The 48,795-nt window shown below is 52.2% G+C and carries 48 protein-coding genes and 1 pseudogene; 27 read left to right on the plus strand and 22 right to left on the minus strand.

Annotated features, from left to right (window positions below):
* Positions 1–67: 67 nt before the first annotated feature.
* The 4 genes and pseudogenes from IBX50_RS02195 to IBX50_RS02210 form a co-directional block, all read left to right on the plus strand.
* Entirely contained in the window at positions 68–358 is a 291-nt protein-coding gene (locus IBX50_RS02195) for an addiction module antidote protein (RefSeq protein WP_292252964.1), read from the plus strand.
* A 175-nt stretch (positions 359–533) separates the two neighbouring features.
* A complete protein-coding gene (locus tag IBX50_RS02200) occupies positions 534–803 on the plus strand; it encodes a type II toxin-antitoxin system Phd/YefM family antitoxin (protein ID WP_292252965.1) in 270 nt (89 codons plus the stop codon).
* Positions 804–1,103: a type II toxin-antitoxin system RelE/ParE family toxin gene (locus IBX50_RS02205; protein WP_292252966.1), complete on the plus strand. Its 300-nt coding sequence runs from the start codon at positions 804–806 to the stop codon at positions 1,101–1,103. It abuts the gene before it with no gap.
* A 38-nt stretch (positions 1,104–1,141) separates the two neighbouring features.
* Positions 1,142–1,231, plus strand: a pseudogene (locus IBX50_RS02210) (type II toxin-antitoxin system YoeB family toxin); the annotation flags it as partial.
* 72 nt (positions 1,232–1,303) lie between these two features.
* Here IBX50_RS02210 and IBX50_RS02215 read toward each other — a convergent pair.
* Entirely contained in the window at positions 1,304–2,983 is a 1,680-nt protein-coding gene (locus tag IBX50_RS02215) for a DUF342 domain-containing protein (protein ID WP_292252968.1), read from the minus strand.
* Between the two features lie 139 nt (positions 2,984–3,122).
* Here IBX50_RS02215 and IBX50_RS02220 point away from each other — a divergent pair, with 139 nt between their 5' ends.
* Genes IBX50_RS02220 through sulP form a run of 3 tightly spaced genes read left to right on the plus strand, consistent with a single transcriptional unit; the run spans position 3,123 to position 6,189 of the window.
* Entirely contained in the window at positions 3,123–3,989 is an 867-nt protein-coding gene (locus IBX50_RS02220; protein ID WP_292252969.1) for an MBL fold metallo-hydrolase, read from the plus strand.
* A gap of 10 nt (positions 3,990–3,999) precedes the next feature.
* Entirely contained in the window at positions 4,000–4,425 is a 426-nt protein-coding gene (locus tag IBX50_RS02225) for a TIGR01244 family sulfur transferase (RefSeq protein ID WP_292252970.1), read from the plus strand.
* Positions 4,426–4,446: 21 nt separating this feature from the next.
* Positions 4,447–6,189: a SulP family inorganic anion transporter gene (gene sulP / locus IBX50_RS02230; protein WP_292252971.1), complete on the plus strand. Its 1,743-nt coding sequence runs from the start codon at positions 4,447–4,449 to the stop codon at positions 6,187–6,189.
* Between the two features lie 2 nt (positions 6,190–6,191).
* Here sulP and trxA read toward each other — a convergent pair whose 3' ends face one another.
* The 3 genes from trxA to ettA all read right to left on the minus strand — a co-directional run bounded on the left by trxA (position 6,192) and on the right by ettA (position 9,432).
* Positions 6,192–7,040: a thioredoxin gene (trxA, locus tag IBX50_RS02235; RefSeq protein ID WP_292252973.1), complete on the minus strand. Its 849-nt coding sequence runs from the start codon at positions 7,038–7,040 to the stop codon at positions 6,192–6,194.
* A gap of 93 nt (positions 7,041–7,133) precedes the next feature.
* Complete coding sequence (locus IBX50_RS02240; RefSeq protein WP_292252974.1) at positions 7,134–7,649, minus strand: hypothetical protein; 516 nt, start codon at positions 7,647–7,649, stop codon at positions 7,134–7,136.
* A 121-nt stretch (positions 7,650–7,770) separates the two neighbouring features.
* Positions 7,771–9,432 carry an energy-dependent translational throttle protein EttA gene (gene ettA, locus IBX50_RS02245; RefSeq protein ID WP_292252975.1) on the minus strand — a complete coding sequence of 554 codons (1,662 nt, stop codon included), beginning with the start codon at positions 9,430–9,432 and terminating at the stop codon, positions 7,771–7,773.
* A 198-nt stretch (positions 9,433–9,630) separates the two neighbouring features.
* On the opposite strand from ettA, the gene glyA reads away from it, so the two are divergent.
* From glyA to IBX50_RS02290, 9 genes are read left to right on the plus strand one after another with little or no spacing between them, the layout of a single operon-like run.
* Positions 9,631–10,890 (plus strand): serine hydroxymethyltransferase, encoded by a 1,260-nt coding sequence (gene glyA / locus IBX50_RS02250; RefSeq protein WP_292252976.1) that lies wholly within the window; start codon positions 9,631–9,633, stop codon positions 10,888–10,890.
* 22 nt (positions 10,891–10,912) lie between these two features.
* Positions 10,913–11,392 (plus strand): transcriptional regulator NrdR, encoded by a 480-nt coding sequence (gene nrdR, locus IBX50_RS02255; RefSeq protein WP_292252978.1) that lies wholly within the window; start codon positions 10,913–10,915, stop codon positions 11,390–11,392.
* 38 nt (positions 11,393–11,430) lie between these two features.
* A complete protein-coding gene (ribD, locus tag IBX50_RS02260) occupies positions 11,431–12,567 on the plus strand; it encodes a bifunctional diaminohydroxyphosphoribosylaminopyrimidine deaminase/5-amino-6-(5-phosphoribosylamino)uracil reductase RibD (RefSeq protein WP_366930685.1) in 1,137 nt (378 codons plus the stop codon).
* Positions 12,568–12,617: 50 nt separating this feature from the next.
* A complete protein-coding gene (ribBA, locus tag IBX50_RS02265) occupies positions 12,618–13,763 on the plus strand; it encodes a bifunctional 3,4-dihydroxy-2-butanone-4-phosphate synthase/GTP cyclohydrolase II (protein ID WP_292252980.1) in 1,146 nt (381 codons plus the stop codon).
* Positions 13,764–13,776: 13 nt separating this feature from the next.
* Positions 13,777–14,253 (plus strand): 6,7-dimethyl-8-ribityllumazine synthase, encoded by a 477-nt coding sequence (gene ribE / locus IBX50_RS02270; protein ID WP_292252981.1) that lies wholly within the window; start codon positions 13,777–13,779, stop codon positions 14,251–14,253.
* Between the two features lies 1 nt (position 14,254).
* A complete protein-coding gene (gene nusB, locus IBX50_RS02275) occupies positions 14,255–14,764 on the plus strand; it encodes a transcription antitermination factor NusB (protein WP_292252983.1) in 510 nt (169 codons plus the stop codon).
* 5 nt (positions 14,765–14,769) lie between these two features.
* Positions 14,770–15,738: a thiamine-phosphate kinase gene (gene thiL / locus IBX50_RS02280; protein ID WP_292252984.1), complete on the plus strand. Its 969-nt coding sequence runs from the start codon at positions 14,770–14,772 to the stop codon at positions 15,736–15,738.
* Positions 15,735–16,211: a phosphatidylglycerophosphatase A gene (locus IBX50_RS02285; RefSeq protein WP_292252985.1), complete on the plus strand. Its 477-nt coding sequence runs from the start codon at positions 15,735–15,737 to the stop codon at positions 16,209–16,211. Before thiL ends, IBX50_RS02285 begins: the two co-directional genes overlap by 4 nt.
* Before the next feature lie 11 nt (positions 16,212–16,222).
* Positions 16,223–17,473, plus strand: coding sequence for a DUF945 family protein (locus IBX50_RS02290; RefSeq protein ID WP_292252987.1), 1,251 nt, complete (start codon positions 16,223–16,225; stop codon positions 17,471–17,473).
* 75 nt (positions 17,474–17,548) lie between these two features.
* On the opposite strand, the gene IBX50_RS02295 is transcribed toward IBX50_RS02290, so the two are convergent.
* From IBX50_RS02295 to IBX50_RS02320, 6 genes are all read right to left on the minus strand, one after another.
* Positions 17,549–17,761, minus strand: a complete 213-nt coding sequence (locus tag IBX50_RS02295; protein WP_292252989.1) for a PA3496 family putative envelope integrity protein — start codon at positions 17,759–17,761, stop codon at positions 17,549–17,551.
* A 104-nt stretch (positions 17,762–17,865) separates the two neighbouring features.
* Positions 17,866–18,279 carry a PAS domain-containing protein gene (locus IBX50_RS02300; RefSeq protein WP_292252990.1) on the minus strand — a complete coding sequence of 138 codons (414 nt, stop codon included), beginning with the start codon at positions 18,277–18,279 and terminating at the stop codon, positions 17,866–17,868.
* A 135-nt stretch (positions 18,280–18,414) separates the two neighbouring features.
* The gene (locus tag IBX50_RS02305) at positions 18,415–18,882 is read right to left on the minus strand and encodes an Rrf2 family transcriptional regulator (protein ID WP_292252992.1); all 468 of its coding nucleotides are present in this window, start codon (positions 18,880–18,882) and stop codon (positions 18,415–18,417) included.
* 211 nt (positions 18,883–19,093) lie between these two features.
* Positions 19,094–19,315 (minus strand): hypothetical protein, encoded by a 222-nt coding sequence (locus tag IBX50_RS02310; RefSeq protein ID WP_292252993.1) that lies wholly within the window; start codon positions 19,313–19,315, stop codon positions 19,094–19,096.
* 17 nt (positions 19,316–19,332) lie between these two features.
* Positions 19,333–20,253, minus strand: a complete 921-nt coding sequence (gene ppk2 / locus IBX50_RS02315) for a polyphosphate kinase 2 (RefSeq protein WP_292252994.1) — start codon at positions 20,251–20,253, stop codon at positions 19,333–19,335.
* Between the two features lie 36 nt (positions 20,254–20,289).
* Complete coding sequence (locus IBX50_RS02320; RefSeq protein ID WP_292252995.1) at positions 20,290–20,922, minus strand: arylesterase; 633 nt, start codon at positions 20,920–20,922, stop codon at positions 20,290–20,292.
* Between the two features lie 13 nt (positions 20,923–20,935).
* On the opposite strand from IBX50_RS02320, the gene IBX50_RS02325 reads away from it, so the two are divergent.
* The 4 genes from IBX50_RS02325 to IBX50_RS02340 all read left to right on the plus strand — a co-directional run bounded on the left by IBX50_RS02325 (position 20,936) and on the right by IBX50_RS02340 (position 25,939).
* On the plus strand, positions 20,936–21,676 hold the full coding sequence (locus tag IBX50_RS02325; protein ID WP_292252996.1) for an ABC transporter ATP-binding protein: 741 nt from the start codon (positions 20,936–20,938) through the stop codon (positions 21,674–21,676).
* On the plus strand, positions 21,669–24,167 hold the full coding sequence (locus IBX50_RS02330) for an FtsX-like permease family protein (protein ID WP_292252997.1): 2,499 nt from the start codon (positions 21,669–21,671) through the stop codon (positions 24,165–24,167). The genes IBX50_RS02325 and IBX50_RS02330 overlap by 8 nt, the downstream gene beginning before the upstream one ends.
* 110 nt (positions 24,168–24,277) lie before the next feature.
* Entirely contained in the window at positions 24,278–25,606 is a 1,329-nt protein-coding gene (locus IBX50_RS02335; protein ID WP_292253000.1) for a DUF3422 family protein, read from the plus strand.
* An 18-nt stretch (positions 25,607–25,624) separates the two neighbouring features.
* Positions 25,625–25,939, plus strand: a complete 315-nt coding sequence (locus IBX50_RS02340; RefSeq protein WP_292253001.1) for a BolA/IbaG family iron-sulfur metabolism protein — start codon at positions 25,625–25,627, stop codon at positions 25,937–25,939.
* Positions 25,940–25,943: 4 nt separating this feature from the next.
* Here the strand turns inward: IBX50_RS02340 and IBX50_RS02345 are convergent, their stop codons facing one another.
* A complete protein-coding gene (locus IBX50_RS02345; protein WP_292253003.1) occupies positions 25,944–26,168 on the minus strand; it encodes a SlyX family protein in 225 nt (74 codons plus the stop codon).
* A gap of 118 nt (positions 26,169–26,286) precedes the next feature.
* Between IBX50_RS02345 and IBX50_RS02350 the strand changes: the two genes are divergently transcribed.
* Positions 26,287–26,748, plus strand: a complete 462-nt coding sequence (locus tag IBX50_RS02350) for a cold-shock protein (RefSeq protein WP_292253004.1) — start codon at positions 26,287–26,289, stop codon at positions 26,746–26,748.
* Positions 26,749–26,755: 7 nt separating this feature from the next.
* Here IBX50_RS02350 and IBX50_RS02355 read toward each other — a convergent pair whose 3' ends face one another.
* Entirely contained in the window at positions 26,756–26,968 is a 213-nt protein-coding gene (locus tag IBX50_RS02355) for a hypothetical protein (protein WP_292253005.1), read from the minus strand.
* Between the two features lie 56 nt (positions 26,969–27,024).
* On the opposite strand from IBX50_RS02355, the gene trxC reads away from it, so the two are divergent.
* On the plus strand, positions 27,025–27,465 hold the full coding sequence (trxC, locus tag IBX50_RS02360) for a thioredoxin TrxC (RefSeq protein WP_292253006.1): 441 nt from the start codon (positions 27,025–27,027) through the stop codon (positions 27,463–27,465).
* Here trxC and rpoH read toward each other — a convergent pair.
* The 4 genes from rpoH to ftsY form a co-directional block, all read right to left on the minus strand.
* Positions 27,462–28,328, minus strand: a complete 867-nt coding sequence (gene rpoH / locus IBX50_RS02365) for an RNA polymerase sigma factor RpoH (RefSeq protein WP_292253007.1) — start codon at positions 28,326–28,328, stop codon at positions 27,462–27,464. The two genes, trxC and rpoH, sit on opposite strands and share 4 nt — an antisense overlap.
* Positions 28,329–28,446: 118 nt before the next feature.
* Positions 28,447–29,538 (minus strand): permease-like cell division protein FtsX, encoded by a 1,092-nt coding sequence (gene ftsX / locus IBX50_RS02370; RefSeq protein WP_292253008.1) that lies wholly within the window; start codon positions 29,536–29,538, stop codon positions 28,447–28,449.
* Positions 29,535–30,203, minus strand: a complete 669-nt coding sequence (gene ftsE, locus IBX50_RS02375) for a cell division ATP-binding protein FtsE (RefSeq protein ID WP_292253010.1) — start codon at positions 30,201–30,203, stop codon at positions 29,535–29,537. Before ftsE ends, ftsX begins: the two co-directional genes overlap by 4 nt.
* 21 nt (positions 30,204–30,224) lie before the next feature.
* Positions 30,225–31,307 carry a signal recognition particle-docking protein FtsY gene (gene ftsY / locus IBX50_RS02380; protein WP_292253012.1) on the minus strand — a complete coding sequence of 361 codons (1,083 nt, stop codon included), beginning with the start codon at positions 31,305–31,307 and terminating at the stop codon, positions 30,225–30,227.
* A gap of 85 nt (positions 31,308–31,392) precedes the next feature.
* Here ftsY and rsmD point away from each other — a divergent pair, with 85 nt between their 5' ends.
* From rsmD to IBX50_RS02395, 3 genes are all read left to right on the plus strand, one after another.
* Positions 31,393–31,977: a 16S rRNA (guanine(966)-N(2))-methyltransferase RsmD gene (gene rsmD, locus IBX50_RS02385; RefSeq protein WP_292253013.1), complete on the plus strand. Its 585-nt coding sequence runs from the start codon at positions 31,393–31,395 to the stop codon at positions 31,975–31,977.
* A 64-nt stretch (positions 31,978–32,041) separates the two neighbouring features.
* Positions 32,042–32,527, plus strand: coding sequence for a pantetheine-phosphate adenylyltransferase (gene coaD / locus IBX50_RS02390; protein WP_292253014.1), 486 nt, complete (start codon positions 32,042–32,044; stop codon positions 32,525–32,527).
* Between the two features lie 68 nt (positions 32,528–32,595).
* Positions 32,596–32,850 carry a YfhL family 4Fe-4S dicluster ferredoxin gene (locus tag IBX50_RS02395; protein WP_292253016.1) on the plus strand — a complete coding sequence of 85 codons (255 nt, stop codon included), beginning with the start codon at positions 32,596–32,598 and terminating at the stop codon, positions 32,848–32,850.
* 82 nt (positions 32,851–32,932) lie between these two features.
* Here the strand turns inward: IBX50_RS02395 and IBX50_RS02400 are convergent, their stop codons facing one another.
* Together IBX50_RS02400 and purL are read right to left on the minus strand one after the other, a co-directional pair.
* Entirely contained in the window at positions 32,933–33,154 is a 222-nt protein-coding gene (locus IBX50_RS02400) for a YheV family putative zinc ribbon protein (protein WP_292253017.1), read from the minus strand.
* 207 nt (positions 33,155–33,361) lie between these two features.
* Positions 33,362–37,270, minus strand: a complete 3,909-nt coding sequence (purL, locus tag IBX50_RS02405; RefSeq protein ID WP_292253018.1) for a phosphoribosylformylglycinamidine synthase — start codon at positions 37,268–37,270, stop codon at positions 33,362–33,364.
* 314 nt (positions 37,271–37,584) lie between these two features.
* Here purL and mltF point away from each other — a divergent pair, with 314 nt between their 5' ends.
* Positions 37,585–39,009: a membrane-bound lytic murein transglycosylase MltF gene (mltF, locus tag IBX50_RS02410; protein ID WP_292253019.1), complete on the plus strand. Its 1,425-nt coding sequence runs from the start codon at positions 37,585–37,587 to the stop codon at positions 39,007–39,009.
* Positions 39,010–39,086: 77 nt separating this feature from the next.
* Here mltF and IBX50_RS02415 read toward each other — a convergent pair whose 3' ends face one another.
* The 3 genes from IBX50_RS02415 to IBX50_RS02425 form a co-directional block, all read right to left on the minus strand.
* Positions 39,087–42,248, minus strand: a complete 3,162-nt coding sequence (locus IBX50_RS02415; protein WP_292253021.1) for an efflux RND transporter permease subunit — start codon at positions 42,246–42,248, stop codon at positions 39,087–39,089.
* Entirely contained in the window at positions 42,249–43,343 is a 1,095-nt protein-coding gene (locus IBX50_RS02420) for an efflux RND transporter periplasmic adaptor subunit (protein ID WP_292253022.1), read from the minus strand. It abuts the gene before it with no gap.
* Positions 43,344–43,417: 74 nt separating this feature from the next.
* Positions 43,418–44,335 carry a LysR family transcriptional regulator gene (locus tag IBX50_RS02425; protein WP_292253023.1) on the minus strand — a complete coding sequence of 306 codons (918 nt, stop codon included), beginning with the start codon at positions 44,333–44,335 and terminating at the stop codon, positions 43,418–43,420.
* Between the two features lie 380 nt (positions 44,336–44,715).
* Here IBX50_RS02425 and metE point away from each other — a divergent pair, with 380 nt between their 5' ends.
* Complete coding sequence (gene metE, locus IBX50_RS02430) at positions 44,716–46,998, plus strand: 5-methyltetrahydropteroyltriglutamate--homocysteine S-methyltransferase (protein WP_292253024.1); 2,283 nt, start codon at positions 44,716–44,718, stop codon at positions 46,996–46,998.
* Between the two features lie 135 nt (positions 46,999–47,133).
* On the opposite strand, the gene IBX50_RS02435 is transcribed toward metE, so the two are convergent.
* Complete coding sequence (locus tag IBX50_RS02435) at positions 47,134–48,534, minus strand: hypothetical protein (RefSeq protein WP_292253025.1); 1,401 nt, start codon at positions 48,532–48,534, stop codon at positions 47,134–47,136.
* Positions 48,535–48,795 lie beyond the last annotated feature (261 nt).

Raw genomic sequence — 48,795 nt, forward strand, 5'->3', positions numbered from 1 at the left:
TGAGGAGCTTTGCAACTACGGTGCTATTGCATCATGAAACTGTCTGAACCATTGTGAGGGTTAAGTTATGAAAAAGAAACTGGCACAGTTTGATGCTGCCGAGTACCTCGACAACGAAGAGGTTATAGCGGAGTACCTGAACACGGCTCTTGAAGACGAAAATCCTGATGTTTTTCTTGTTGCCATTAGCGACGTCGCCAAGTCGCGTGGTATGGCGCAACTTGCCAAAGATACAGGCTTGGGTCGTGAAAGCCTTTACAAGGCGCTGGCGCCTGGCGCAAAACCACGCTATGACACTATATTGAAACTGATCCGCGCCCTTGGTGTGGAGTTGCACGCTACGCCAGCGCACAAGTAAGTGCAGGCCAACTCTAACCAATCGCATCACGTCGCCGTTAATGATGCAGATGTGTGTGTAATGTTATCCATGAACAGTAAAGACATCATCAAGAAGCTGAAGATTCTTGCTTGCCTTGACCGCACCTGTTAACTGGTGCTATTAATGGTGCTCAAGCGTTGACTGGGTAATTGTTATGCAAGTGAAATTTTCCGAGGATGTTGTTCCTCTATCAGACCTGAAGATCAATCCCGGAAAGGTGGTTGGTCGAGCGCAGGAGACACATCGTCCAATCCTGCTGACCAGTCGAGGTCGCGGCATTGCTGTTGTTCAGGGGCTAGAGGATTATGAGAGAACCACAGAGGAATTGCGGTTTGTAAAGGCGGTGGTGCAGGGGCTTATGGATGTTCGTGATGGCAACACCCTGTCGTTAGAGGATGCCAGGAAAGCGCTGGGCATCAAGTAAATGGAATTACGCATTGCACAGTCTGCTCTTGAGGACTTACTGGCCATTCAGGAGTACTACAGAGAGCTGGATGCGCCACATATCGGTGATGATTTCGTGACTGCTATTCTGGAGCATAGCGAAATGCTTCAACTCCACCCTGATGCTGGCCGAGTTGTTCCTGAATTTAACCTGGATCATATTCGCGAATTGATTCACACACCATTTCGGGTTGTCTACTTCAGGCAGGCCAAAGAAGTTTTGCTTATCCGAGTCTGGCGGAGCGAGAGGCAACTTAAGTTGCCAGATAACAAAATATAATCTCTATTCAGGGTATAGATATATTTTTTAATCGTGTGGGAATAGGCAAACCTGCACCACTAAAGGTGAATTTAGCTGGCTTTTGGTCTCGTCGAATAGATGATACGAACAGGTTGGTGTATGCATAGGCACTTCGTGCTATGCGCATGGCCATGCGTACGCAAGACTTTAACCATGGCTGTCTAGCAGGCTCTATCCGCTCACTGCTTTGGAAACACCTTGTCGTCTTGCAGTACAAAGGTGACCTTGTCGAGTTCGTGATTCACTTCATACTTTTTACCAGCAATGATGATCTGGGTGCCGGGGTAGGCGCGGCGGTTGACGGTGATTCTGGCGGCATAAAAGCGTTTTAATTCACTTTCCGCCAGGCTGATGCGGGTGTTGAGTTCTCTTTGTCTGGCCTGGATGTTTTCCTTGGTCTGAATCAGTTTGTCTTTCATTTTGATCATCTGCTGGCGACCTTGCTGGCGGGTTTTGCGTGTCATCTCCAGTAGTTTGTATTTTTGATCTTCAATCTGGTTGAGTTTAGCCAATAACTCGGTATAGGTTTCCTGCTGCTGGGCGCATTCACCTACTTCCAGTTCCATTTCGCTGTAGGCCACCGCGCCGCAGGTGTTCAGTTCGATGTAGTCCACGGCTTTCAGGCGACCACCCACCGCCTGCCCCTTGCCAAGGATTTGAATGTAGTTGCCGGCCACCAGGCTGGAGTGCATGACCTGATTATTGATAATAATTTCTTGTCCGGCTTCCAGCATGGCTTCGTGGGCAAAACGTGCCTTGATGCTGCATTCGGCTTTTAAGGCGGCTTTTTCGGATAGGTACTGGGCATCCTTGTGCCCGATGGCACCACCGAGCAGTTCAATATGACCACCGGCTTTAATAAAGGCAGCATCCACACCGCCACCGATTTTGATATCACCGGTGGCAACCACTTGCATGCCGTCGCGGACATCCCCCTTGATTTCGATGCTGCCGCGATAACGGATATGACCAGTTTCCACATCCACCTGGTTGATTTTTAATACCTGCTCAATCTGGGCACCCTTGTCATACAGCACCGGCATACCGGCAACAGCTGAAACCAGCAGGTTTTCATCACTATCAGCAACCTTTACCGTGGCATCCTTGATTTTAAATTGCAGATCCTTGCCATCTTTGGCACGAACGGTTTTGCCGGTGACTGTCCAGCCGGGTTTGCCTTTGGTGGGGGGGTAGCGGCGCAGCAGTGGGGTATCTTCTTCAATAAAAGGAAAGTCACCTTTTTCCAGAAAGTTGACTCTGCCATGTTCATCTTTAATGGGGCGACGGTCAGAGGCATCCTTGATCAGGGTTTCAATTCTTCCATCAACACCGGCTTCGTGGCCTTCGCCATAAGCAATAACGGTGCAGTACACCTGATCGGTGTTTCTCAGTTCTTCGGCTAGTTTAGGGCTGAGCAGTTGTTCCAGTGCGTCATCCAGCAGCCCGCGTGTGACTTTGGATTTTTTTAACAGCTGATCCAGTTTGCTGCGATCTATCGACGCACCGCGCCCCTGGGCACCGTGCAGCACCATACCGGCCAGCAGTTTGTTGGGACTGACAAAAACATCCAGATGCGCATCAGTGGGAATGCTGACACAGACTTCGCGGGGATCACGGCGGCGTACGGCATCCAGCAATACAGCAACCGCTTCACCGATCAGTGGAAAATCCTCTGGCAGAAAGTCTGCCTGATAAGTCAGGTAGGCAAATTGTTCTTTGCTCAGCTCTCGGGTGGTGTCCAGCGGATTAAACTCCACCCAGAGTTCGTTGTTGTCTTTCAGGTGATAAGCCAGCCCCAAATCCAATGCTGAGGGCAGTTCCGTTGAGCTGTTAGTTTCACTGGCTTGTTTCTTGTCCATATATCCACCTTGTTCAAAACTGTAGACAACAAAATTAACATGATTTTGAAATGCTTTAAATAAGGTCCACAAACCCTGCTTCGGCGGTTTTTTTTGTTTAAGCTACACTGGGATCACTATTCAATATAAGGAGCACCTCATGAATCCAGAAGTTGAAGCCTTCTTTGATCAGGATACCTATACCTACAGTTATCTACTGCGTGACCCACAAAACAACTCTTGTGCACTGGTGGATTCGGTGCTGGACTTTGATCCTGCTTCCGGCAATACCGGCACAAGCAGTGCTGATCAGTTGATTGCCAGAGTTCGGGAGCTGGATTTAACTGTGGAATGGATTCTGGAAACCCACGTTCATGCTGATCATTTGTCTGCTGCGCCCTATTTAAAAAGCAAGCTGGGCGGAAAGCTCGGCATTGGTGCTGAAATTATCCAAGTGCAGCAGGTGTTTGCCAACTTGTTTAACACTGGTGCTGACTTTGCACGTGATGGTAGCCAGTTTGACCGGCTGTTTGTTGATGGTGATGTGTTTAATATCGGGCAACTGCAGTGCCGAGTGATACACACTCCGGGTCATACACCGGCCTGTCTGACTTATCTGATCGGTGATGCAGGGTTTGTGGGTGACACCCTGTTTATGCCGGATTATGGTACGGCTCGTTGTGATTTTCCCGGTGGTAATGCCGCCATCCTGTATCATTCCATCCAGAAAATTTTTGCCCTGCCGGATACAACACGCTTGTTTATGTGTCATGACTATCTGGCACCGGGGCGTGATGAGTATCAATATGAAACCAGCGTGGCGGAAGAAAAAGCCAATAACATTCATGTGGGTGGCGGTAAAACGGCAGAGGAGTTTATCAAAATGCGAACTGAACGGGATGCAACCCTGGCGATGCCGCATCTGATTCTGCCTTCGGTGCAGATCAACATGCGTGCCGGACAGTTTCCTCCACCGGAGGCTAATGGTGTAAGCTATCTCAAACTTCCCCTGAATCAGTTTAAATAAGGAGCCTGTTATGGCTGAATTACCTGCAATGCGTCAACTGGAAGAAAATCTGCGTACCTGTGGTCAACTGACTACTGGCCAGATTCGTGAACTGGCTGCCGAAGGTGTAAAAACCCTGATTTTTAACCGCCCTGATCATGAAGAAGCGGATCAGCCCAGCACCCTTGAACTGCAAGCGCTGGCTGAGTCACTGGGTATGCAGTGGGTACACCAGCCGGTGGTTTCCGGGCAGGTGACGGATGAACAGGGTGTTGAGTTTGGTCGTATTTATGCCGCAGCACCCAAGCCGGTAGTGGCTTTTTGTCGGACGGGTGCACGTTGTGGATGCCTCTGGGCACTGAGCCGTAAGGATCAACAGCCCGGTCAGGAGCTGGTTGCACAGCTGCAGAAAGCAGGGTTTGATCTGCCTGATTTTTTCAAGCGCCTGACCAGCTGATTGCGGAGTTCGACACCCAGCATGAAGCAACACGGAGCAGATTTCAAAACACTGCAAGGCACGGCCATGCAGCAGGGTTTGTGGGGTCTGTTCCGACACCGCATTTATAATTTGGCGATGTTGCGTCAGGATGCCACTGCTGCGCTGATTGTCAGTCTGCTGCTGATACCCCAGAGCTTGGCCTATGCCCTGCTAGCCGGCCTGCCACTGCAAGCCGGCTTGTATGCCAGCATTCTGCCTGCTATGGCTTATGCCCTGTTTGGCACCAGCGGGGTATTGGCCGTTGGGCCGGTGGCCATCACCTCCCTGCTGACGTTTAGTGCACTCAGTCCGCTGGCAATGCCGGGTAGTGCTGAGTATGTGGCACTGGCTATTTTGCTGGCACTTTTATCCGGTGGCTGTTTGTTGCTGATGGGTGCGCTGCGGATGGGTTTTCTGGCTAACTTTTTAAGCCATCCCGTCATGTCGGCATTTGTTAGTGCTTCAGCTTTGATTATTCTGCTGGGGCAGTTAAAAGGTGTGACTGGCATCCCGCTGCAGAGCGGCACCCTGCAAACTCTGCTGCTGAGTTTTTATCATGGGATGGGAACTCTGCATCTGAACACCCTGTTGCTGAGCAGTTTTTTTCTGGCTTTTCTTTACTGGGCCAGGCACTCCATGGCTGGATTGCTAATGAAGTATGGCCTGTCACAGTCTGCTGCCAATCTGACTTCACGCATGGCTCCCATGCTGTTGTTGCTGGTCGCTACTGCCGGAGTGGCTTTTTTTAAGCTGGATCAGGCTGGAATCAAAGTAGTGGGCGAGCTACCTATTGGTTTACCGCTGTTGCAGCTGCCGAGCATCACAGCGGAAGTGCTGCTGTTGCTGTTACCTATGGCCGTGATGATCAGTCTGGTGGGTTTTGCTGAATCGGTTGCCATTGCCCGCACCTTTGCTGCCCGTCGCCGTCAGCAGGTTAATTCCAATCGTGAGTTACTGGGGTTAGGTGTTGCCAATCTGGCTGCGGGGCTGTCGGCCAGTTTTCCTGTCACGGGTGGATTGTCCCGTAGCGTCGTGAATCATGATGCTGGGTCCATCACCCCCATGGCCAGCATCCTCACCGGACTGGGCATGTTGTTGGTGTTGTTTTTTCTGACTGGCTGGCTGTATTACTTGCCACAGGCGATGTTATCCGCAGTAATCATGGTTGCCGTCTTTTCACTGATTGACTGGAAACAGCTGCCCTATTTGTGGCGTTACAGTCGTGGTGATGCACTGGCCTGGCTGGCAACCGCGATGGGGGTGCTGTTTCTGGGTATCGAGCTGGGGTTGATGCTGGGTGTAATGGTGTCACTGGCCAGTTGGCTGGCAAAAAACAGTCGCCCGCATGTGGCGGTGGTGGGTCGCTTGCCCGGCACGGAGCATTACCGCAATGTACAGCGTTATGATGTTGAGCTGCATCCGAGCATTCTGTCACTGCGGATTGATGAAAGTCTGATGTTTGCCAATGCTCAGGAAGTGGAACAACGGGTGCTGGATGAAGTTGGACAACGTCCGGAATTACAACATGTCATTCTGATGGGTTCCGGCATCAATCACATTGATGCCAGTGGTGTGGAAGTGCTGGAGCAGCTGAACCGCCTGTTAAAAGAGCAGGGAGTGTTATTGCACCTATCCGAGATCAAAGGGCCGGTGCTGGATCGCCTGAAGCTGATTGATTTTCCGAAACACCTGACCGGGCAGGTGTTTCTGACTCAGCATCAGGCAATGCAGGCATTAAGCTGATTTTAGTACATCAGGGTGTACAGTCTGCGCCGTGAAGACACCACCAGCGGGTTGCCTTCACCCAGGAGCGCAAAGACTTCCAACAGGGTTTTGTGGGCAACACCTTCTTCGTAAGCCCGATCATCACGCAACAGATTCAGCAGTAACTCCAGTGCTGTTTCATAGTTGGCCTGCACCAGTGCAGCCATGGCTTTCAGGTAACGGGCTTCGCTGTCATCCCGATCAACCAGTGTTGTCAGCAGCTCAGCAGAGGGTGCTTTTTCAACAAACTGCAATCCGGCAATCAGACCTTTTACTTCCGGGCGAGCCTTGTCGGCATCCGGCAGTTGATCCAGTACCGAACGAGCATCAGCAGATAAGTTTTTCTGCAGTAATACCCTGGCCAGTTCAATCTGCAGGTCGATGTCATCTGGCAATTGGCTGATAGCCTGTTGCAGCAGTGTCTGAGCCTGATCCAGATCACCTTCTCCCACCAGCTGTTTGATCTGATCTTTAAAGGCTTCCACCGGATTGGTGAGGTGTTGTTTCAGGAAGGTCCGTACTTCACTTTCCGGTTTGGCGCCATTAAATTGATCAACCAGCTGCCCCTGACTCACCAGCATCACGGTGGGCACACTGCGTACCTGAAACTGTGCGGCTAGCTCCGGCTGTTCTTCAATATTGATTTTGGCAAGGATGAACTGACCGTTGAATTCATGAGCCAGTTTGGTGAGCACAGGCATCAAAGCTTTGCAGGGGGCACACCAGTCCGCCCAGAAGTCGATCAGAATCGGCTGCTGCATCGAGCCTTCAAGGATCACCTGCTGAAAGTTTTCCAAGGTGATGTCAATAATATGCGGAGAGCTGCTCATGAGGTTTCCTGTACCGGCAAAACAAAAGGGTTGCAGGAAATATGGGGGCTGGCAGGCTAAATATCAAGCCCCGTTATACTGTTGCGGGTAGGTTTAACGCCGTTTCCAGGGTCTGGCATTAAAATCTTGTGGTGGTGGCTGATTGGAATTGGGTGCGGCATTGTCACGCACATCACGAAAATCACGGCCAAAGGTGGCAGCCGGTTTGTTGACGGGTTCTTTTGAGTGGCTGGCTTCCGGTTTTTTCACGCTGCGCTTGGCGGCATTGATGGCGTGAGTGGCAGACTCGGCGCTGATGCGTTTGACCAAGCTGTAACCCTGACGTTCAAAACGATCACAAATCCACTGCTGCCCCTGTACCCCTGCCCAGAGTGGCAATAGGCTGATTCCGGCAAGGGATGAGAGCATCACCAGTGGCATATTCAGCATGGCACCGGCTATTGCGCCACCAATCATCATCAGAAAACCAAAAAAAAGCACAAAAGCCTTGCCCCAGAGGCTGTTGGCAGCGGCCCAGAGAAAACTGGCAAGAAAGGCGCTCACGCTGAAGCCAACGGGTACAGCTTGGTAGCCTTTGCTTTTATGGTTATAAACGCGAAAAACCTGCATCCTTTGCCTTCTGGTTGCGTGTTGATTAACCGAACAATTATCCATAATTGATGTTGGTTTATTCCAGTACACTTGAGTAACAACTTGTTGCTTGCACGATCCTTGTGCAGGCGCGAGAGCATCAGGCATCAATACGTTTGTATTTCATGCGCCTTGGAGTGTCGTTGCCCACTCGTTTTTTGTGATCTTCTTCGTATTCCTGATAGTTGCCTTCAAAGAACACCACTTTTGAGTCACCCTCATAAGCCAGAATGTGGGTGGCAATACGATCCAGGAACCAGCGGTCGTGCGAAATGACCAGTGCACAGCCGGGGAAAGCCAGCAGTGCATCTTCAAGTGCACGCAGGGTTTCCACATCCAGATCGTTAGACGGTTCGTCCAGTAGCAGCAGGTTGGCACCCTGCTTCAGAGTCAGTGCCAAATGCAGACGTCCGCGTTCACCACCAGAGAGATCACCAACACGTTTTTGCTGATCGTTGCCCTTGAAGTTAAAACGACCAACATAAGCACGGGATGGCATTTCAACGTTGCCAACTTTCAGGGTGTCGGCTCCACCGGATACAGCTTCCCAGACGGTTTTTTTATCTTCCAGACCTTCGCGTGACTGGTCAACGGTCGCCAGTTGTACGGTGTCACCAATCACCACTTCACCACTGTCAGGCTGCTCTTTGCCACTGATCAGTTTGAACAGGGTGGACTTACCGGCACCGTTACCACCAACAACACCCACAATAGCGCCTTTAGGGATGGCAAAGTCAAGGTTTTCAAACAGCAGATTGCCGCCAAAACCCTTGCTGACGTTGTGAAATTCAATAACCTTGTCACCCAGGCGAGGTCCGGGCGGAATATAGATTTCATTGGTTTCGTTGCGCTTCTGGAATTCCTGACTGGAGAGCTCTTCAAACTGCTTCAGACGCGCCTTGGATTTGGATTGACGACCCTTGGCACCCTGACGCACCCACTCCAGTTCCTGTTGTACTGCCTTGCGGTGAGCACTTTCCTGTTTGGATTCCTGTTCCAGGCGGTTTTGTTTGGCTTCCAGCCAGTTGGAGTAGTTGCCTTCAAAAGGAATGCCCATGCCGCGATCCAGCTCCAGAATCCAGCCAGCCACGTTATCGAGGAAATAACGGTCGTGGGTGATGGCAACCACAGTGCCGGGGTAGTCGTGCAGGAAGCGTTCCAGCCAAGCGACGGATTCGGCGTCCAGGTGGTTGGTGGGTTCGTCCAGCAGCAGCATGTCCGGGCCGGACAGCAGCAGTCGGCAAAGAGCCACGCGGCGTTTTTCACCGCCAGACAGGTTGCCTACTTTGGCATCCCATTCCGGCAGGCGCAGGGCATCCGCAGCTACTTCCAGCTTACGTTCAAGGTTGTGGGCATCTGCGGCCTGAATAATATTTTCCAGTCGTGCCTGTTCAGCAGCCAGAGCATCAAAATCAGCATCCGGGTCAGCATAAGCAGCATAGACTTCTTCCAGTTTTGCCTGAGCCTCTTTAACTACGGACAGAGATTCTTCAATCACTTCACGAACGGTTTTTTCTGCATCCAGCTCGGGTTCCTGAGGTAGGTAACCGACATTAATGCCCGGCATGGGGCGGGCTTCGCCGTTAATTTCGGTGTCAATTCCGGCCATGATGCGCAGCAGGGTGGATTTACCCGAACCATTCAGACCCAGAACACCAATTTTTGCGCCGGGGAAAAAAGACAGTGAAATATCCTTGAGGATTTCACGTTTCGGGGGAACGGTTTTGCCGACCCGGTGCATGCTGTAAACATATTGTGCCATGGCAGAACAACAACTCCTGAACTGATTTTGATGGTGTAAATACTGGCAGCATGATAGAAGCAGCGGCCTTGGAAAGCCAGCCTGAAAAAAACTCCTCACCGGCATTGAATTTTTTCATGTGAACACCAGGGCAGACTAAGGTAAAATGCCCGCCTTGAATTTTTGCCCTTTTATTCCTCCCACCACGCCGGGGTAGCCATGTTTAGCCGTAAATCCAAACTTGCCGAATTTGATGCCGATCTCTGGTCTGCCATGCAGGCTGAGGTACAGCGCCAGGAAGATCATATCGAACTGATCGCCTCAGAAAACTACACCAGCCCAGCGGTGATGGAAGCTCAGGGCACCCAGCTGACCAACAAGTACGCTGAGGGTTATCCCGGCAAGCGTTATTATGGCGGTTGTGAGCATGTTGATGTGGTGGAGCAACTAGCCATAGATCGTGCCTGTGAACTCTTTGGTGCCACCTATGCCAACGTGCAGCCGCACTCTGGCTCTCAGGCCAACTCTGCCGTATTCCTGGCGCTGGTCAAGGCCGGTGATACCGTGCTGGGCATGAGTCTGGCTGAAGGTGGTCACCTGACTCACGGTGCCAAGCCAAACTTTTCCGGCAAGCTGTACAATGCTGTGCAGTATGGTCTGAATGCGGACACCGGCGAAATTGATTACGCCGAAGTGGAGCGTCTGGCGGTTGAACACCAGCCAAAAATGATCATTGCCGGTTTTTCTGCCTACTCCAAGATTGTTGACTGGGCTAAATTCCGTGAAATCGCTGACAAGGTCGGTGCTTACCTGTTTGTGGACATGGCACACGTGGCCGGCCTGGTGGCTGCCGGTGTTTATCCCAGCCCGATGAAACACGCCCACGTTGTCACCACCACCACTCACAAAACCCTGCGCGGCCCGCGTGGGGGTCTGATTCTGTCGGCCTGTGGTGATGAAGACATCTATAAAAAGCTGAACTCTGCGGTATTCCCCGGTGGTCAGGGTGGCCCGCTGATGCACGTGATTGCGGCCAAGGCAGTTTGTTTCAAAGAAGCCATGAGTGCAGAATTTAAAGCCTACCAACAGCAGGTGGTGAAAAACGCCCAGGCCATGTCCGGTGTGATGATTCAGCGTGGTTATGATGTGGTGTCCAATGGCACAGAAGATCACCTGTTCCTGTTAAGCCTGATCAGCAAGGGTCTGACGGGTAAGGATGCTGATGCTGCACTGGGTGCTGCTCACATCACCGTGAACAAAAATGCGGTTCCCAAAGATCCACAAAGCCCGTTTGTGACCTCCGGTCTGCGTATTGGTACTCCGGCTGTGACCACTCGTGGTTTTAAAGAAGCAGAATGTACCGAGCTGGCTGGCTGGATCTGTGACATTCTGGATGACATTAGTAATACCGCCACACAGGAAGGTGTTAAGCAGAAGGTTGCTGCACTCTGCGCACGTTTTCCGGTGTATCAGGACTGAGGTGTAACCCGAGGCAGCAGCCATGCATTGTCCTTTTTGTGGTGCGCAGGACACAAAGGTGAACGACTCCCGTCTGGTTGCCAATGGTGACCAGGTGCGGCGTCGCCGTGAGTGCCTGTCCTGTGGTGAGCGTTTCACCACCTATGAAACAGCAGAGCTGCTGATGCCTCGGGTGATCAAGCGGGATGGTTCCCGCGAGGCGTTTGAAGAGTCCAAATTGCGTGCCGGTTTACAGCGGGCGCTGGAAAAGCGTCCGGTGGATACTGAAGCACTGGAATCCGCATTGGAGCGCATTCGCCAGCAGCTACGCGCCAGTGGTGAACGTGAAGTGCCTTCCATGATGATTGGTGAGCTGGTGATGCAGCAGTTAAAGCAGCTGGATCAGGTGGCTTACATACGTTTTGCTTCTGTTTACCGCCAGTTCAAGGATCTCAAAGAGTTCCGTGCTGAAATAGACCAGCTGGCTGCTGACCCTTCATCAATATCTTCCTCCGGCAAGTAACTTGCCGGATTCTTGGGTTTAACCACTGGGATATAAACTTGACTGCTGTACAACCCCAGAGCTTCTCCGCCGAACACATGGCACTGGCAATCCGGTTGGCGCGTCAGGGCTGGTACACTACCCGCCCCAATCCTCGTGTAGGTTGTGTGCTGGTGTGTGCTGGTGAAGTGGTTGGACAGGGTGCACACCTCAAAGCTGGTGAACCCCATGCCGAAATCCATGCTCTGCGTCAGGCTGGTGAATTGGCTCGGGGTGCAGATGCTTATGTGACACTGGAGCCCTGCAGTCATTATGGGCGTACACCACCCTGTGCAGATGCCCTGATTGAGGCGGGAGTTAAACGGGTTTGTGTGGCTCAGTTGGACAGCAATCCGCAGGTGGCCGGACGTGGGCTGCAAAAGCTGCGAGATGCCGGTTTGTATGTGGAGCAGGGTTTGCTGGAAGCTGATGCGCGTGAGTTGAATCCGGGTTTTTTCAGACGTATGAGTCAGGGTTTGCCGCGTGTGACCATCAAACTGGCCATGAGTCTGGATGGTCGCACTGCCATGGCCTCTGGTGAATCCCAGTGGATTACCGGCGCTGAAGCGCGGCAGGATGTACAGCATCTGCGAGCCGCCAGCTGTGCCATTATCACCGGTGCAGATTCAGTGATCAGTGATAACAGCCGTCTGACGGTGCGTGAACCATCACTGACGGATTTATATGGCTTTACCCAGCCGCTAAGAGTCATTACTGACTCACAACTGCGGGTTGCAACAACAGCGGCCATTTTTAAGCAGCCGGGCTCTACACTGCTGGTCACGCGAGAAGCCACAGCGCTGGCACAACCGGAAAAAATTCTTGCCCTGCAGCAAGCAGGGGCAGAAGTGCTGCTGCAAGCCGGTGAAACCCATCCGCTGGATTTATTACAGCTGCTGCAGACACTGGCGCAGCGAGGTTGCAACGAGGTGCTGGTGGAGGCGGGTGCACAGCTGGCGGGGGCATTTTTACAGACGGGTCTGGTACAGGAGTTACGTCTTTATATGGCTCCATTGCTTCTGGGTGATGCTGCACGTGGATTATTGCATTTGCCGGGACTGGATCAACTGGTGGATGCACCTCGACTGACCGTCCGTGATATTCGTGCAGTCGGCCAGGATTGGCGCTTTATTATTGAGCCGCAGGGGCTATCCTGATACCAGTGCCGCAAAGTGTTAAGCTGGTCACTGCTGATATAGAGGACATCATGGTTTTAAATACAATCGAAGAAATTATTGAAGACATCCGTCAGGGCAAGATGGTTATTCTGATGGACGATGAAGATCGCGAGAATGAAGGTGATCTGATTATTGCGGCAGAAAAAGTCCGTCCGGAAGACATCAACTTCATGGCGCGTCATGCCTGTGGTCTGATCTGCCTGACACTGACTTCAGAACGCTGTGATCAGCTGGATCTGCCGCTGATGGTGGATCGTAATGGTGCCCAGTTCTCCACCAATTTCACCCTCTCCATCGAGGCTGCGGAAGGGGTGACCACCGGTATTTCTGCGGCTGATCGTGCCCATACCGTACAGGTGGCGGTGGCGCGTAACGCCAAACCTGCCGACATCGTGCAGCCGGGGCATATTTTCCCGCTGCGTGCCCAGCGCGGTGGTGTGTTGCAACGTGCGGGTCATACCGAGGCCGGTTGTGATCTGGCTTGGTTGGCTGGTTGTGAACCTGCCTCGGTGATTGTTGAAATCATGAATGATGACGGCACCATGGCGCGACGTCCGGATCTGGAAAAATTTGCTGAAAAACACAAGCTTAAAATTGGCACCATTGCGGATCTGATCCACTACCGGGTAGTGAATGAAGCCACCGTTCGCAAGGGTGACAGTTATGAGTTGCAGACTGGTCATGGCACCTTTCAGGTCACTTCTTTCCATGATGATGTGCAGGGCGGTACCCACCTGGCGCTGATGATGGGTCAGCCTCAGATGGATCGTCCAACGCTGGTGCGTGTGCATCAAGCCGATACCTTCCGGGATTTGCTGGATGGCCGTGTACAGGATAAAAGTAGCTGGAGCCTGCACCGATCCATGGCGTGTATCGCTGAAGAAGGTGAAGGTGTGGTGGTGTTGCTGGATAACTCTGCCCCCAAACCTTCGCTGGAAGTGCAGTTGCGGCATTTTCTGGGGCTGGAGCGTGAAGCCCGCACCAGCGCCAAAGATGGTGCAGGTACTTATCTGACCATCGGTACCGGTGCTCAGATATTGCGTGAAATTGGGGTAGGCAAGATGCGCTTGTTATCCTCACCGTTAAAATTTGGCGCACTATCCGGTTTCGATCTGGAAATCGTAGAAACCCTGAGTGTAGAAGATTACGAAGCAACCCTTCTGAATAACAGCTAAAGAGATACTGGATATGCAAGAGATTAAACAAACCGAAGGACAACTGCACGCAGCCAAGGGTCAGTTCGTACTGGTGGTCGGTCGCTTCAACAGCTTTGTGGTGGAAAGTCTGGTATCTGGCGCTGTGGATACCCTGCGTCGCCATGGTGTGACTGCGGATCAGATAGAAATTGTACGTGCTCCCGGTGCCTGGGAGCTGCCACTGGCGGCTAAAAAAGTGCTGCAGACCCGTAAACCGGCGGCGGTGATTGTGCTGGGTGCGGTAATCCGTGGTGGTACTCCGCATTTTGAATATGTGGCTGGTGAATGCAACTCAGCACTGAGCCGTTTGATGATGGAGTTTGAAACTCCGATTGCCAATGGAGTATTAACAGTCAATTCCATTGAGCAAGCGGTGGAACGTTCCGGCACCAAAATGGGTAACAAAGGCATTGAAGCCGCAGATGCGGCACTGGAAATGGTTAATCTGCTGAACACGCTGGGGAATTAAGATGGGCTCAGGAAAAACCCGTAAACCCTCACGCAGTGTTGCACGCAGTGCCGCGCGTCAGCTGACTCTGCAAGCACTCTATCAATGGCAGGTCAGTGGTAATCCCATGAACCTAGTTGAGGCGCATATTCGTGCGGCACTGCCGGATGATAAACTGGAACCGCATGAAGATATTACTGAGGTTCTGAAAAAAGCAGACTTGGCCTACTTTCACGAAATGGCACAGGCCATTCCCCGCCAACAACAGCAACTGGATGAAAGTTTTGCGCCCTTCCTGGATCGACGGGTGAATGAACTCGATCCGATAGAGCTGGCCATTATACGTCTGGGCAGCTATGAACTCAGTCAACGGCTGGATGTACCCTACCGGGTGATCATCAACGAAGCCGTGGAGCTGGCCAAGCGTTTTGGTGGCACCGATAGCCACAAATACGTCAATGGCATCCTCGACAAACTGGCACAGCGGGTTCGTGCTGCAGAAATTCAGGCGCGTCGCAGCGCTCAAGGCTAAGACCCATGGATGAATTTGCCCTGATCAACCGCTGGTTCACCGGCATCGGACCTCAGCTGCCGGAGGTGGTTGCCGGCATCGGTGATGACTGCGCCCTGCTGCAGTTACAACCCGGTGAACAACTGGCGTTGTCCATTGATACTTCCGTGGTTGATCGGCATTTTCCGGCACAGGCTGATCCCTGGGCGATTGGTTGGCGGGCATTGGCAGTGGCTCTGTCGGATTTGGCGGCCATGGGTGCCAGGCCGGTGGGCTTTACCTTGGCAATCAGCCTGCCAGAAGTGAATGAACCCTGGCTGGATGCCTTCAGTCAGGGACTGCGGGCGCTGGCTGATGCGGCACAATGTCCCCTGATTGGTGGTGATACGACCAAAGGGCCATTGACCATCAGTGTGCAGGTACAGGGTGTTGTCAGTCCATCTCATGTCTGGAAGCGCTCCACTGCTCGCAGTGGTGATGTGATTGCCTTGCTTGGCACCGTGGGGCTCGCGCATGCTGGTTTACGCCTGATGTTAGAGCAACCGGATCGCGCCAAAAATCGCTCTGACTGGAATTCACTGGAGCAAGCCTACATGCTGCCCCAACCGCTGCTGATAGAAGCTCAACGGCTGATGCAGGGCACACGGGTGACTGCCGCCATGGATATCTCTGATGGGCTGCTGGTGGATTTACAACATCTACTGGCTGCATCTGCATTGGGTGCTGAGCTGGATCTGAATGCTCTGGTGCTGGATGCCGGTCTGATAGAACAGTTGGGTGAGGAGGGTGCCATGGATGCAGCCTTGCACGGTGGTGATGATTACGCTTTGCTGCTGACTCTTGATGAACAGGATTTTGCTCTGGCACGTAGCCTCTGCCCAGGCTTGCAGATGATCGGGCGTTGTGTGTCCGGTGCCGGAATCCGCACACCTGAAGGCAAGGTGCTGGAACCCCGTGGATACAATCATTTTTCTGCCAGTGAAAACAACTCATGAATAAAGCTCCTGCCAGTGTCTGGCGAAACCCGATCCATTTTCTGGCTTTTGGTCTGGGCAGTGGTGCCTCACCCTGGGCACCGGGCACCATGGGTACAGTGGCAGCCGTGCCCCTGTATTTCCTGATTGCCCAGTTATCCCTGCCTTTTTATCTGCTGGTGCTACTGGTCAGTTTTGTATTGGGTTGTTGGTTATGTGGACGAACCTCGGCAGATCTTGGCGTACATGATCACAGTGGTATTGTCTGGGATGAGTTTGTTGGCTACTGGCTGACCATGCTGGCCTTGCCAGTGAGCCTGGGTTGGGCACTGGCTGGATTTGTGCTGTTTCGTTTTTTTGACATCATCAAACCCTGGCCAATTGGCTGGGTGGACAAGCGTGTACACGGTGGTTTTGGAATTATGCTGGATGATGTGCTGGCCGCAGTTTATGCCGCGCTGATCCTGCACTCGTTTTATTATTTCTTGGGTTGAACGGAGTTTTGATGAAAAAGTTTTTGTGGATTTTATTACTGGTGCTGCTGGTTGCCGGAGTCGCAGCCAGTATTACCACTGGCCGAATGTTCCATGCCGAGCTGCAGAAAGTCACCACTGAATCGGTACGTGATCCACGTATTGAGCTGGTGTTGAATGAGGTGGAGGAAGGTTTGTTCAGTTCATCCGGCCAACAAACCCTGGCCATGAATCTGGATGCAGAAACCCGACTGCTGATTGAAACCCGCTGGCAGGCTAGTCATTTACCCGGTTGGTTGAATTTTAACGGTGATGTCAATCTAAAAGCAGAATCCTTACAGGATGGTGAGACCATTGACCTGTTGCAGGAACTGGGCATAACCCCGCTGACTTACGTCGGTAAAGCAGACTGGAACAAAGCCACTTATCGCCTGGTGCTGGAGCCTTTTAACCTGCAAGAGGCAGGTGTGCTGCTGGAGTCATCCGGTCTGGTGCATGAAGGGGTGTATCACTACACAGGCCAGCAAGTTGGACAGCTGCGCATGGATCACCTCCAAGCTCGCGGACAGGGTTATAACACCAGTAATCTGGATCTCGCTGGCCTTTTGATGACCTTTGAACAGCGGGTGGATTATCCCTGGTCTAAAGGACAGATTGAGCTGACTTTTGAATCACTGGACTTTAGTGGTTCACAGGGCAATGTGCAGATCAACAAACCTTTATGGCAGTTGCAACTGGATTTCACTAAAAAGGCATTTGATCTGCTGATGAAGCTGGATCTTGGTGAGGTGACCAGTGATGGCAAGTCACTTGCAGCGGGTCGGCTGACATTAAGAACAAAACAGTTGGATGGTCAGGCTATGGCAGATCTGCTGGAGCAAATGGATGGGCAGATGGGTTTTGACCCGCTGAGTGAATCTCAGAATCAGGCCTTGCTGGCAACGACTGATCGTCTGCTGGCTAGTTCGCCGCAGCTACTGCTGGAGCAGCTGGAATTCAGCTTAAAAGCACCCATGGAATTCGATCAAAAGGTTCATGGCTCACTGAGTTTTGATGGCACCAATTTACCAACCGACTATCTGTTGCAACTGAGTTTAGGTCAGTTGGGTACGGAAGACTTTTTCAGCCGAGTAAGACTGGAGCTGGTTTTTGATCAAATCAACCCGATTTTACTGCTGATGCTGGGTATTCCGCCTTATATGGTTGATAATCCCGATCAGGAGCAGCACCTGCTGCTGGAAAATGGTGAGCTAAGGCTGAATGGTCAGCTAATGCCGTTGTAATACAGGCTCTGAATGTAAAAACCGCCAACAGTCAGACTGCTGGCGGTTTTTTGTTAATGAAGCGACCAGAGCGTGTCAGTCATCATCATCAAAGTTAAAATCATCTTCGAGCTGTTTGCGCAGCCTGCGCTCTTCTAACATGGCTTCAATCATCCGGCGTTTGGCAATCGGTGAACTGTCACGGTTTGTCATGCCATCTTTACCACTGATATCAGCATTATATTCGTCATCATTGACCGCAGCTTCAAAGACATCTTCGTCAACAAAAGAGGCTTCTTCACGACCCATGGCTCAGGCAACTCCAGTTAGTTTGCATATCCAGTTACTTTGCATACAGGAGCTATATAGGTGTTTTTTGTGATGAAAACAAGAAAATTTTATTTATGGCTGTATCAGTTTTTCTCAAGAGCCTGACGCAGCTGCATCAATTCTGTGACATCCTTTTGCACACCAATAAAATACGTCAGCTGATCCGCGTCATCAAAAACCGGTGTAATGGATAGTTCATTCCAGAACATGGAGCCATCTTTACGATAATTACGCACAATTTCCCGGCAAGGTTGATTGTTTTTAATGGCGTTGCGAATTTTATCCAATGTGGACTGGTCACGATCATCACCCTGTAAAAAACGGCAATCCTGATAAAGAATTTCATCTGCAGCGTAACCAGTGAGGCGCTCAAAGCCCTTGTTGACATAAATCAGGATGTTTTCGTCACCTTCCTGTTCGGCAATAACAATACCGTCCTGGGATTCGTTCACAACCCGCTCCAGTAGTTCGGGGTTAATAATGGGTTTGGGGTTCATGGTGATCTTCTTTTGTTGTCTGCTGTTGGTGCAACTATGCAGGCTGGTGGCATAAATATCAATTGTGCGGGGGGCGGGGATGTTAAATAGCAGAAGCCAGATTAACTGGCTTCTGCTGGAGTGATTATGGCCGAATCAGGAAACGGCCATAACCTGCAAGGGTAACTCTTCATCTTCGGATATGCCTAGTAGGGAGCGCATGTCGGCAGGGTTGCTGAGTAGATTTTGCAGGGTGTACTGATCCAGCACTGCCAGAAAAGCCTCTTGTGCTTTCTGTATCATCGGCTTGAGCTCACAAGCGCCGGTGATTGGACAGGTGAGTTTTTTACAGTCCACCACTTCAAGGGTGGTTTCAAAATCTCGTACCAGATAACCGAGGTTAACACTGCCTGGCTCGCGCTCTAAGCGCAGGCCACCGTACTTGCCCCGTACCGTCTGGACATAGTCCATCTGACCCAGCTTGTGGACAATTTTCATCAGGTGGTTGCGTGAAATATCAAAGTGATAAGCAATATCACTGATAGTCACCAGGCGGTCATCCTGCTGGATGCCGAGAAACATCATGACACGAATAGCATAATCAGTCTGACGGGTTAGCTGCATGGTTTTTTCCTTCGTGGATAACAGACCCAGAACCCGGGTTCCTTTTAAGGTTACAGATCAAAAGACCTACTTGAAAACTCAGATCATCATAGCAGGCTTGCTAATTTGCGCTGTGAGTAAATACAGCTAAATAGTTCCTGCTCTTAACTGGATGTAAAATTTGAGAGAGCACATATTTCCAATGTTTACCCAGAATTGCTTTTTACTGTCTTCAGTCGCTGTATTCCGACGCACGCAGTGATCGAGTCAGCTCGTCCAGCTGATTGGCGAGCTGCTCACGGGTTTCATTCACGGTAGTTGCCATGGCGACTTCAATCAGCACTTCCAGTTCAGCAAAGTGTTTTGCGCCGATGTGATCACGGCCACTCTGACTGAGCTTTTCACTAAAAGCCGCAACAACTCGCTGGGCATGTTTCAGGTGTTCCCGACTCATTTTTGAGCACCTCGGTATCAGATATTTGGGTTAGAAAGCACTTCGGAAGCACTGGCAACCAGCAGTGGGTCAGGCTCACCAACTACGGCATCATCACGATTGGCATAAGGGATGCTGGCAAGTAATTTACGCATTCCGGCCAGGCGTGCACGCTTTTTATCATCCGACTTGATCACTGTCCAAGGTGATTGCCCCTTGTGGGTATGCAGGAACATGGCCTCTTTGGCACGACTGTAATCATCCCATTTATCCAGGGATGCAAGATCCACAGGGGAGAGTTTCCACTGTTTGAGTGGGTCTTCCCGACGTGCCATAAAACGGCGGAACTGCTCTTTGCGTGATACGGAAAACCAAAACTTGAACAAACGAATACCGCTGTCTGCCAGCATTTGTTCAAACACCGGGGTTTGGTGCAAAAATTGTACATACTCTTCCTGGCTGCAGAACCCCATGACTCGCTCAACACCGGCACGGTTGTACCAAGAGCGGTCAAATAGCACAATTTCACCAGCTGCCGGCAGGTGCTGAATATAACGTTGGAAATACCACTGGCTGCGTTCACGCTCTGTGGGTTTTTCCAGTGCTACCACGTGTGCACCACGTGGATTCAGGTGCTCCATCATGCGTTTGATGGTGCCACCTTTACCGGCGGCATCACGACCTTCAAACAGGATCACCACCCGCTCGCCTTCATCTTTGATCCAGCGCTGCATTTTTAATAATTCAATTTGCAACAGGCGTTTTTCCGCCTCGTATTCACGGGTGGTGATTTTTTTCTTGTAGGGGTAGTTAGTGGCATCAAAAGCCGCTTCAGCAGACTTGCTGAGCTTGTCGGCAGCAGTGGGCTGCGGGATAGGTAACGATTGTTCCGGGCTGGGCGCTGTTGATTCAGCAGCAAGATCCGGAGCGGTGTTTTCCGGGGTGGCGAATTCTGTCATTCTAGACCTCCTGTTGTCATGCCAGAAAAGTACACCTTAATTCAACAGGGGTTTTAACTCAACCCAGACTGTTTCAAGGATTCTTGACTGGGCTTCCGCTGTAGGATGCAGTCCATCCTGTTGCATTAGTGCAGGGTTATCAGCTACCCCTTCAAGTAGAAATGGCACCAGGGGTAACTGATGTTGTTTTGCCAGCTGTGGGTAGATTTGTTCAAATTGTTGCAGGTAACGCGGCCCATAATTAGGTGGCAGCAGGATGCCCAGTAGCAGAACTTCTGCCCCGGCTTGCTGGCTCAGCTGTATCATCTGATTCAGGTTGACGGTGATGCGCTGGGGTGGTTGTCCGCGCAAGCCATCATTGGCTCCCAGCTCCAGTAGAACAATCTGCGGCTGGTGTTGTCTCAGCAGTTCAGGTAGACGCGTGAGTCCACCTCCGGTTGTTTCACCGCTGACTGAGGCATTCACCACCCGCCAGGCGTAACCCTGTTGTTGCAAGCGCTGTTCCAGCAGGCTGACCCAGCCACGGTCTGCAGGCAAGTTATAAGCAGCACTAAGGCTGTCACCCATTACCATCAGCAGCGGTTGCTGGCTGGCCAGAGTTGCAGAAATCGGTAACACCAGCAGCAAACAGAAAATAACTTTTTTGAGTGACAGCAGTTTTTTATTCATCCACGGACAACACATGACACCAGACTCCTTGACAGACTTTTCAAAGAACACCCTAACCCCAACCCAGACACTGTTACAGGCGAAAGGTTTGGGTTACAGCGTTTCTCAGCAGGATCAACCCCTGGTTATTCTGCGCAATCTTGATCTGAACATCCAGCGGGGTGAACGAGTCGCCATTCTTGGGCCATCCGGTTCCGGCAAATCCACGCTGCTGGCGCTGCTGGCAGGTCTGGATACCCCCACCGAGGGCGAACTGCTGTGGGATGGCAAAGCCTTCAGCAGCCTGGGTGAAGATCAGCGGGCGGCAGTGCGCGCAAAAGAAGTGGGTTTTATTTTTCAGTCTTTTCAGTTATTGCCGGAACTGACTGCGCTGGAAAACGTGATGTTGCCACTGGAGTTGCGTAATGAGACTGATGCTGAGCAGCAGGCACGGGTGTGGCTGGATCGTGTGGGGTTAAGTCAGCGCGCCGGGCACAGACCAACACAGATGTCCGGGGGTGAACAACAACGGGTTGCCATAGCACGAGCTTTTGCCAGTCGCCCTTCGGTATTGTTTGCTGACGAACCCACCGGCAATCTGGATGAGGGTAATGGTCGCAAGGTGGCCGATCTGTTGTTTGACCTGAATGAACATGCCGGGCAGGCCATGACGCTGGTACTGGTGACTCATGATCGTCAACTGGCGGCACGTTGCCAGCGTATTCTACAGCTGGAATCCGGTCAGTTGGTGATGCCGGAGGCGGCTGATGAATGATCTGCGACTGGCAGCACGTCTGGCCTGGCGTGGTGTAAGAGCTGGTGAATATCGAGTTTTGCTGGCGGCGCTGATGTTGGCAGTGGCCTGTGCCACCCTGCTGGGGGTGGTGGGTGAACGCATGCAGGGAGCACTGGATCACGAGGCTGCGCGGATTTCCGGTGGTGATCTGGTAATTTCCGGACGTGAAGCCGCTGAACCCGAGTTAAAAGCATTATTAACACAGCAGGGTTTAAAAACATCCGAGCGGGTGGAGCTGACCAGTATGGCCAGTTATGGTGATGCTTTTGTACTGGTTAGCCTGAGTGCTGTGGATGATTTTTATCCATTATTGGGTGAAGTACGCCTGCAGTTACCTGATGGACAGGAATTAAACCAGAATCAGCCTCCACCCAGTGGTGAAGTCTGGCTGGAGCCGGGACTGGCACAGCGACTGAATGTGGTGCCGGGAGATCGGGTCGAAATGGGTGATCGTGAATTGTTGTTCAGTGCCATCCTGCTGGAAAAACCGGATCAGAGTGGTGGTTTTGCCAGTTTTTCACCGGCAGCACTGGTGCATCTGGATAGCCTGGAAGGCAGTGCTTTGCTGGGTTCTTTAAGTCGCGCACGCTGGCGTCTGGGTATCACCGGATCGCGTGCTCTGTTGAACCCCCTGCGTGAGCAGTTACCCGAATTATTAGCCCCACATCAGCGTTTACGTGATATGGAAGAAAGCCAACCGGGTATCGCCAGAGCCATGCATGAAGGGCGGCGTTATCTGGGGCTGGCTGGTTTGATTGCAGTGCTGCTGGCAGCACTGGCAGTTGCTCTGGCATCCCAGCGGCAAGCCAGACGCCAGGCAAAAGAAGTCGCTTTGTTACGTTGTCTGGGGCAGTCACGAGTGCGAGTGCAACGGCTTTTTCTGCTGCAGTTATTCTGGCTGGGGTTAGTGGGTGGCCTGATAGGAGGGGCAGTGGGTTATCTAGCACATCTGGGGCTGGTGCAATTACTGGCTCCGGTATTACCACTCACCTTGCCACCACCATCACTCGTGCCGCTACTGGTAGCGGTATTACTGGCCTTGTGGTTGTTGCTGGGTTTTTCGCTGGCACCACTGCTGAGTCTGGCACAGGTTAGCCCGCTGGCGGTGTTGCAATCCCGCCCCTGGCAACTGACCTCTTCGGCTTGGCTGAGTTATGGGCTGGCAGCACTAGCCACTCTGGGTCTGGGTTTTTGGATCTCGGGGGATTTACTGCTGACGCTCTGGACACTGCTGGGGTTATTGTTATTGGGTGGGTTGGTGGCTGGAATCGGCTGGTTATTGCTGCGCCTGTTGATGTCCCGCTTGCAGCTGTTTCCCTGGCGCTGGCGTCAGGGTTTAAGACGTTTGGGTCGTAATTCTGGTGAAACCCTGTTGCAACTGAGCACCTTTACCCTAGCTTTTGCTGCGGTGTTACTGGTGGCGCGGGGTGGTGATCAACTGGTGGGTGACTGGCAAAACCAGCTGCCGGAACAACGCCCCAACCAGTTTGCTGTGGATATTCAGCCGTATGAGCGGGATGCTTTTGTCACCCTGCTGGATGAATCCGGGCTGGTGCACAGTCAGGTTTATCCCATCCTGCGTGGGCGCTTGTTGCAGATTAATGGTGAAGAGGCTGAAAGTCGGGTGCCGCAGGCCTCCCGTAATGACAACACGCTGCGACGTGAGTTAAATCTGACCTGGAGTGACACTCTGCCGGAAGGCAACCAGCTGATTGCCGGTCACTGGTGGGATGCTGCGCCAGAGCTGGCAGAAGGTGTACTGCCCATTTCGGTGGAGTCGGGTATGGCTCAGCGACTGGGTCTGGAGCTGAATGATCAGCTCACCTTTAATTTGGCTGGCAGCTCGATCATCACCCAGATCACCAGTCTTCGTGAGGTGCGCTGGGAAAGTTTTAACCCCAACTTTTATGTTATTTTTCCACCTCAGGTACTGGAGTCTCAGCCGCATACCTTTCTGGCCAGTTTTACCATGCCGGAAGCGGAAGGTGAATTTATGCGCCGCCTGACACGTGAATTCCCCGGCGTGGCCTTTCTGGATGTACGTGCCATTCTGGCTCAGGCAGAAGGTATCCTGCGGCAGTTAAGCCTAGGGGTACAATACCTGCTAGGGTTTGTACTGCTGGCCGGTTTACTGGTGACTTGGGCGCTGATGATGGCGAGCTTGGATGCCCGCCAGCGGGAGCAGGCACTATTAAAAGTGCTGGGTGCCAGCCGCAATCTGCTGGCGAGTCGGCAATTGGCTGAGTTTCTGTTGCTGGGCGGTTTGTCTGGTGTGCTGGCCGCGTTACTAGGCGAGGGCTTATACAGCCTAATGGCCGGGCAGGTGTTTAATCTGCCCTGGTCATCTGCACCGCTGTTCTGGGTGTTGCCGCCACTGCTGGGAGCCGTGCTGTTGGCGGCCTTTGCACATCTGGCGCTGAGATCATCATTACAAGCTGCTCCGCATCAGTTGTTAAAACAACTCAGCTGAAATGGTGGAGAGTATTGCTGCGACTCAGAGCCTCAGGGACTTGCGGTTCACTAGAAGGCATAGCATGATGTTCTAAATATCAATGAGCTACTTTCTAAATAGGTGAACCCGTGTCTGTGGCCTTTCGTACTCCATTGCCGCGTCAACTGCATCCAGCACGTGAATCCCTTTACCACGAGCTGCACGCCCGACCTTTCCCGGTAATTGGCAGTCCAGTGCGTATTTCACACCTGGCACTGTTGCTGGATGAAAGTGACAGAGAAATGGATTTTCAGCACCTATGTGCACTTTGTACACGTTATGGAGTGAACCCACCTGCAGCGCATGACAACAGCTTTTATCAGCGGCTGGGTGATCTGGATGTGCGCTGGGAGCGACATCTGGAATTTGTGACCTACACTTTTATTCGTCCCGGACGTAATGAGTCACCTTTTTCCCAGACGGCACTATCGTTGTTGCCGCAGGATTGGCTGGAAGCTGTCCCCGGCCAGTTGGTGGCTGCCCAGCATCTGGAGGTACGCTCACCCGATGATGAGCTGCTGGATCGGGAAAAACTAGCAGCATGTTTTGAAGGTCAGCGACTGGTCAGCGGTCGTTTGATGGAGGGGGCTGCAACCCTGTGGAGCGCCTTTCGATTACATGGTGATGGTTGTGGTCGGATTCTGTTGCACAATCATGGATTAAACGACAACCAAACCGGCCGCCTGATCCTGCGAGTGCTGGAGCTGGAAACCTATCGTTTGATGGCACTGCTGGGTGCTCGCCCGGCTCGGGATCTAGCACCGCTATTACGTCAGCTGGATCAGCAACTGGCGGAAATCATCGCCGAGTTGTCCAGCACAGAAGGGTTGGAAGAAGAGCGTAAGCTGCTGCAACAACTGACCCGTATGGCAGCACAGATCGAACGGCATCGAGCCGATACCATCTCACGCTTTTCTGCCACCCAGGCTTATTATCAACTGGTGATGAAACGTCTGGAGGAGTTAAAAGAACGTCAGAGTGGCCCAAATTTTACTCTGAGTGCTTTTTTCAGTCGTCGTTTAACCCCGGCAGCCAGCACCTGTGATTCAGTCAGTCAGCGTCTGGAGGATCTGGCGCGGCGGATTGAACGTGCCGGTGACCTGATTCGTACCCGTGTGGATTTAAAGCTGGAAGAGCAGAACCGTCGTTTGCTGGCCTCCATGAACCGTCGCTCCAGATTGCAGTTACGCATGCAAGAAACCGTGGAAGGCCTGTCCATTGCGGCAATTAGTTATTACGGTATCAGTCTGTTGCGTTATCTGTTTGGTGCGCTGGAACCCTTAGGTGTGCCGTTGAACAAGGATATTGCCACTGCTGTTGCTGTGCCCCTGGTGGTGGGAACCGTTTGGTGGGTGACCCACAGGATTAAAAAGTTTATTGTTGAGGCCAGTGATCCCGAACGGGAAAACCCCCGCTGAAGCAGGAAGGTGAGAAACATGGCTCAGATTGAAGCAGGTATCAGAGAAAAAATAACCGCTGCATTAAACCCGCTGCAGCTGGATATTGAAAATGAAAGTGATCGTCATAAAGGGCCACCCGGAAGGGAAAGCCACTTTAAGGTCACGCTGGTCAGCGAAGTGTTTGCCGGGTTGCTGCCGGTTAAACGCCACCAGAAAATTTATGCCCTGCTGGCCGATGAACTGGCCGGGCCGGTTCATGCGCTGGCGCTGCATCTGTACACCCCGGAAGAATGGCAGGCTGCAGGCCAGCAACGTCCTGATTCACCCAACTGCCAGGGTGCCGGGCACTAAGTTGTTAGTAGTGGGGAGGCCTTTCGTCGGCAGCGGAAGGCTGCTGCCCGGAATTGTCGGTATTTTGCTGCAGTTCCTTGAAACGACTGGATAAAAGTTGCAGCTGCTGCTGCAGCAGTCGCGTGTCGCGGTTCTGTAATACCAACTGCTGATTCAGTTGTTCCAGCAGGTCATCCTGAAAGGCCAGCTGGGTTTCCAGCCTGACAAGACGTTCCTCGTATTGCTTCATCTCGCGTAACCCCTTACCTTGTTTAAGCATTTCGTTTCAGACATGGTTATAATGATCCGCGGCAAACTTTGATGCCGTTTTTCCTTTTGTTCATAGTATCTGGATTTAGAGAAATTTTATGCTGAATAATACACTGATAAGAAACATTCTGGTTAGTCTTGTGGTTGCCCTGCTTGCCCCCGTGATTCTGCCGCTTCTGGCTATTTCTCCTGCTATTACCATGACCGGCACAGTTGCGTTAAAAGTCTATCTGCTGGTGTTTGTATTGCTGATGCTGGCTGCTACCATTAATGAGTTGCTGCGTCTGAAAGCCAGTTATTCCAGTGATGATGAAGCCTATGAGCCTGAGACTGAACACGCTGAAGGTGATGATCGCGAAGAAGGTGTGGTGAAGTGGTTTAACGTCAACAAGGGTTTTGGTTTTATCATCCGTGATGCTGGTGGTGAGGTGTTTGTACATTTTCGTTCCATTCGGGGTACAGGGCATCGCACCCTGAGAGAAGGTCAGCGTGTACGCTTTGCCGCAGTGGATGGTGAAAAAGGCCTGCAGGCTGAAGATGTATCCATCCTGACACGCTGACTACTTTTCATAAGTGACTGCTCCCCGCCCTAAGCTCAAGCGCCACGGGCGAGGCTTCCAACTTCTCATGCAGCTCATGCAGCTCATGCAGCAACGAGGCATAGTATTCGCCCGTTACGGTGAGGGACAGGGCAATGCTTTTGGGTAAAAACAACCTGATACATGAAGGGTTAAAATCACTCTTGTGGGTTGTTTTAACCCTGGGTGGTGCTGCTTGCATTTTTTCTGATCATCCCCATTATTAGCTTATTCTAATGTTTTGAGGAGCAGTCAAAAATGAGTGATCGAGTGCATCTGGGATGTCCCCATTGTTTAGCTATCAATCGTGTTCCGCGAGATCGCCTGGATGATAAGCCACGTTGTGGTCAGTGCAAGCAGCCCTTGTTTACCGGCGAGCCGCTGGAAATAAACGAGCAGAATTTCAAGGCTCTGGTGATGCAAAGTGATTTACCGGTGGTGGTGGACTTCTGGGCGAGCTGGTGTGGTCCCTGTCAGATGATGGCGCCGGTATTCAAACAGGTGGCGGCGCAGATGGAGCCATCACTGAGGTTTGCCAAGATCAATACGGAAACCAGTCAGGCGCTGGCAGCACAATTTGCCATACGCAGCATTCCGAGTCTGGTGGTGTTTCAGGGTGGGAAGGAGCTGGCTCGCCAAGCTGGAGCTATGCAAGCGAGCCAGTTGCGAGCCTGGTTGCAGTCGGTGATTCGGTCTTAAGCCACCAGTTCACCTTCGAGGGCATTACGAACCTTGTTCATGGCGTTTTTTTCGAGCTGGCGGATGCGCTCGGCAGAAACGCCATAAACCGCTGCCAGATCATGCAGGGTGGCTTTACTGTCGTTAAGCCAACGCTGTTGTAAGATGTCACGGCTGCGTTGATCCAATTGTGACAGGGCTTCCTGCAGGCGGCTGCTGGCATCATTTTCGGTGTTGTCCGCTTCGATCATACTGGCCGGATCATAACGGTGATCCACCAGATAGTTGACCGGAGCTACGCTGTAGGTTTCATCGTCGTCATCTGTGTAACCATCAAAGGCTGCATCAGTGGATGCCAGGCGACCTTCCATTTCACGCACGGTTTCTGGTTTAACATTCAGATCAGAAGCGATGGCACGTACTTCATCACCATTCAGCCAGCCAAGACTTTTTTTGGCGCCGCGCAGGTTAAAGAAGAGTTTACGCTGAGCTTTGGTGGTGGCTACTTTGACGATGCGCCAGTTCTTCAGGACAAATTCGTGGATTTCAGCTTTGATCCAGTGCACCGCAAAAGAAACCAGACGTACACCCATGGTCGGATCAAAACGTTTAACGGCTTTCATCAGGCCAACATTACCTTCCTGAATCAGATCTGCTTCTGGCAGGCCATAACCCTTGTAACTTCTGGCGATATGCACCACAAAACGCAGGTGCGACATAACCAGCAGGCGGGCGGCTTCCAGATCGCCATCATTCTGCAGGCGATAACCGAGTGCCTGTTCTTCCTCTACACTCAGCAGCGGAATGGTGTTCACGGTCTGCATGTAAGCATTCAGGTCGCGACCTGGAGATAAAATGCCGGCGACTTGTAATTGGGTGCTCATAGACTCTCCGTAAAACAGCTGACAATAGAATCATACCACTTGGTATTCTAACGCTTGCTGAGACTGACGGGAAGTCACTAAAGTTCCCGTCGCTGCTCTTTACTGTGTTTCTATCCTGCTACTGTGGCTCTACCTTGCCGAGATGCCGACTGACCGCAATCCAAGCGCCAAACCATCCCAGCAGTGTACTGGAAATCAACAGCAGGAGCGAATCTGGCAGGCTCAGGCCAATCAGGCTGAAGTCACTGGCATAAGCACTGGCAAGGGATCGTACCGGGCCATCCAGCCAGTAGAGCGAGATGTTAATCAGCAGCCAGGACAACAGGCCGCTGCCCAGTCCATACCAGATGCCAGTGTATAAAAAGGGTCGACGCACAAAGGCATCGGTGGCGCCGATCAGTTTGACCACCACGATCTCTTGCCTGCGGTTTTCAATCGCCAGCCGGATGGTGTTGCCGATCACCAGTAATACGGCCAGCCCCAGCAATATACCCAACGCGGTGATCATGCGTTGCCCCAGCTCCATAATATGAAACAGGCGCTTGACCCAGGCCAGATCCAGTTGGGCTTCTTCCACTTCTTTTAATTCGCTCAGTTGCCGAACCAGTGCTTGCTGGGCATCTACACCACTCACCGCTGGGCGAACAATGATTACGGCAGGCAGGGGGTTGTCGTCTAGATAATTCAGCGCTTCACCAAAACCGGAGAATTCCTTGAATTCAGCCAGTGTCTGTTCTCGGGATAGGTAACGGGTTTCCGCCACTTCCGGGCGCAGTTGCAGTTCCTGGGTCAACTGGCGTCCAACATTGTCGTTAACCTGATCCTTAAGATAAAGCGAGATCTGGGCGCTGCCATCCCAGTTGCTGGATACCAGCTGAGCGTTGTTCAGAAATACATAAAGAGCAACAGGTAAAGACAGGGCAATGGCAATCACTGCCCAGGTCATCATGCTGGCAAAGGGTGTGGCGAGCAACCGTCCCAGACTGTCTGCTGCCATTTGCAGGTGGTGGCGACGCCAGGCTTTTAAACGTTTGCTGGTATCCACCGTGCTGATGCGTGCACCACTGGCCGCTGATTTGCTGCTGCGAGGATCAGGGCTGCTTCTGAGCCGGTTGGGTGGTTTTCGGGTAACAAGTTTGGGTGCTTCCTTGCGTGAGCTGGGTGGGAAGGTAGCTCCACTGGGTTTTCCGGGGGGGCGTTTTCCAATCATGCTGTAACTCCATCCCGACTCAGGCCGCCTTGACGAAGTTCCATCATGCGCATCCCCATACGGGAAATCAGATCCAGATCGTGTGAGGCAATGAGTACCGTAACACCCACGGCATTAAACTGGCGGAACAGCTGCATAATCTCGGACGACAGCTGTGGATCAAGGTTACCGGTTGGCTCATCCGCCAGCAGAATGGGGGGTTTGTTGACTACAGCACGAGCAATGCCAATCCGTTGCTGTTCACCGCCGGACAACATGATCGGGTTGAGTTTTTCCTTGGATAACAAGCCGACCTTATCCAGTGCAGCACGAACCCGCTTGCCGACATCTTGCGGATCCATGCCTTCAATGACTAGGGGCAATGCCACGTTGTCGTACACACTGCGATCAAATAACAGCTGGTGATCCTGAAACACCACACCGATTTTGCGGCGCAGGTAAGGAATGTGACGACGTGCCAATTTGGAAAGATGCTGCCCATCAATCACCACCTGACCGCGTGTGGCGACTTCCATGCGCATGATCAGTTTCAGCAGGGTGCTTTTACCAGCACCGGAATGGCCGGTCAAAAAAGCCATTTCACCTTCATGCAGGATGAAGTTAATGTTCTGCAGGGCTTCATGCCCACTTTCGTAGCGTTTAAAAACATTGGTGAACTGGATCATGCGCGCTCCCTGTGGTCATATTTATTCGCTGGTTTCAAGATCCAGCAAGGCATCCACAAAACTGTCGGCATCAAATTCCCGCAGATCATCCACCTGCTCACCCACACCAATAAAACGTACCGGAATACCCAATTCACGAGCTAAAGCAAACACGATACCGCCCTTGGCCGTTCCATCCAGCTTGGTGAGTACCAGACCCGTCAAGGGGACAGACTGATTAAACTGCCGTGCTTGTGCCAGAGCATTCTGGCCGGTGGCGGCATCCAGTACCAGCAGGGTTTCGTGGGGTGCATCAGCATCCAGTTTTTGCATCACGCGGCGCACTTTCGACAACTCTTCCATCAGGTTGCTTTTGTTGTGTAATCGACCGGCGGTATCAGCAATCAGCAAATCCATCCTGCGTGATTGAGCGGCCTGCAAGGCATCAAAAATCACGCTGGCGCTGTCAGCACCGGTATGCTGAGCAATCACCGGCACCTGATTGCGTTCACCCCAGATCTTTAATTGCTCCACAGCAGCGGCACGGAAGGTATCCCCGGCAGCCAGCAGCAGTTTGTGGCCTTCTGCCTGATATTTTTTTGCCAGCTTGCCAATGGTGGTGGTTTTGCCCACACCGTTTACACCCACCATCAGAATCACCTGAGGTTTTTCTGGGTTATGAGCCAATACCAGAGGTTTGCAGACAGGTTGCAGTAATGCCTTGAGTTCATCTTTTAATGCAATGAACAGGGCATCAGAATCCTTAAGTTGATTACGCGCCACCTTGTCGGTGAGGCTGCTGATGATTTCGCGGGTGGCTGTCATACCCACATCGGCCATTAACAGGCGGGTTTCCAGTTCTTCCAGCAGTTCATCATCAATTTTTTTGGCCCCGAGAAACAATCCAGCCAGGCCATCCATTAGGCCACTGCGGGTACGTGCCAAGCCTTGTTTCAGACGAGAAAAGAAGCCGCCTTTTGCGGGTTCCTGGCTGGCGGTCTGCGGCTGTGCAGCCTCGGGCAAGGGTTTGGTTTGTTCAGTGGAGATTGCAGTTGCCGGATGATCATTTTCTTGATCAGCCTTGATTTCCGGCTCATTTTTTTTGCGCTTGAATAATCCGAGCATGGCAGAGGTGTCTTAATCGTTTAGTGAATGCGGTATCCTATCACCTGCCTGCCCGTGACGGTAGAACATAAACAAAAGGTGTACTATGCCGAGACGACAGAAACCCCTCAAGCAGGGATTGCAGGGACAGGTAAGAATTATTGGTGGTGAATGGCGAGGGCGCAAATTACCAGTGCCGGAGGGAGAAGGTTTACGGCCCACTTCTGATCGGGTGAGGGAAACCCTGTTTAACTGGTTGCAGTTTTCTTTAGCCGGTCGTCGTTGTCTGGATGCCTTTACCGGCAGTGGAGCACTAGCGATTGAGGCATTAAGTCGCGGTGCTGCCCAGGTGACAGCGATTGAAAGAGACCCTAAAGTAACCAAACAGTTACGTGAGTTGCTGACACCCTTGGCCGGTAAACGCCTGCAACTGCTGAATGCTGATGTATTACAATGGCTGGAAGGTGAACCCGAGGCACCTTTTGATCTGGTGTTTCTGGACCCACCTTTTCATCAGGGTTTGCTGGAGCCGACCTGTCAGTTGCTGGAACAACGAGGCTGGCTGGCGGACAATGCCCTGATTTACATCGAACAGGAAAAACAGGGTGAGCCGATTACCCTGCCGCCCAACTGGTCGTTGCAAAAGGACAAACAGGCCGGTGAAGTGCGCTTTGGTTTGTACGCCAGATGAAAAGGTTATTTGAGACGTTTGACCCTTTTCGGTAAGATGCGCCTTTTGTTGCCGAGGTCATGAGATGAGTCTGGTTGTTTATCCCGGTACTTTTGATCCAATCACCCACGGTCACAGTGATCTGGTGCAGCGTGCTGCCCGTATGTTTGATCGGGTGATTGTTGCCATTGCTGTCAGCCCCGGTAAAAAACCGGCACTGGATCTTGATACCCGAATTCAACTGGCACGTCAGGTGCTGGTGCATCATGATAATGTTGAAGTGATCGGTTTTGACTGCTTGTTGACCGAATTTCTGAAACAGCAGAATGCCCGTATCATCCTGCGGGGGCTGCGTGCGGTATCCGATTTTGAGTATGAACTGCAGCTGGCGAACCTTAACCGCGCCATGTCTGCCGAAGTGGAGAGTGTGTTTCTGACACCTTCCGAGCACCTGTCTTTCATCGCTTCCACGCTGGTTCGTGAAGTGGCCAGTCTGGGTGGGGATGTCAGCAAGTTTGTGCATCCCTGCGTGGTGGATGCATTAAAGAAAAAATACGCCGCCAGAGCGTGAACCAATAGAGTAAAACCCCGTCTCAGGCTAACCAGCCCCACCTGCTACTTGATAAATGAGGTCAAAGTATGGCTTTGTACATTACCGATGAATGCATCAACTGTGATGTATGCGAACCGGAATGCCCCAACGGTGCCATTTCTCAGGGTGATGAAATCTACGTGATTGATCCCAACCTGTGTACCGAGTGTGTGGGTCACTATGATGAGCCCCAGTGTGTGAATGTTTGCCCGGTGGAATGTATCCCGAAAGATCCGAACCATGTCGAAGACAAAGACGAGCTGATGGAGAAGTACAACACCATCACAGCAGCTCTGGGTTGATAACACTGCAATAACGTTTGTATAGAAATAAAAAAGGCGAGCACTTGTGGGTGGCTCGCCTTTTTTAATGGGTCATTCTTTTTCACTGAATCAACTTCACCACCTGGATTTCATCCCTGGGATCTGCCTCGGTCTTGTTGACGCGAGTGGGCAGTTCTTCTGGCATGTCCAGACTCATGGCATCGGTGAAACCACACTCAACACATTCCCTATGCTGTAATCGGGCTTCCTGCCAGGCTTTCAGCCGATCCATGGCTCCACATTTGGGGCAGATGGCCCCGGCAATAAAGCGCTTGATGGTCATATTCTGAGTCCTCTTTAGCAACGGGAAAGTGCAGGGAATTGGATTTGTCAGGCTGTCCGCGACAGGACGTCGCGGCCGCCCTACATGGATGTAGTCAGTGCAGTGATTCGTCTGGAACGAATCCTGCCAGAGCTTACATGGATGTATTCACGCGTCCTGACAAACCAATCCCTGTGATTTCCTTTCCGTAGCAACTATAACGAACAACTACTTAACCCAGCGACGAGCATTGGCAAATAAACGCTGCCAGGGCCCTTGTTCACCCCAGTGATCCGGGTGCCAGGAGTTGTTGATGGTGCGTGCAACTCGCTCCGGGTGGGGCATCATGATGGTGGCACGACCATCCTGGCTGGTGAGGCCAGTAATACCCGCGGGTGAGCCGTTGGGGTTAAATGGATAACGCTGGGTCACTTCACCGTAGTTGTTAACAAAGCGCAGGGCAATGCTGCTGTTTTGCTCTACCTGCTGCAGGTGGCTGGCATCACGGAATTCCGCACGCCCTTCACCGTGGGAGACCGCAATCGGCAGGCGTGAACCTTCCATGCCCGCCAGCAGGATAGAGGCACTTTTCTGCACTTCAACCGTGGCAACCCGTGCTTCAAACTGTTCACTCTGGTTGCGTACAAAACGCGGCCAGTGGTCAGCACCAGGGATTAGGTCTTTTAATTGAGACAACATCTGACAGCCGTTGCAGATACCCAGTGAGAAGGTGTCTTCACGCGCAAAAAAAGCAGCAAAGGCATCACGCACTTTAGGGTGGAAAAGGATGGACTTGGCCCAGCCGCCACCGGCACCGAGTACGTCACCGTAGGAGAAACCACCACAGGCGGCCAGTCCACGGAACTCTGCCATATTCACGGCACCAGCCAGCAGGTCACTCATGTGTACATCAATCGGATCAAAACCGGCGCGGTAGAAGGCTGCAGCGGTTTCCATGTGGCTGTTGACACCCTGTTCACGCAGGATTACCACTTTCGGGCGCTGCTGCAGGTTCAGGTAGGGTGCCGCCAGATCTTCGTTCAGATCAAAGCTGAGTTTTGGACTGATGCCGGGGTCTTTGGCATCCAGCAGGTTGTCAAATTCTTCCAGAGCGCAGTCAGCATTGTCGCGCAGTGCCTGAATGTGATAGCTGGTTTCTGCCCAGCGGCGCTGGTATTCAATACGGCTGGCCTGCAGCAGCAGGTCACCATCCAATGAGAAGCTGAGCAGGTCATCACTTGCCGGGCGACCAATCACCTGAGCACAATCACCCAGACCGGCGGCAGCCAGTTGCATCAGCACATATTCGGTATCCTGCTGGCGAATCTGCACCACGGCACCCAGCTCTTCACTGAGCAGTGCAGCCAGGGCTTCAGAAGCGTTTTCTGCCAGCAGTTCCAGTTTTATATCCAACCCGGTGTGACCGGCAAAAGCCATTTCAGCCAGGGTAGCAAACAGGCCGCCATCAGAGCGGTCGTGGTAAGCCAGCAGTTTGTTTTCGCTGTTGAGCCCCTGAATCACGGCAAAAAAAGCTTTTAAGTCTTCAGCATCATCCAGATCCGGGGCAGTATCACCCAGCTGGTTGTACACCTGAGCCAGTGCTGAACCGCCGAGACGGTTTTGGCCGCGACCCAGATCAATCAGCAGCAGGTCGGTTTCACCCTGATCAGTACGCAGCTGAGGGGTCAGGGTCTGGCGTGCTGCGGTGACCGGCGCAAAAGCGGTGACTACCAGAGACAGGGGAGAGGTGATGGCTTTTTCCTGTCCCTGTTCATCCTGCCAGACGGTACGCATGGACATGGAGTCCTTGCCCACCGGAATAGCAATACCCAGCTGTGGGCAGAGTTCCATACCTACGGCATACACCGTGTCATACAGGGCTTGATTCTCGCCGGGGTGGTTGGCTGCAGACATCCAGTTGGCCGAGAGTTTGATGTCACTGAGCTGGCGGATGGAGGCCGCAGCAATGTTGGTGATGGATTCAGCCACCGCCATACGACCGGAAGCCGCCGGATTGATCAGTGCCAGCGGGGTGCGCTCACCCATCGCCATGGCTTCGCCGGTTTCGTTGAACGAGGTGGTGGTGGTGACCGCACAATCGGCTACCGGCACCTGCCAGGGGCCAACCATCTGATCCCTTGCCACCAGGCCGGAAACACTGCGGTCACCAATGGTAATCAGGAATTGTTTACTGGCCACGGTCGGCAGGCTGAGTACTCGTTCAGCCGCCTCAGCCAGTGATACATCCTGCAAGTTCAGCTGGGGCAGTTGCAGGGTTTGACGATCAAAACTGCGCTGCATTTTGGGTGGTTTGCCAAACAGCACACTCATTGGCAGATCCACTGGTTTGCTTTCAAAGTGGCCATCTTTAACGGTCAGATGGTGTTCAGCCAGGGCTTCACCCACAACAGCATAAGGGGCACGCTCACGGCGGCAGAGTTGATCAAAGAGTTCCAGGCTGTCTGGCGCAATCGCCAGCACATAACGCTCCTGTGCTTCGTTGCACCAGATCTCCAGCGGGCTCATGCCGGGTTCGGCATTGGGAACAGCACGCAGATCAAACAGACCGCCGCGTTCACCATCCTTGACCAGCTCCGGCAGGGCGTTGGACAAACCACCGGCACCTACGTCATGGATAAAACAGATGGGGTTTTTGTCGCCCATACCCCAGCAGCGATCAATCACTTCTTGCGCCCGGCGTTCAATTTCGGCGTTTTCACGCTGTACCGAGGCAAAGTCCAGATCGGCACTGGAAGAGCCGGTTGCCATGGAAGAGGCGGCACCACCACCCAGACCAATATTCATGGCTGGACCACCCAGCACAATCAGTTTGGCACCGACCGGGATTTCGCCTTTTTCCACGTGGTTGGGACGAATGTTACCCAGACCACCGGCCAGCATGATGGGTTTGTGATAACCACGACGCTCGTTGCCGTTTAAGCCCGGTGCATCTTCTTCGTAGGTGCGGAAATAACCGTTCAGGTTAGGGCGACCAAATTCGTTATTAAAAGCAGCACCACCCAGCGGGCCTTCAATCATGATGTCCAGTGCAGAAACAATCCGCTCCGGTTTGCCATAATCCTGTGCTTCCCAAGGCTGGGTATAACCGGGGATGCGCAGGTTGGACACGGTAAAACCAGTCAGACCGGCTTTGGGTTTGGAACCAACACCAGTGGCACCTTCATCACGAATCTCACCACCGGCACCGGTTGCCGCACCGGGGAAGGGTGCAATGGCTGTCGGGTGGTTGTGGGTTTCCACCTTCATCAGGATGTGGGTGGGTTCAGTGACCGGCTGCCAGCTGTGGGTTTCCGGCTGAGGGAAAAAGCGCGGTGCCTCAAAACCTTCAATCACCGAGGCATTATCCTTGTAAGCAGATAACACACCCTCGGGTGATTCTTTGTAGGTGTTGCGGATCATGCCAAATAGGGAGTGAGGGGAGTCTTCACCGTTAATTGTCCAACTGGCATTAAAAATTTTGTGGCGGCAATGTTCCGAGTTGGCCTGAGCAAACATCATCAGCTCAACATCGTTGGGGTTGCGTCCCAGATCGTTGAAACTTGTTACCAGATAATCAATTTCGTCATCAGCCAGTGCCAGTCCCAGATTGGTGTTGGCTTTGACCAGTGCCGCACGGCCACCACCCAGAATATCCACACTGCCCAGCGGGCGAGGGGATTCATGGCGGAACAGCTGGCTGGCAGAGGTTGTATCACGCAGCAGGGTTTCGGTCATGCGATCAAACAGCTGGTTGCCGATTAACTCAGCTTCCTGACTACTCAGTGGCTGACTGCTCTGGACGGTGTAGGCAATACCTCGTTCCAGTCGCTGAATCTGTGTGAGATCACAGTTGCGGGCAATGTCGGTTGCCTTGGATGACCAGGGGGATTGAGTACCCAGTCTAGGCACCACAAGAAAGAGTTCGCCACTCAAATCCTGCTGTTCACCGGTCGGGCCATAGTTCAGCAGGGCTTCCAATACCTGAAGTTGTTCGGTGCTCAAATCGGCAGACAGGTCTGCCAGATGCAGGTACTCAGCGTAGAGTCCGGTGACAGAAGCAGAAATCGCCTGAAGCTGAGTCAGGAGTTTCTGGGAACGAAAAGCTGAAAGAGCAGGTGCGCCTCGCAGTTGCAGCATGAGCAAGCCTCATCAGAGCAGGAAAAATTGCCGCGAATGATAGCGCAAAGCGGCTTAGAGGGCTACGAAAGGACAAAAAATGAGCAGTGAGTCACAAAAAATGTATCTGGATTGGCGCTTTTTTAATCACCCTCTGTTAAAATTACACAATACAACGCAATTACACCCCTAATTACAAGAATAGCCTGATCGGGAAACCACTGCTCCGGCTGCCTTTTTTTACCTTTTTGGCAGCGGTCAGACATAGGCTCGGCAATTCAATCCGAGCATAACGCTTAAACAACAGTCGAGTTTTTTCGATGAGCCTTTCTTTTATGAAGATTAAAATTGTATTGATTTTATTGGTCATGCTGCTGGTCGTTACCGGTTGCAGACAAGCCGACACGCTGGATCAGGTACTCAGTAAAGGCAGTCTGACAGTTGCTTTACGTAACACGCCCTCTGTTTATTATCAACACCGTGAAGGTTATGCCGGTTTTGAATATGAACTGGTGCAATCCTTTGCTGAACATCTGGGCGTTGAGCTGAATATTGTCAGTGTGGACAGTGAAGCGGAAATGGAACGTGCATTGCTGAATGGTACAGTGGATATGGCTGCGGGTGGCCTGGGTTTAACCCGCGAGCGCATCAGCAACTTCTCTGTATCAACACCGCTGCTGCAGTCGCCCCAGATGGTGGTTTACCGTCGTGGTCATTTTCGTCCAAGAACCTGGGATGATCTGCAGGAAGGTACTCTGGCTGTGCTGGCACGTTCACGTCAGGCCGAGGTATTAAAGAGCCACCAGGAAGCTTTCCCGCATCTGAGCTGGATGGAAACTGAAGATCTGGAAGTGACGGATCTGCTGAAGATGATTCAGGACGGTGACCTGGATTATGCACTGGTCAGTGCCCAGGATTTTAATATCAACCGCTTCTTTTTTCCTCGTGTGGGTGTAGCTTTTGATACCGAGGAAACCACCGATCTGGTGTGGCTGTTCCAGAAGAATTTGCGTTCCCAGATAGGGATGGCGGCCAGTGGTTTTGTGCAGCTGGCGCGTAAACAAGGGCTGGTGGATGAAGTCCGTGAGCGTTATTATCGTCACGAAGAGCATCTGGAATATGTAGGTGCGCCTTTGTTTCTGCGGCATGTTCGCTCTCGTTTGCCGCAGTATGAAGAACACTTCCGTGCTGCAGCAGAGGCGCAGGATTTAGATTGGCTGCTACTGGCCGCAGTGGGTTTTCAGGAATCACACTGGCGGCAGAATGCTGTTTCTCCCACCGGGGTACGTGGGTTGATGATGCTGACCCGCCGTACTGCTGATGAATTGGGTGTTAATCGCCTCGACCCACTGCAAAGTATTGAAGGTGGCTCCCGTTATTTGCGCCAGATGTACAACCGTATTCCTGAACGGATTCAGGGTAATGATCGTCTTTATATGGCCTTGGCCGCTTACAATGTCGGTATGGGGCATCTGGAAGATGCACGCAGAATTACCGAGTCCCAGGGTTTTAATCCCGACAGCTGGGATGATGTGGCAAAACACCTGCCGTTATTAAGTCAGCGTCAGTGGTATCGTCATACCCGTTTTGGTTATGCCCGGGGTAAAGAGCCGGTAGTTTATGTTGAGAACATTCGTCGTTATCGAGAAATTCTCCAGTGGAACGAACGTATTCAAGCTAATTTTATGGAAGAACTGGAAGCAAGGTCAGCCAACGTCAGGTTTGAAACCGCTTTCCGCAAGGTTCCTCCGATCATTTAAAGCCAGGGCAACACCTGCTTGTCACCGAGATCTCCTTACGGGGATCTCGGTTTTTGTTGCCGGTCAGAAGGCCTCGGTCAGAGTTCTTTCACGGTCTGAGCCTGTGTTTTGGCCAGCTGACGGTAAGTCAGGGAGATTCGATCACCCAACACCAGCATGCAGGGTGTCAGGATCAGAGTGAGCAGGGTGGCAAAAGCCAGACCACCGGCAATGGCGCTGGACAACTGTCGCCACCATTGTGTGGAGGGTGCACCCCAGCCCAGACTGGGTTCCATCAGGTTGACGTTGACCCCCAGTACCATTGGCATCAAGCCAAGAATGGTGGTCGCTGCTGTTAACAACACTGGGCGCAGACGCAGGCAGCCGGTTTCCAGTGCAGCTTCATAGGCGGGTAACCCCTGCTGACGTATGCGATTGTAGGTATCAATCAACACAATGTTGTTGTTAACCACAATACCAGCCAGGGCAATAACCCCCATGCCTACCATGACAATTCCAAAAGCCTGACCTGCCAGCATTAACCCCAGTAACACGCCTGCTGTGGAAAACAGGATGGCGGACAACACCAGTGCCGTTTGATACATGCTATTGAATTGCAGCACCAGAATCAGCAGCATCAGGAAGATGGCAACAAAAAAGGCTGCCACCAGAAACTGAGCGGCCTCTTGCATGTCAGCATCTTCACCGGCTACGCGCACACTGACTCCTTCCGGCAATTCCGACAAAAAAGGTCGTAACTGGCTCAGGCGCTCATCCAGTTGATAACCTTGTTGCAGGTCGGCCTGTAATGTCAGGGTACGACGGCCATCCAGTCGGCGCAGTGTGCCGGTTTTGGCTGCTGGTTCCAGAGTGACAAAGTTGCTGAGTGGAATCTGTCCTTGCGGGGTCTGCAGAGTCATACGCTGTAACTGATCCAGTGTTCTTGCCTGAACCGGCAGGCGTACCCGAATATCTACTTCATCAGAAGCATCTTCCGGCCGATAGCTAGCCAGCATCAGGCCGGTAGTCACCAGCTGTACGGCACTGCCTACCGAGGATACATCAGTACCAAAGCGAGCAGCGGCCTCACGATCCACCAGGAAGCGCCACTCCACACCGGGTAGACTGCGATCATCCTGATAATCGGTGAAGCCACCCAGCTCCTGCATCTTTTGCATGATAGCCAGCAGTGCTTCTTCAGCCAGCAGAGTATTGGTGGAGCTGATTTCCAGCACTACTGGTTTACCACCACCAGGCCCTTGTTCCTGCTCGCGGAACTCCAGAAAAATACCAGAAATATCCGCTGTTTTATCACGCATCTCCTGCATGATCTGTTTGGCAGGGCGGCGCTGGTGCCAATCGGTGAACTGGAATTGCACCACCCCCACGGTATCTTCCGGGGTACTGCCACCAAAACCACCACCAGCCTGACCGGCAAACGAACGAGCATACAGGGCTTTTATTTCCGGCATGCCCAGCAGACGGTCTTCCACCCGACGCACCAGCTGATCCCGCTCATAAACGGACAAGTCACCCCGTGCACGGATTTGCACCTGGGCTGATTCCGGTTCAACCGCAGGGAAAAAGTCCACACCATGATTAAAGCGGGCATAAGCGACATAAATGACGGCAATCAATAACAACATGCCGGTCAGTGTCCACCCAGGATGATGCAGAAGTTTAGCCAGCAGTTGGCGATAGACTTTGCCAGTGCGGCTGGTGGGTGTGTTACTGGCATGAAAATCTGATACTGCTTCTGCGGCATCAACAGGAGCCGCTCCCGGACGGATTTTTTTTCCGCCGGACACACTGCCCAGGGTGGGTAGAAATACCAGCGCCATCGCCAAGGAAGCTAACAGACATAAAATAACCGTGATGGGCAGAAACTTCATGAACTCCCCCACCATGCCCGGCCAGAACAACAGCGGTGCAAATACCGACAAGGTGGTGGCCGTTGAAGCAATGATTGGCCAGGCCATGCGATTGGCTGCCTGATGCCAGGCATCGGCAGGTTCCAGCCCTTCTTCCAGATAACGATCCGCCAGTTCAGTGACCACCAGCGCACCATCCACCAGCATGCCTGCGACCAGAATCAGTGAAAAAAGCACCATCATGTTGAGGGTGTAACCCAGTGATGAAATCAGCAGGATACCCACCAGAAAAGCACCGGGAATAGTGATGCCCACCAGCAGTGCAGAACGCAGTCCCATGGCAGCAATCACCAGTAACATCACCAGCACTACTGCAGTGAGTACGTTGTTGAGCAGATCGGTCAGGGAGTTTTCCACCTCAATGGATTGATCCATGATGAAGTCAATTTCCAGCCCCTCTGGCAACAAAGGCAGAGCCGCATCCAGCAGAGCCTTGACCTGCTGCACTGTTTGAATCACGTTGGCTCCGGTGCGCTTGGTCACCTCCAGCACTAATGCCGGTTGGCCGTTAATTCGTGCAAACCCTGCAGGGTCTTTAAAGGCACGATGAAGGGTAGCAATGTCACCAAAAGTGACTACGGTGCTGCCTTCCACCTTGACCGGCATTTTGAGCAAATCATCCAGATTCTCGATTACCCCGGGGACTTTCATTGCCATACGACCGGCACCGGTATCCAGGCTGCCAGCAGCCACCAGCCGGTTATTGCGGGAAACAAGATTAAAGAGTTGTCCGTAGTCCAGCCCATAACTTTCCATCACCAGTGGATCAACCAGAATCTCCAGCAGGTCTTCGCGGTCGCCGCCGATATCCACTTCCAGAATATTGGGAATGGCTTCGAGTTCTTCTTTGATACGTCGTCCAACAGCAACCAGTGTAGGTTCATCCAAGGGGCCGGATAAACCAATCGACAGAATAGGGAAGAGTGCGGTATTGATCTCATGCACTCTGGGTTCATCTGCCTCGGAGGGGAGTTTACTGCGGGCAGTATCCACCTTTTCTCGCACATTCTGTAAAGCTTTTGCCGGATCAGAACCGGCATCAAACTCCAGCAGCACCGAAGCATGGCCTTCGGATGCCATACCGGTCATTTTTTTGATGCCTTCCAGTGAGCGCAACTCTTGCTCCATCGGACGCACCAGCAGGCGCTCGGCATCTTCCGGACTGATCCCTTCCAGCCCCATCGAGATATAAACAAAAGGAATGGTGATGTCAGGGAAGGCCTCCTTGGGAATGACAACATAGGATGCCCAGCCAGCAATAATCAGAAAGAGCAGAGCCAGCAGAGTGGCACGGCTGCGGTTGATGGCAGCACGAATCAGACTGGACATTTATTCTGCTCCCGGCTGGTTCTGCGGTACTGGAGTCACCTTATCTCCGGCATTAACAAAACCACCACCCAGGGTGATGACCTGCGCTCTGGGCGGTAAACCGGTTATCCATGCACCCTGATTGTCACTGGTCAGCAGCTGTATAGGTGAAAAAATCACCTGCTGGCGATCATCAACGTGTTTAACTCCCGGGCGACCTTGTGCATCCAGACTCAGCAGTGCCAGTGACAGGTAATGCGCTGTGGTGGGACTTAATTGAATTTGCAGGGTGGCGCTGGCACCGGCCAGACGCCGCTGTTCAGGATTATCCAGCAAAGCCTCCACACGGAAGGTGCGTGTACTGGCATCCGCCATACTACCAATCAGACTGATTTGTCCCTGCAGTTCTTTACCATCCAGCAGTTGCAGTGTGACCTGCTGACCCTTTTGCAGGGCTTGAATACGTTGTTGTGGCACCTGCGCTACCGCTTTTAACTGATTGATATTCAGCAGGGTAAACAGGGGTTGCCCCGGTTGGACAGACTCACCCAGTTCAACATGACGCTGTTCCAGCAAACCACTAAAAGGAGCTTTGGGACGGGTATGCGCCAGATCCAACAGGGCGGTTTCCAGCTCGGCTTCAACCTGTAACAGGCTGCTTTGCAAGCGCAGTAGATCCGTTTCAGATAGCAAGTTGGAGTCTCGCAGTCGTGCTGCTGCTTTCAGCTCAGCTGCTCGGCTGGCTCGTTCGGCCTGCAGGCGTTTTACCTGTGCAGGTCGAGCATCTACTGCCAGTTGTAACAACTCACTGCCCTGTTGAACCTGTTGACCTTCAGATGCTTTAAAAGCCGTCACACGTCCACCAGTTTCAGCACGTAATTCCAGCTGTTGAAAAGGAAACAGCTGCCCCTGCAGAACTTCAATTGGTGTAAACGGTTGGGCATCCATCCAGCGGGTTTCCACACGCATGGATGATGTTGTTGATTCTGATGGAGGGCTTTCAGCTTCAGGTGCTTGGGTCTGACTGGAGAAAGAGTCACCACTGGCCAGCCAGATGACCAACAACACAAGCAGCAACAAAGCCAGAAGCAAAGAAGCCGTTTTTTTACCGGGCATGTGCATTCCATTTGGAGGTTTGGACTGGAGAGTCTGCACTGATTTTCTCAAATAAAACACCCTGTAAACAAGAATTATTCGGTAGGGAGAATACCTTCCAGTACCTCGGCGGAGGTCTTGCGAGCGGTATTGATAAAATCACCAATAAATTCAAGTGACTGCTGATTATCGCGGTGAGCGGCATAGAGTGTACCCCAGGTGCCCTGCTCACCCAGCCGTCTTGCTGCAACATAATCCCGCTCCAGATACTCGGTGATTGCCCAGCTTGGCAGCGCACAAACCCCCCGATGACTGGCAACCAGCTGCATCATCAAAATGGTCAGCTCTGCTGTACGGATACCGGCAGGTTCAACACCGGCAGGGTCAAGAAAATGGGTAAAAATATCCAGCAGATTACGCTCTACGGGATAGGTGATCAGTGTTTCTGCCACCAGATCTTGTGGATCAATCCAGCTTTTTGCTGTTAATGCATGATCCTTGGGGATGGCCAGCAGGCTTTCATAACGGAACAGCGGGGTATAACTGATGCCGTCAATCGGGCGAGGATCGGCGGTAATCACCAGATCCAGCTCCTGACGTTTTAGTGCGGGTAAAGGTGCAAAATGATGCCCGCCCGGCACATCCACCTCTACCTCTGACCACCTGCGCCGAAAGGCATCCAGTGTAGGCATCAGCCACTGGTAACAACTGTGGCACTCAATTGCCAGATGTAAACGACCGGCCTGACCCTTCGCCAGGCGTTGTAAATCCCGCTGAGCGGCTTCCACTCTGGGCAACAAATCATCCGCCAGCTTCAACAAACGCTGCCCGGCAGGAGTGAACTGCAGAGGTTTACTCTTGCGGATGAACAACTCGGTATCCAGCAAATGCTCCAGCGCCTTTAACTGATGAGACAGCGCCGACTGAGTCAGATGCAAACGATCCGCAGCATCCACCAGACTACCGGTACTGCGCAGAGCAACCAGGGTTTTTAAGTGCCTTAAATCAATCATCCCCTTCTCCCTTGTTTTTTTCTTTGCTGAATTATTTTCAGCTTTAACAGGAAAAACTTGAGTTTGATTCAATTATCCGCTTCCTGAAGAATACTGCAAGTTGGAAAACCACAACTTGTCACTGGCTGGTGGAGAGTAAGGCACCGCTGTTCAGGACGCGTGAATACATCCCTGTAAGCTCGGGCAACATCCTGTTGCAGACAGCCTGAACCAGTGATGCCTTACTTCTACACAGTATCGAGCTCGCGGCAAGGTTTGCCTGCATGAAGCGGAGCAGGGACAGCGAAGCGCACTGGTAGAGACCGGGAAGGTCGAACCCAGTGATACGCAGGCTACCTTGCAGAAGCGAGCGTTGTCTCTATCTACAGGAAATCAAGAGCATGAAATTAACCACCCATACCCTCGGCTACCCTCGCATTGGTGCCCAGCGTGAATTAAAAAAAGCCCTTGAAGCCTACTGGGCAGGCGAGATATCCCGTGAAACACTGGAACAAACCGGTCAAGAGCTGCGTATCCGTCACTGGCAGGAACAAAAGGATGCCGGACTGGATTTTGTCACCGTTGGTGATTTTGCCTTTTATGACCAGATACTAAACCTGAGCCTCACCTTTGGTGTGATCCCGCCGCGTTTTAAGACCCTAGCGGAACAAGCTGATCTGGACACCTATTTTTGTATGGCGCGGGGTCGCGCACCCACAGGCACACCGGCCGCTGCCTGTGAAATGACCAAGTGGTTTGATACCAACTACCACTATCTGGTCCCCGAGTTTCAGCCGCAACAAAGCTTTTCCCTGCAACCCCAGCGCCTGCTGGCTGACGTGCAGGAAGCGCTGACACTGGGGCATCGGGTTAAGGTGGTCTTAACCGGCCCGCTAACCTTTTTATGGCAAGGCAAGGCACAGGGTGATTTTGATCGGCTGGCGCTCTTGTCAGAACTCTTGCCGGTTTATGCCCAACTGCTGCAACAACTGGCAAATCAGGGTATCGAATGGGTGCAGCTGGATGAGCCGATTCTGGCGCTGGATTTACCCCATTCATGGAAACAGGCTTTTGAAACAGCTTACAACCAGCTGCAGTCTGCACCGGTGAAAAAACTACTGGCGGTGTATTTTGGTGGTCTGGAGGATAATCTGGGGCTGGCGGTGCAACTGCCAGTGGATGGTCTGCATCTCGATTTAGTGCGGGCACCGCAAGAGCTGCTGCAAGTACTGGATCGGCTGCCCTCCTACAAGATTCTTTCTGCTGGGGTGATTGATGGTCGTAATATCTGGCGATCAAACCTGGAACAACTGAACAGCCAATTGGGTGATGCCGTTGAACGTCTGGGTGATCGTCTGTGGCTGGCGCCTTCCTGCTCACTGCTGCATGTGCCACACGATCTGGTGCAGGAAGATCAGTTGGATAGAGAACTAAAATCCTGGCTGGCTTTTGCTCGCCAGAAGCTGGATGAAGTGACTTTACTGGCAGCCAGCTTAAGTGGTGGTATCACGACTGAACAGCGTCAGGCACTGGAAAAAAACCATCAGGCACAAATCAGTCGCCGCACATCGGATCGTATTCATCAGGCCGTGGTGCAGGAACGCCTGGCTGCTGTAGACCCTGTGATGCTGCAACGCAACTCACCCTATGCACAACGCATTCAATCCCAGCAAGACTGGTTAAAACTGCCGTTGTTCCCAACCACCAGTATTGGCTCCTTCCCGCAGACCCCGGAAATCCGCAAGGCACGGCGGGACTACAAGGCCGGAAACCTGAGTGAAAATGCTTACCGGGAGGCCATGCAGCAGGAGATTGCCTACTGCATCCGTCAGCAGGAACAACTGGGCATAGATGTACTGGTGCACGGTGAAGCCGAGCGTAACGACATGGTGGAATACTTTGGTGAACAGCTGCAGGGTTACGCCTTCACTCGCTTTGGCTGGGTGCAGAGTTATGGTTCCCGTTGTGTAAAACCGCCGGTGATTTATGGTGATGTTTCGCGTCCCAGTGCCATGACCGTGGAATGGAGCGCGTTTGCCCAGTCACTGACAGATCGCCCAATGAAAGGCATGTTGACCGGACCGCTGACCTGCCTGCAATGGGCTTTTGTGCGCGATGACCAGCCGCGTGCAACCACCTGCAAACAGATCGCACTGGCACTGCGGGATGAAGTACGGGATCTGGAGGCTGCCGGTATCCGTGTAATTCAGATTGACGAACCAGCCTTCCGTGAAGGACTACCACTACGCAAGGCTGACTGGGCGGCCTACCTGCGCTGGGCGGTGGACAGCTTCCGTCTGACCGCAGCAGTGGCGGCGGACTCCACCCAGATTCACACCCACATGTGTTATTCGGAGTTCAATGACATTATTGAAGCCATTGCCGAGCTGGATGCCGATGTTATCACCATCGAAACTTCACGCTCCAATATGGAACTGCTGGATGCCTTCGAAGACTTCGACTACCCCAACGAAATCGGGCCGGGGGTTTATGATATCCACAGCCCTAACATCCCCGAGGTGGATTGGATGGTGGCACTGATGAAAAAGGCAGCAGAAAAAATCCCGCCCCAACGCCTGTGGGTCAACCCTGACTGCGGCTTAAAAACCCGCCGCTGGGAAGAAGTCACCCCGGCACTGGCAGCCATGGTTGAAGCGGCAAAACAACTAAGAGCCGAGGTCTGATTCCTCAAAAGGCTTTCTTATAATCCGCTAATCTGCTGCAACCCCTTACATTAATCCGCCTTCTGATCCGGAGATCATCAGGAGGCGGAATAAAATAGACTTTAAGGTTGGATCAGCAAGCTGAGAAGAGGAGGCTTACCAATTCAAGGGAACCTTCAACCCTAGGTTAATATTCAGCCCAGAATAATCATCGCCTCCAACCATGTAGCCTACGTCAATCACTGGTCCGATATTGCGCCATAAATAGATCGGGGGTTCAACAGAGAAGAACAGATTGGTACCTATACTCTTTTCATCACCTACATATAGGAAATCTATACCAGTAAAAAAGTTAGGGCTGTAATTCAGACTTTTTTGTAAGCCTGCACCCAGCATCCAGCTGTCACCTAGCCCAGCATGCAGTCGATAACTGAGACCGACCTGAGCATCAGAAGGCAGCATCCAAGTGGCGCGGAAAATGCTACTGCTGTCATCACCCAGCAAATCGTAACTACCAAAACCTACTTGAACAGCCTGATTCCAGGGTGAATCAATTTCTTCTACCAGAGCCCCCTCATTAACCATGATCTTCGAAAGCTGGTGATGGTTAGAGAGGGTGAATCGTCCCTTGGCGTAATCCTCATGCACTTCATTGATAACAATGGCGCCGACCCTCTCACGGAAAGCAGAGTGATCACCTATGGGTTTGACATCGCGGAAAACGGCGTAATAACTACCGGGATTGACACCAACATTGCTACCGATGCTGATTGCCACCTGATCTTCCAGAACTGTCAATACACGTCCCTCGCTGGCAGAATCACCGTTTTTCAATTGTTCGGCATAATGTCCATTACGAATGGACAGACTACCAATAATGACTTCTGCGCGTGTATAAAACGCGTGTACAGACTGCACCTGGACAACACCAACAGTCTCTTGCAGCTTGCCAAAAGTTACGCCATTGACATCCTTGATTTCTTCACCATCACGGAAGACTCTTAAAATATCTCCCTGTTTGTAACCGCTATTAATATCGAAGTCGAGAAAAACCTCACGACCAGAAATATTGATTACCTGAGCAACTTGTTGGTATTGGCGCTTGAGTTGCAATGGCAACTCGTAGCTGAGGATGGACATCAAGCTCTGGAAATCATTGATGCGCGGATACTCTTGTTCCCAATGCAGGCTGGGTTGCCCCGTTGCTGTATTGTAAATTTGCAGTCGAGCGATCTTATTGTTGCGGCCACGGCGACCCTCGCCGCTCTCAATCTGCAGCAGAGCAAAATACTCGGCATCGCCAGTCCGGCTACCGCTGATGCGATCTGCAATTGAGGTGCTTAAAGGCTGTGTGCTGATGCTCGTCTGATAGAGCTCCAGCCCATCCAAGGCGGTTTGCAGTATACGGTTCATCGATGGGCGATACCGCTCTTCCTCGGCCTGTAAAATTACTTGTGCGTTAAGAAGAGGTTTGGAGGACTGCGGGATATCAACAGCCAGAGCAGATTGCGCAGTGATGCTTAGTAACACAATAATAGCAAAGATGGTTTTTTTCATATTTCCCTCTAATTTAAACTCCCTTGTATCAGACAGGTATCAGCGCTAAGGCATCTGGTGGTATAACTTCTGATTACAGGAATTTTTCAAAGATGAATTTTGTTTAAATCTACTTGTGCTGTCAATCACCCAGCGGGTCATACACGACTAAAGATAAAAACACCGCCTCTGGGGAGACTTCGCTGATAAGGGTGGGCAAGAAAATTTATTCAGGCCACCCAATCAGTTTGGACAGTTCATGTAAAAACTCTGGGTGCTCAT

The organism is Marinospirillum sp. (assembly GCF_014859565.1).

Excerpts from the sequence above, each read along its gene's own strand:
- IBX50_RS02340 (WP_292253001.1), top strand. The coding sequence starts at position 25,625 with ATGGCTCAGATTGAAGCAGGTATCAGAGAAAAAATAACCGCTGCATTA.
- IBX50_RS02350 (WP_292253004.1), top strand. The coding sequence starts at position 26,287 with ATGCTGAATAATACACTGATAAGAAACATTCTGGTTAGTCTTGTGGTT.
- IBX50_RS02205 (WP_292252966.1), top strand. The coding sequence starts at position 804 with ATGGAATTACGCATTGCACAGTCTGCTCTTGAGGACTTACTGGCCATT.
- ribBA (WP_292252980.1), top strand. The coding sequence starts at position 12,618 with ATGGTTTTAAATACAATCGAAGAAATTATTGAAGACATCCGTCAGGGC.
- IBX50_RS02435 (WP_292253025.1), bottom strand. The coding sequence starts at position 48,534 with ATGAAAAAAACCATCTTTGCTATTATTGTGTTACTAAGCATCACTGCG.
- nusB (WP_292252983.1), top strand. The coding sequence starts at position 14,255 with ATGGGCTCAGGAAAAACCCGTAAACCCTCACGCAGTGTTGCACGCAGT.
- coaD (WP_292253014.1), top strand. The coding sequence starts at position 32,042 with ATGAGTCTGGTTGTTTATCCCGGTACTTTTGATCCAATCACCCACGGT.
- IBX50_RS02325 (WP_292252996.1), top strand. The coding sequence starts at position 20,936 with ATGACACCAGACTCCTTGACAGACTTTTCAAAGAACACCCTAACCCCA.
- nrdR (WP_292252978.1), top strand. The coding sequence starts at position 10,913 with ATGCATTGTCCTTTTTGTGGTGCGCAGGACACAAAGGTGAACGACTCC.
- mltF (WP_292253019.1), top strand. The coding sequence starts at position 37,585 with ATGAAGATTAAAATTGTATTGATTTTATTGGTCATGCTGCTGGTCGTT.
- IBX50_RS02290 (WP_292252987.1), top strand. The coding sequence starts at position 16,223 with ATGAAAAAGTTTTTGTGGATTTTATTACTGGTGCTGCTGGTTGCCGGA.
- IBX50_RS02240 (WP_292252974.1), bottom strand. The coding sequence starts at position 7,649 with ATGCAGGTTTTTCGCGTTTATAACCATAAAAGCAAAGGCTACCAAGCT.
- IBX50_RS02195 (WP_292252964.1), top strand. The coding sequence starts at position 68 with ATGAAAAAGAAACTGGCACAGTTTGATGCTGCCGAGTACCTCGACAAC.
- IBX50_RS02330 (WP_292252997.1), top strand. The coding sequence starts at position 21,669 with ATGAATGATCTGCGACTGGCAGCACGTCTGGCCTGGCGTGGTGTAAGA.
- IBX50_RS02310 (WP_292252993.1), bottom strand. The coding sequence starts at position 19,315 with ATGAGTCGGGAACACCTGAAACATGCCCAGCGAGTTGTTGCGGCTTTT.
- IBX50_RS02295 (WP_292252989.1), bottom strand. The coding sequence starts at position 17,761 with ATGGGTCGTGAAGAAGCCTCTTTTGTTGACGAAGATGTCTTTGAAGCT.
- trxA (WP_292252973.1), bottom strand. The coding sequence starts at position 7,040 with ATGAGCAGCTCTCCGCATATTATTGACATCACCTTGGAAAACTTTCAG.
- IBX50_RS02285 (WP_292252985.1), top strand. The coding sequence starts at position 15,735 with ATGAATAAAGCTCCTGCCAGTGTCTGGCGAAACCCGATCCATTTTCTG.
- glyA (WP_292252976.1), top strand. The coding sequence starts at position 9,631 with ATGTTTAGCCGTAAATCCAAACTTGCCGAATTTGATGCCGATCTCTGG.
- IBX50_RS02215 (WP_292252968.1), bottom strand. The coding sequence starts at position 2,983 with ATGGACAAGAAACAAGCCAGTGAAACTAACAGCTCAACGGAACTGCCC.
- IBX50_RS02425 (WP_292253023.1), bottom strand. The coding sequence starts at position 44,335 with ATGATTGATTTAAGGCACTTAAAAACCCTGGTTGCTCTGCGCAGTACC.
- ppk2 (WP_292252994.1), bottom strand. The coding sequence starts at position 20,253 with ATGACAGAATTCGCCACCCCGGAAAACACCGCTCCGGATCTTGCTGCT.
- IBX50_RS02345 (WP_292253003.1), bottom strand. The coding sequence starts at position 26,168 with ATGAAGCAATACGAGGAACGTCTTGTCAGGCTGGAAACCCAGCTGGCC.
- rpoH (WP_292253007.1), bottom strand. The coding sequence starts at position 28,328 with ATGAGCACCCAATTACAAGTCGCCGGCATTTTATCTCCAGGTCGCGAC.
- trxC (WP_292253006.1), top strand. The coding sequence starts at position 27,025 with ATGAGTGATCGAGTGCATCTGGGATGTCCCCATTGTTTAGCTATCAAT.
- IBX50_RS02420 (WP_292253022.1), bottom strand. The coding sequence starts at position 43,343 with ATGCCCGGTAAAAAAACGGCTTCTTTGCTTCTGGCTTTGTTGCTGCTT.
- metE (WP_292253024.1), top strand. The coding sequence starts at position 44,716 with ATGAAATTAACCACCCATACCCTCGGCTACCCTCGCATTGGTGCCCAG.
- purL (WP_292253018.1), bottom strand. The coding sequence starts at position 37,270 with ATGCTGCAACTGCGAGGCGCACCTGCTCTTTCAGCTTTTCGTTCCCAG.
- rsmD (WP_292253013.1), top strand. The coding sequence starts at position 31,393 with ATGCCGAGACGACAGAAACCCCTCAAGCAGGGATTGCAGGGACAGGTA.
- IBX50_RS02395 (WP_292253016.1), top strand. The coding sequence starts at position 32,596 with ATGGCTTTGTACATTACCGATGAATGCATCAACTGTGATGTATGCGAA.
- sulP (WP_292252971.1), top strand. The coding sequence starts at position 4,447 with ATGAAGCAACACGGAGCAGATTTCAAAACACTGCAAGGCACGGCCATG.
- ftsX (WP_292253008.1), bottom strand. The coding sequence starts at position 29,538 with ATGATTGGAAAACGCCCCCCCGGAAAACCCAGTGGAGCTACCTTCCCA.
- ftsY (WP_292253012.1), bottom strand. The coding sequence starts at position 31,307 with ATGCTCGGATTATTCAAGCGCAAAAAAAATGAGCCGGAAATCAAGGCT.
- IBX50_RS02300 (WP_292252990.1), bottom strand. The coding sequence starts at position 18,279 with ATGAACCCCAAACCCATTATTAACCCCGAACTACTGGAGCGGGTTGTG.
- IBX50_RS02355 (WP_292253005.1), bottom strand. The coding sequence starts at position 26,968 with ATGCAAGCAGCACCACCCAGGGTTAAAACAACCCACAAGAGTGATTTT.
- thiL (WP_292252984.1), top strand. The coding sequence starts at position 14,770 with ATGGATGAATTTGCCCTGATCAACCGCTGGTTCACCGGCATCGGACCT.
- IBX50_RS02305 (WP_292252992.1), bottom strand. The coding sequence starts at position 18,882 with ATGCAGCTAACCCGTCAGACTGATTATGCTATTCGTGTCATGATGTTT.
- IBX50_RS02200 (WP_292252965.1), top strand. The coding sequence starts at position 534 with ATGCAAGTGAAATTTTCCGAGGATGTTGTTCCTCTATCAGACCTGAAG.
- IBX50_RS02225 (WP_292252970.1), top strand. The coding sequence starts at position 4,000 with ATGGCTGAATTACCTGCAATGCGTCAACTGGAAGAAAATCTGCGTACC.
- IBX50_RS02415 (WP_292253021.1), bottom strand. The coding sequence starts at position 42,248 with ATGTCCAGTCTGATTCGTGCTGCCATCAACCGCAGCCGTGCCACTCTG.
- ribE (WP_292252981.1), top strand. The coding sequence starts at position 13,777 with ATGCAAGAGATTAAACAAACCGAAGGACAACTGCACGCAGCCAAGGGT.
- ftsE (WP_292253010.1), bottom strand. The coding sequence starts at position 30,203 with ATGATCCAGTTCACCAATGTTTTTAAACGCTACGAAAGTGGGCATGAA.
- IBX50_RS02400 (WP_292253017.1), bottom strand. The coding sequence starts at position 33,154 with ATGACCATCAAGCGCTTTATTGCCGGGGCCATCTGCCCCAAATGTGGA.
- IBX50_RS02320 (WP_292252995.1), bottom strand. The coding sequence starts at position 20,922 with ATGAATAAAAAACTGCTGTCACTCAAAAAAGTTATTTTCTGTTTGCTG.
- IBX50_RS02220 (WP_292252969.1), top strand. The coding sequence starts at position 3,123 with ATGAATCCAGAAGTTGAAGCCTTCTTTGATCAGGATACCTATACCTAC.
- ettA (WP_292252975.1), bottom strand. The coding sequence starts at position 9,432 with ATGGCACAATATGTTTACAGCATGCACCGGGTCGGCAAAACCGTTCCC.